Below are 43,237 nucleotides of genomic sequence, written 5' to 3' on the forward strand. Positions count from 1 at the left end.
GTGCCAACGTCTGTTGTTACACGGCCATCTAAAGCTGTAATTGCATTATTATTGGTGGTAATTTTTCCATCCAATGTACCCACTTCAGATGTCATTCTTGTATTTAACGTGCCAACTTCTGTAGTCACACGACCATCCAAACCTGAAATCGCATTGCTATTAGTCGTGATTTTTCCGTCTAATGTGCTGACTTCATTACCGATACGGGTATTCAATGTGCCAACGTCTGTTGTTACACGGCCATCTAAAGCTGTAATTGCATTATTATTGGTGGTAATTTTTCCATCCAATGTGCCAACTTCAGATGTCATTCTTGTATTTAACGTGCCAACTTCTGTTCCTATACGCGTATCCAGCGTGCCAACTTCTGTCGTTACTCGACCATCTAAAGTGCTAATCGCATTACTATTGGTGGCAATTTTTCCATCCAATGTGCCAACTTCAGATGTCATTCTTGTATTTAACGTACCGACTTCTGTTCCTATACGCGTATTCAGCGTTCCAACTTCTGTCGTTACTCGACCATTGATGACTCCAACCGAATCATCCATTTGCTTTTTATTGACAGCATCTGTGGCTTGTGTTCCTTCTGCAACACTCGTAATTTGACGTAAATTCGTTTCACTCCCGACAGCAAAAGTATTGGCACGGTCTGTAACTGAATTTGCGCCTAAAGCAACACTATTTTTGCCTCTTGCTTTTGCTTGAGAACCCATTGCCACATTATATTCATCATAAGCTAAAGCACCGGTTCCTATTGCAACTCCAGAAATAGATGCAGCTGCACCACCTATAGCAACAGCATTACTTAATGCCCAATTTAAATTACTACAATCACTCCCAATAGATACGGCGTTATCTGCAAAGTCGGCAATTGCACTACTTGGATAACTACCACCTATATATTGCGCACTAGCATTACTGCCATTAATTCGAAAAGTAAGTTGTATACCCGGCATAGTATTATTTGAACAAGCAAGACTCTGTACAATATTTCCTGCAAAAACATACGGGCTTAAAAATAGACTACTTATTACAATAAGCGGTTTAATGACTTTTATTTTAGATGCTACTGACTGATTTTTTGTATTTTGCGTTGATTTTGCCTTTCCGTGACTTTTTGCATTTTCAGATACAATCACCATACGTCCAAGTGATTTATTAAAAATGACTTTAAATACTTTATTCATAACATTCCCCACAATGGAAAACTAAAGATATTTCCAATTTGAGCATGTTATAAAAGAATCATTTATCCCTTTGATTGGGTATTTTTCGCCTATATAGTTAAAAAAAATAAAAAGAAATATTAGAAAAATTAATAAAAAAATAGGACTTTGTTCTTGTTTATCCTAAAATATAATGAAAACTTACCCACTAAAATAGTGTAAAAATAGTCTTGTTTAAATATCAAATACCCAATATTAGGGATAGTAATTATTTTGGTCACATGCCACAGTATAAAACAATATATTAGAAGTTTTTAATATGCCTAACAATGATTTAAGTTTACCTGTACCCGTCATTATTGTGGAAGATGAACCACTTATACAAATACGTTTAAAAGAAATACTTTATAATTTAGGATATCAATCAGAAGACCTTTATTTTGCTCAAAATATTGCAATTGCACGAGCACTGTTAGAGAAGCATTCTGTATCTTTTGCATTGGTTGATTTAAACTTACCAGATGGTAATGGTATAGAGTTTATAAGTACTTTAAACAAATATGATCCTACCATTCCCATTTTGGTGATCTCTGCATGGAGTACTGAGGATGCTATCTTCAATGCACTAAGTTCTGGTGCAACGGGCTACGTTTTAAAAGAGCGTGATGATTTAGAAATTACATTTTCTATTCGTAGTATTTTGCGTGGCGGAGCTCCAATTGATCCATTTATTGCTCAAAAAATATTAAAACAATTACAATTCAATGAAAATAATATCACCAGTACAGTAGAAAAAAATGCCCTCGCATTAGAAAATGAAGGAATGCTATCAAAACGTGAACTGGAAATTCTTGAATTGGTCTCACAAGGTTTAAGCAATAAAGAAATTGCCAACCATTTAAACTTATCACGCTATACAGTTGAGTCCCATATTAAACATATTTATCGAAAACTTGCTGTACGGAATCGCTCCAAAGCTGTGGATACAGCGCGAAATTTAGGATTACTCGATTGATTTCAAGACTCTTTAAATTGTTCTTCATTCTTGTTTGTTTAATTAATAACATTGCGCTTGCTCAGCCTTTAGAAACACATCAACCTTATGATTCAAATAAGCTTTGCAAATTTAAAATCATAAGTACGCAAGTTGCCCAAGCTCCCAATAACTCCATGAAAATTCCACAGCAGGGTTGGGAGAACGTAAAATTACCTGATAATTGGGAGACTCGCTGGAAAAACTACACGGGTACAGCTTGGTATAAAATTATTTGGCAACACCAATGCCAAGATCAGAATCAAGCAATTGCATTTTTAATTGAACGTATTACTTTAGCAGGTGCTGTTTACAGTAATAATCAGCTTTTATGGCAAGATAAATCATTACAAGAACCACTTTCACGTAGCTGGAATATGCCACGCTATTGGATTTTACCTTCAGCTTTCTTACAACATGAGCAAAATGAAATTTTAGTTCGTGTCACTGGGATAAATTCACAACAATCTGGTTTAGGTCAACTCAAATTTGGTCTCGCTCAAAACATTATCAATGAAACAGAACAATTAATATTTGAACGTAGAACATTAATTTTTATTAATATTATTATCACATTTGTTGTTGGAACTATTAGTTTTATTATTTGGGCATTTCGCCGTCAAGAAAAAGCTTATGGTTGGTTTGCATTAACTTCATTATTTTGGGGATGTTTTGCTTATAATTTTATTGCCCTTGAGCCATTTCCTTTTTCTAATAGTCTGCTTACTGCCCGGGTAAATCTTATCTTTTTACTTGCTTATACTGGTTGCCTATGCTTATTTTCATGGCGCTTTGCACATCAGCACTTTAAAAAACTTGAATTTTTACTTTTTTCGATCACTTTTATTCTGACAGTAATTTTACTTATAACACCCACTACCTATTTACAACCAGTATTTGCTTTTAGTTTCTATTTTTCGAGCTTCATATTTATTTTAAATTGTATATTTTTTCAATGGATTGCCTACAAAAACCGCCAAAAGGATGTTTTATGGCTTACGGTGATTTTTATAAGTTTTTTAGTCATTATCCTCCATGACTTAATCATTCTAATTAATCATTCTAATCAGTTACCTTGGACACCCTTCGCGGCACCTATTACCAGTATCGCTTTTTCTTTCATTTTAGCTTATCGAATCTCTCAAGATGTTGTTCGCATAGAAAAATTTAACCAAATACTTGAAGAAACAGTAGAAAAAGTCAGTTTTGATTTAGAACAATCTTTAGATAAAAAATATCAACTTGAAATCGAAAATATGCGTCTACAAGAACGTTTAAATCTTTCACATGAATTACACGATGGTTTAGGCGGATCATTAGTACGCTCAATGATTTTACTCGATCACTCTGAAACTATAGAGAAAAATCAAGTACTTTCTATGTTTAAATTATTGCGAAATGACTTAAGACAAGTTATTGACTCAGGTTCAAGTTTAGGTGTTAAAGTTCCTGAGAGTCCAATAATGTGGATCGCGCCTTTAAGGCATCGTTTTGTACAATTATTTGAAGAAATGAATATTGAATCTACTTGGATTTTCTCTAGTTATTGGGTTACTAAACCGCAAGCTTTAAATTGTTTAACGCTATTACGTGTTGCTGAAGAGGCATTAACCAACATTGTAAAACATAGTCAAGCAACCGATGTTGAAGTCTCTTTAATTGAAGATCAGCAAAAGAAGATTATTTTAGAAATTAAAGATAATGGGCAGGGATTTATCGTTGACCTTGTACAAGAAGGACTGCATGTGGGACTTCAAAGTATGCAGGTTAGAATCAAACGTCTAGGTGGCGATTTTCAAATCAGTTCAGTAAAAGGACTCACGGTAATAAGAGCAATTCTACCATTAAAGTAGAATAATACTTAAGTACAATATCTTTACATATTATGCATTTAAGATTACGCTCTTAAAAATACTCACACAATAGATCGTAGAAATTTTAGTCAACAATTTAAATGCAATAGTGTTCTAAATTATACACAGATGCTAACTTGCCAATAAAAATTACCATTGCCTTAAATACTTCGACATATTTTATCTGCATATAAAAATCAGCATACCTTTTAAGATACTGATCAATATAATTTATACGTTTAAATAAGGGGGAATTCCTTGCGACCTAATCAGCAGAACGATATAAAATTGAGTCTTTTTTATCGTCTCAGTTTTATTTCTTTGTTGTTTCTAGCATTACTCCCAATAAAATCATTTGCACAAGCTGAAACATGCCAAACCAATATTCAATCGATCCAAGCTATAAAATCAAATGCAAAAAACTTAGATCAACTTCCTGCCAATGGTTGGAGTTCCATCAAAACATTGCCCGATTTATGGCGTAAACGCTGGCCTGAATACAGTGGCAGTACATGGTATCAAGTGCAATGGTCATATCAATGCCCAACGGATAAAAAATTACCGATCACACTTGTCATTTCGAATATCAATATGGCTGGCGCTCTTTACAGTAATGGTGATTTTGTCTGGCAAGACCAATCTATACATGAGCCTCTATCGCGAAGTTGGCATCAACCTCGTTATTGGATTTTAAACTCTTCAGGACTACAGCAAGGAAAAAATATATTACTGATTCAAGTCATTGGTACGCCAACACAACAATCCGGTCTTGGACAAATTTGGCTTGGTGAGCATGCCAAAATGATGCCCATTTATAAACACCAATGCCTTGAAAAACAAACACTACCCATCTTTAATATCATGATTAATATGGTAGTAGGATTTCTATGTTTAATGGTTTGGCTATTTATACCGAAAGATACTGCTTTTAAGTGGTTTAGTGCCGTATCATTTTTATGGGTAATTTATAGCGGATTAGTGATTTACAATGAACCTATCTTCAACCTTTCAAGCCTTTCTGTTGATAAATTAATCAACATTATTTTTTGTATGTATACAACAGCAGGCTGTCTTGCCGCATGGCGCTTTGCACAGCGTAAATTCAAATGGATTGAACGCTCATTATTCACATTCAATGTCATCGTGATTATTCTCGTTTGTAGTGCTCCAGACGAAATCATACCTAAACTTCTCCCTGTAACATTCACAATTGCCGTTATTATTTTTTTAATGAAGTGCTTCACATACCCATATATTGCTTATAAATCAAAAATTAAAGAGTCATATGTTTTAGCAGTACAATATTTATTTTTTATCCCAATCGCAATCAATGATGCACATTATATGCTGACTTTAGAGGGTATGATTCTTTCACCTTATACATCGCCCATAAATACACTTTTAATTGGTTTTATTTTAGCCTTACGTCTTGCCAATCATAACAAATACATTCAAGAATTTAATAAAACACTTGAGGACTCTATAATTCAAGCTAAAGAATCTCTAAGTATTTCACTCAATGCTCAACATCAACTTGCGTTAGAAAATGCCCGCTTACAAGAGCGCATTCACCTCTCTCATGACTTACATGATGGCTTAGGTGGCTCAATTGTTCGCTCTATGATTCTGCTTGATCACAATGAAAAAGTTGATAAAAATCAAATGATATCCATTTTAAAATTATTACGTAGTGATTTACGCCAAGTTATCGATTCTGGTTCAAGTGCAAGCGTACAAATCGCCGACGATCCAATCTTATGGGTTGCGCCTATGCGTCATCGTTTTGTACAGCTCTTTGAGGAGTTAAACATTGATTCTAAATGGACTTTTGCCAATACATGGATGTATGCACCATCTGCAATTCAATGTTTAACACTCTCTCGCATTATTGAAGAAGCACTCACCAATGTCATTAAACACAGCCAAGCAACTGAAATTTGCGTTGCATTTATTGAAAATGAACAACAACTCATTCTTGAAATTACAGACAATGGTATTGGGTTTAATCCTGATGCTGTTGAACAAGGCCTACATATCGGCTTACAAAGTATGCTAACTCGTGTACAAAAAATTGGGGGACAATTTAACCTCGAATCTGAAATTGGTAAAACCACTATTCAAGTGATTTTACCAAGAAAAACAACTGATTTAGAACAGCAGAATATTAAAAAACCAGATGATTTTCATATATCTAACTTTCAAATTTAAGGTTTTAAAAATTATCGACATATAACTTCAAAATCAACTTTTACCTTCATAAGGGCAACAATCATTTTCCAATAAAATACACTTCAAATATTAAAATAATTGACTTGCACCGCTCAGGTCTTAAAATACCGTTTTCCTTTTTAGATATGCCAGAGTTATGTCGAACGATCAATTAGATTCGCAAGTTGTTGAACTGGACGATTTACACGAGCAACGTGAAATTGTAACGTTTATGCGCCGTTCTTCTCCATTGAACACATCGCAACGCACTGCGCTTGAACAATATGGTCATTTAATTTTGGAATATCCTGTTGGCGATTTACGTCAACATTTTGAACATCCTGAACGCCCACTGACTGTAGAAATCGGTTTTGGTATGGGACGTTCATTGGTGCTTATGGCTAAAGCCAATCCTGAACGTAACTTCGTCGGGATTGAAGTTCATATTCCAGGTATTGCTCAATGCATCTATGAAGCAAGTGTTGCAGAAGTCACTAACCTTCGTGTATTAGATGCCGATGCCATCCAAGTTCTACGTGAAATGCCTGATAACAGCATCAATGCCGTTCAACTCTATTTCCCTGATCCATGGCAGAAAAAACGCCACTTCAAACGTCGTTTCGTTTCACATGACCGTATGCCACTCATTGAAGAAAAATTAGAGATGGGCGGTACATTCCATGCAGCAACAGACTGGGAACCGTATGCTGAATGGATGCTTGATGTCTTAGATAACCGTCCACGTCTAGAAAATGTAGCAGGTAAAGGCAATAGCTACCCTCGTCCAGATTGGCGTCCACAAACTAAATTTGAGCGTCGTGGTCTTGAATCAGGTCATAAAATTAATGATTTCTACTTTAAGAAAATCAATTAATTTCACTTAAACCTAAGGTATAAAAAAGAGCAGTTCTATACTGCTCTTTTTTATACCTTAACCTTCATTTAACAGCTATTTTTTTGATTTTCAATAGCTCAATAAACACCATCTTGAGCTTGATGACGCTGTAAAATCTGCTCGTTCAATAATGTATATGCACTTTTCAATTCATCTTGCCGAGCACTTTCAAGCATGGTTTGGTGCATTTGTAAAATATGCTGATCACCACGCATTGCAGGACCTGTCTGCATCCTTCGAGGATCATTTTGTGTTGCTTTGTGCGCAGTTTCTAGGATTAATGGATAGAGCAAGCTAAAATCAACTTGCTGTGCATCGGTGACTTGTTTTGCCATGTCATAACAATAATTACTAAAATTACAGGCAAATACTGCAGCCAAATGCAAACTCAAACGTTGTGCCGAAGAATACAAATACACGCTTTGGCTTAAACTTTGCGCTAAATCATTTAAAATTGCTAAATCTTGCGCTGTACTTGCTTCGACAAAAAGTGGTGTAGTTGACCAATCAACTTCTCGTTCTAAACTAAATGTTTGCAAAGGATAAAATACCCCAGATCGTGTATGAAACTGAGTCAATACGCATAAATCCGTACTTCCTGAGGTATGTACAGTCAATACATTAGGTAAGTATTTTGCAACTTGCTCAATCACCTGTGCAATAGACTGATCACTCACGGCAATAATGAGTAAATCAATATCCGATTGAATATACTCAATTTGATTTACAGCTTGTGCTTTCACTTTTTCTGCGAGCTGCTCAGCATGTGTGTACTGACGACTATAAATTTGCACAATCTGATATGATCGTGCCAAAACTTTTGCTAAATGTGTCGCCACTCGCCCCGAACCAATCAAACTAATACGCATCACTCATCCTTCAAACACTTTACCCCATCCCAATTTTTCAACTTTCAAAAAGAAAGGGGTGGTATGACCCATCCCTTTATCTTACGTTACATCTGCTATTCACTCATTAAAATTATGGAAAAACATCAAAATGTCGCCTACTTCATATCAATTACTGCATAACATCAAATGCAATACGACGGTTTTTAAATTGTCCTTCTTTGGTTGTATTATCTGCAACAGGATTTTCTTGACCAAAACCTTGTACTGTCAATTTTGATCCATCAACACCCTGAGCCACTAAATAATCAGCCACAGCCTGTGCACGTTTTTGTGATAAAACTTTGTTTGAATCGGCATTACCGACCGAATCGGTATAACCATTAATCACAAGCTGAGCGTTCGGTAATGGTTTCATCAACGTTGCTGCTTGATTTAAAACAGCCTTATTCGCTTCGGGAATAACATTTGAGCCACTAGCAAAATTAATAATCTGTAAGTTCAATGCTTTTACAATATCTTGCGGCTGAGCTTGTGCAGGATTAATTGCAGTCATCGCTTGTTGGGCTTGATCAATACTTGAATTTACTGCTGTATTAATATCAAGGGGTTGGTCTAATTGAACATGTGCTGTTTTTAACAAAGGTTGAATTTGTGTGGCTAATTTTTGTAAAATTACCGCATCTGTACCTTTCAAGCTCAGAGTATTCCCCGTCCAAGTCAATGAAACACCTGGTACGCCTTTAATCAGATTCAATACACCAGCAAAAGCTTCTTGATCAACAAGTGCTGAAGTAAAACCTTCTGTACCCGTTACACAACCTGTTGGATGGCTAAACAGTTGTTTAATTTGCTGTTGTAAACTCGCAATGAAGCTTGCATCACCAATATTTGCCTGACAGCTTTGTAGCTGCCCCTTATCATCGGTTGATAATATAAAAATTGAATCATTTTGCGCAGTTATTGCTCCTGATTGATTGGTTTGTACAGGAGTTGTTTGTACATCATTATTTTTACAACTACGTAAACCCCAAAAAGCCAGACACAACAAAATAATTAATGCTACTAAAGCAGACCAGAAGCCGCCATTAGATTTTTTTTGTACCGTTGCAGGAGTGGGTTCAACTGTCGAATGTGCAACTGTTGGCTCAGGGCTTACAGGTACAATCGGCTCCACTACAGATTCATTTGGTATAACCAGAGCTTCATCAACATTTTTAGCAACATTCAGTGTTGGTTGACCTAAACTTGCTACAGTGGCTTGAGCTGTGGTCGCAAGCCCACCTAGTCCAATCGCGCCCAAAATTGCCTGTGCCCACGGCGCAAGACTAGGATGATCACCCTCATGCTTTTGGCTTAAATAATGCTGTATGACCACCGGATCACGAGAACCAGCTTCATCTTCAATTGTATTTAAAACAGGTGGTATAGAACGATTCAATAATAACTCGACATCATTTGGTGATGCGGTTTGACTAATTGCTGCCAAAAATTGATCTTTTAGCTCAGTATGCCCTGAAAAAATATCACTTAAACGTGGATTCAAATTATTTTGAAATATACTAATCCACTCAGGTTTAGCTTTCAATGCTGTCAATAAAAATGGGTAAAATTGTTCGAGTGCATATTTTTTTGCATCGATATCCGATGTCTCACTCGTCATTAACATTGGTGTAACACGATCTTTTAAAAGCGCGAGCAGATCCATGTAGTGTTCCTCATATCAAAAATTTTATTTTTTTCGAGATTCAATTCATATATTTGTCTATAACTGCAACATTATGTGCTTAAATTTTTATGAATATTATTAATTTTTGTAATTCAATTCGTTGCTGTTTTAAAAAATAAAAGCCAACCAAAGTTGACTTTCACTCCGAACTAAAAATAATAAATCTAAATGACTTTAAGGTTCCAGATTATAAATTTTTTGTCGTAATTCAGCAGTACGTTGAGTTGTCATATTGGTTTGACAATTCAAATGATAAACTTCGGGATTATCCGTACCACTACTTTCAAGCTTACATTCCAACTCACGTTTTTTTAACCACAATCGTTGCTCATCCAATAATTGACTACGAATATCGGCTGTTGTTGCATTCCAAACGAGATTCAAATTTTCATTCGCTTTGTCTAAATTAGCTTGAGCCTCACTGACTAAAATAGCTTGATACTCTTCGGCATCGGCATTCGCTTGTGCCTCTTCCTTCATTTGCTCCTGATGAGCAACTTCTGCAGCATTTTGTCTTGCAGATTTAAGTAAAGAATCTATAGCAATATCGCGAACAAAAATTGCTAATGCATCTGGATTCTCTAAAGTTACATAAACTTTCTTACCATCATCCGTTGGTTGGACAATATATTCTAGTTCTTTTTTTAATTGGTTCGCTTCAAGTGTCAAATCCGATAAAACCGCTGCTTGAGCAATATTATTCTCATTGTAGACAGCCCTTGCAGCATCAGCATCTTTAATCATTTGTCCTGGGACATTCACAATAAATTGTGTCGCACAGTATTCTTTTTTACTGTTTGGGTCTGATGAGTTGGTTCGAACATCTGTGACATTAAATGTAATTTGTTTCAATGCAGCGCGAAGTTTCCCCATATCAATCGTAATATTTTCTTCAGAGATTAATGCCTTCACTCGCTCAGCGGCAGAATTGCTTACACTTTTACTAAATGTTTCTACAACTAGCTCTTTGGCTGTTTCATTGCTACATGATACTCCACCACCTGTCATGGACTTCACTTGATCACATCCAACAAACATCAAAGTGCTGCACAATAAAGCTAAAATTTTATATTTCATAACGTTTCCACAATATTCAATGATCTTTTAAAGTTTCTTTAAATTTGATTCATATTTTATCAACTAACCATAATGCATCTAAAAATTATGGTTTATAATTATTATTCGCCTTCATAATACTCACCACCTTCCGAATATTCAGCTTCATGTGCTTCTGTACGTGATTGAATCATTGCATTTTCTTTTTCAGAATAATTTCTTGAAGATTGATTTATCTGATTTTTTTCAATCTGCGGCTTTAAAAAAGCATACAACAAAGTATCTGAAATAAATTTTCTAATCACATTAGTATCTGTCACAGATGCAATAACCTTATCTCCCTTATCTGTCGGTTGAAGAGTGTATTGCAAATCTTTACTAATTTTACCGGCAATATAATCAATATCCTCTTTTAATGCCTGAGCTTCAACAGTATCAAACCCGACTTTCGTTCTCGCTTCATCCGACTTTTTCACAAGATCCGAAGGTATATTCACCGTTAAATCTAATGAACATGTTGTTTTAGTGCTATCAGGATCAATATGATCTGTTCGGCTATCAACTAATTTGAACTGGACACTTTGAGCAGATAATTTTAGTTTTGCAGGATCTAAATCTTTAATCTCACCACGCTGAATAAAACCTTTTAACTCATTTTCTAATAATTTATTTAAGTCTTCACGTAAAACTTCTTCGACTAATTTTAGACCACTTTCATCATCACACTTTACATGTTTTGAGAAAATACTATTACACCCAGATAAAACAACAGAAAGTGAAGAAATTAGTAAAAATGTTTTTAGTTTCATATATATGCCCTCTTTATTACATTATTTTACATAAATCAAAATAAAATAACAATTAGGTCACAATAAATAAAAAGCCAACCGAAGTTGACTTTAAAGATGAGAAGCGCAAAACTAAAAAGTAAATAAAACTATTAAGCTGTAAATGTTTTAACCACTTTACCGATTACTTGCTGATTGATTAAAGGCGTATTTTTTCCTTGAGAAATAATACTGTCTTTGCTCAAAACCCATTCAGTCGTTGGATCGATCAGTACTAGACCTGCTTCTTGCGCCCATTGTTCGGCCATGTTCGCAACTTGTGCAGGTTTAATGGTCACTTTTTCAACCCATTCTAAAGGTGTGAACAAACCTTCATTGACCAACTGAATCCCAAATGGAATATAACTATCAAATGCAGTAAAGCCTGGTTGAGTTTCTGCAAATGGTGCCATTTTTGCGGAACTACTGAGTGGTTCATGATGAGTACAAATTGCATCAATCACTCCTTCTTTCACACCTTGACGTAACAATTCTTTATCAGATTCAGAACGTAATGGTGGACGCACATGTGCCAACGAATTAAATCCATCAATCAACTGATCAGTTAAATGTAGTTGATGCATCGCAACATCTGCAGTTACAGGTAACCCTTTAGCTTTCGCAGCTTTAATTAGCTCAACCGACGCACCACATGACAATAAACCAAAGTGTGCACGCACGCCCGTCGCTTCAATCATTAACAAATATTTGGCAATTGCAATGGTTTCTGCCAAAGCAGGAATAGTCGGCAAGCCCTGACGTGAAGCCATAAAGCCTTCATGTACACAGCCATCTTTGGCAATTTGGTGTTCTTCTGCATAAAACACCACGGTCATGTCTAAACCCGCGGCATATTCAAGTGAACGAATCACAACATCATCATTGGCAAAAGCTTCATTGGCATTGGTCACGGCGGTACAACCACCTTTTTTCAAGCCCGCCATATTTGCAGGTTGATTGCCTTTTAAGCCTTGTGTTTGCGCACCAATTACTTGCAAATAGATACCACCATCCAACATGGCTTTTTCAACTAAGCCATGAATCAATGCACCATTATCTTGAACAATTGGCTTTGAATCTGGTGGAGTAATTACATGCAAAATCCCATTTTCACGGGCAGCCTTACCTTCAGATTTGAGCGTTCCATGTTGCTGTTGACCTGGTTCACGTAAACGTGCACACAAATCCACCATGGTTGGCATCAGCCATTTGCCTTGACCATCAATTGTTTCAGCGATGTTTTCATTTGCTTCGACACGGTGACCATTTTCAATATAAACCGTTTCGACTGTATCCGTTTTTTTGATCGGATCAAGGACACGAACATTTTCAATTTTTACAATACTCATGACTTCACCTTATCCCACAATCGCATCTAACAAACCTTTTTCCTGTAACTGCCCTTGCATAGATAGGGCAAGCACTGCCATGCGCACGGCAATACCATTGGTCACCTGATGCAAAATGACCGACTGTGCACCATCAGCGATACTTGAGTCAATTTCTACACCACGGTTCATTGGCCCTGGATGCATCACGATACAATCTGGTTTTGCCAAAGCTAAACGTTCTTTGTTTAAACCATACATTTTGTAAAATTCAGCTTGTGAAGCCAATGCAGGAGAATCGATCCGTTCATTTTGAATACGCAAAGTAATGATCACATCACAATTACGAATACCGTCTTCCATATTATTGAATAAACGAACACCTTCACCATATTCAGTAAAACCATACGGTAGCAAAGTATTTGGCGCAACTACACGAATATCGGTGCAACCCAATGTTTGCAATGCAGCAACATCTGAACGTGCAACACGCGAATGTTTAATATCACCAATAATAGCAACAGAGAGATCTTCAAATTTCTTTTTAGTTTCACGGCGAATGGTCAGCATATCCAACATCGCTTGCGTTGGATGGGCATGTCGACCATCACCTGCATTAATGATTGCAATATCTGGACAGACATCTTTAGCAATGAAATGTGCTGCACCTGAAGATGAATGACGTACTACAAAAATATCTGCCGCCATTGCTTCAAGATTCCACAAGGTATCACGTAATGTTTCACCTTTAGATGTACTCGAACGAGCAATATCAATATTCAAAACATTGGCAGATAAGCGTTTTGCAGCGGCTTCAAAAGTGGTACGGGTACGTGTTGAATTTTCAAAGAAAAGGTTCATCACTGTACGACCTTCAAGCAAATTATTGTTAATTAGCTGATTTTGGTCATTAAAAAAGGACTGTGCCGTGTCCAATATTTTTGTCAGTGTTTCTTTAGAAAGACCTTCGATGGTGAGGAAGTGTTTTAAATTTCCATCTTGATTGAGTTGAATCTGACTCGGTGTATGCAATGCCGCCAAGTGCATGAGAGATTCCTTATTGTTAAGTTAATGCATTATACAGAGATTCATTTCCAATAGCAGACGAACTTTTCACCAATCAGGATCAATAAAAATAATGACAATACATTTCAATAAGATAAATTAAATATCATTTTAGAAACATAAATTCAGCTTTTCTTATTTTTGAGTATGCTTAATCATTACACTCAAATAAATATGTACATAAAATTCAAATAAATATAGGTAATATATTAAATATGCTCACATATTATAATCAGCAATATCTATATCATGCACTTCGATATTCCTGTCCAATTGAAGTGCATAAAGAATTAAAATTAACGTAATGCACCAATATAGTGATGTGAAACTTGCGCCTGATATTCTTCATTTGTGACTTCTGACTGTCCTGTTGATTCCGAGAAAGTTTCTAGATTTTCTTTATTTTGAACAAAATCATCTTCATCATGAATCTCAATCTGGCTTTCTTTTAAAATTAAAGCTTGTAAGCGATTAATCAATCGATCTAATTCTTCATCCTGTAAGAGTGCTGCATGTTGAATGATATAGCCTGCATAAGCCTTATTTTCCACCAAATACATGACATCAATCATCCGCCCTGCCACACGACGCATACGGGCGTACATTAAAGTTGCTATCGAAAATGCATCTGAATGTGCAATAAATCCTGTATTTGTTACGTCTTGAATTGTATCTTGCATAGAACCCCCAAAGATTTATTTTTAAATTCAAGCAAAATAACTAATAATTCGCTTGATAAAATACGATAATTATTTAAGCAATTTACGTACCAATATTTTAGAGAATCAACATTAATCAATGAACAATTAAGAATAACAATCACTCAAAACTTCAAATATCATTTACTCATAAAATGTACCCAACACATTTGTAGTGAAATCAGGATTAATACAAAACCCATGACGATATTAAAATTATTGCTCTATTAAAATCATTCAAGCGAACATAAGTGTTCTTTTTTATAAAGATAAAAAAAAAAGATTTGGACTATGTCTAAATTCCAAGCATATCAATCAACAATGTTCCAAATTTAAAGTAATTTCTTAAAAAATGATCTTTGATCACGCATTCGTCAAGTTTTCATCATCAAAATACGCTAAAATAACCGATTGCTTTTTTCTCCTGGAAATTTTCATGAATTCAAAACCACGTCTTTCTACATATTGGGTTACCTGTGCAGATGGACTAGAAACCTTACTGCAAGAAGAAATTCAAGGTTTAGGGATTCAAAACATTGAAAAATTTCCTGGACGTTTAATCTTTAAAGGCAAGCTTGAAGATGCGTACCGTGTATGTATGTGGTCACGCCTTGCTTCTCGTGTATTGACGCCTATTCATGTGCATGAGCTTGATTTTACGCATGATGCTCGTGATGTTGCAGAAGAGCTTTACGAAGGCGCAATGAACTTTGATTGGTCACTTATTTTTGCACCACAAAGTACTTTTGCGGTTCGCCTACATATAGAGCGTGAGATTAAAGTAAACTCACAATTTGCTACCTTACGCGTAAAAGACGGTATCGTCGACTCGTTTATGGAAGCTGTGGGTAAACGCCCAAGTATCGACATTAAACAGCCTGAAATTACCATTTATGCCCTTGCAGGTAAAACAGAACACACCTATTGCTTAGATTTATCAGGTGATTCACTGCATAAACGTGGTTATCGCCACTACATGACTGATGCACCAATTAAGGAAAACCTTGCTGCTGCCATCTTGCAAAAAGCAGGCGTAAAAGACCGTAATCCTGACATTTTTTTAGATCCAATGTGTGGTTCAGGTACTTTCATTATTGAATCATTGATGATTTTGACAGATCGTGCACCGGGTCTTGTGCGCCGTTTCGGTTTCAATGGTTGGAATGGTCACGACCATGATTTATGGATGTCTGTTAAAAATGAAGCGGCTGAACGTCATCAACATGCCCTTTCTCAACCTCTTCCACAGTTTTATGCTTATGATGCAGACTGGGAAGCGGTAAAAGCGACCAAACAAAATATTATTGCAGCCGGTTTCGAATCTGTACTTGATCAAATTAAAATTGAAGAACGTACTTTAGCCGATTGGCCTGATTTCCAAGCCGAAGGTAAAACGGCAGTGATTGTCACCAATCCACCGTATGGTGAGCGTTTAGGTGAAAAAGCATCGAACCGTGCCTTGTATCTTGGGCTTTCTGCACTCTTACAGAAAAACTTCCCAAATCAATATGCAGCCGTGATTGCAGCTGCGGTTGAACAAGCCGACGTTCTCGCGTTTAACGATCCACAAATTTTACGTTTGATGAATGGTAAGCTTCCAATTTACATCCGTTTTGGTACGATCAAACCCGCAACTGTCAGCCGTCCATTTTTAGCTGAATGGCAGCCTCAACAATTTGAAGAAATTGAAGGTGCTGTTGAATTTGCCAATCGTTTGCAAAAAAATATGCAAACTTTGAAAAAATGGGCTGTAAAAGAAAATATTTATTGCTTACGTTTGTATGATGCAGACTTACCTGACTTCAATGTTGCGATTGATTTATATGGTGATCGTCTACATGTTCAAGAATATGCACCACCAAAAACTATTGATCCTGAAAAAGCCAAAAAACGTTTTAATTTAGCATTGCAAGCAATTCGTGCTGTAACGGGCTTAGGTCGTGATGCAATTTTCATCAAAACGCGTGCACGCCAAGAAGGTAAAACACAGTACGCTAAGCAAAGTACTGCATCGAAGCGTTTTATCGTGCAAGAAGGCAAAGCAAAAATCTTAATCAATTTAACTGATTATTTAGACACAGGTTTGTTCCTCGATCACCGTCAAATGCGTTTACGTATTGCCGCTGAAGCGAAAGGTAAACACTTCCTAAACTTGTATAGTTATACTTCAACAGCAAGTGTACATGCCGCTTTAGGTGGTGCTGCAAGTACAACAAGTGTCGATTTATCGAATACTTACCTAAACTGGTCTAAAGAAAACTTTGTTTTGAATGGTTTGACGGTAGATCATGTTGACCAACAACATCAATTCTTTGCAAGCGATTGTTTTGAATGGTTAAAAGAAGGTCATGAACAATATGAATTGATCTTTATTGACCCGCCAACATTCTCAAACTCTAAAAAGTTTTACGGTACATTTGACGTACAACGTGATCATAACTCATTGTTAAAACGCGCAATGAATCGTTTAACGACAGACGGTACGTTGTATTTTTCAAATAACTATCGTGGTTTCGAAATGGATGAAGAAGTTCAAGCCATGTTCAATGTTGAAGAAATCAGTAATGAAACCATTGGTCTAGACTTCAAGCGTAATCAAAAAATCCACCGTGCTTGGAAAATTACCCATCATCCTGTGTAATTGTTTCACATAACGCTTACTATAAGTGTGTTAAAAACCGATTCAGGCAATATGTCTTGAATCGGTTTTTTTATCTTTACTTAGCGATTAATCAAACCGCCAGCGTCAATTTCATGTCCAGAATACAGCGTTATCGTATCTTTCGTCGTCACCCGAATATCATGACGTTGATTTGGATTTTCACTGATGTCTATAAATCTAAATCCTGTTAGTGGTCGTACATATCGATCGCCAGGCTTACTTGAATCTCTATCTTTCTTTTTCCATTCATAATCTGTTAAAACAGTTGAATAAATTTCATCTTTTTTTGCCTCATTAGCTCTTTTATTGGCAATTTGATTATGTACATTATTTTGTTCATCAAGAGGTTGTTGAACATCTTGTTTCACTGAACTAATAATAATAGGCGTGAGTTGTGCTAAACCGACATATTGTTCTGAAAGGCTTTGATCATCTAATTTATTTGCAAATACTGACGTTGAGCTCCCCATCATCAATACTGCAATAAGTAAGTGAGTGTATTTGAGTTTATTTATCCCTATGACCATCATGATCAACCTTCTACTTTTTATTCTTCCTGTCTAAAAAACTACCAACTTTAGACATATGTTGCAATAACATGATCTAACAACCCGATAACAGGCACTAATATTCTGCATATTACTTATTCTAGACAATAAAAAACCTAGCCGAAGCTAGGTTTTTTTTATTTACAGCATTGATTTATTACATATTAAGTTAAACTTAGCTCAATTTAAGCTTAGTGAAAGTTAATTTACCATCTTCGGCACTAATCAAAATAGTATCGCCTGCGGTAAAATCACCTGCTAAGATTTTCTGAGCCAATGTATTTTCAACCTGTTGCTGGATGGCACGTTTCAGTGGGCGCGCACCATACACAGGATCAAAACCAGCATCGATCAGAATATCAAAGGCTTGATCATCTATACGTAAACCAATATCACGTTCAGCTAAACGAGTACGTAAACGTTCTAACTGAATATCTGCGATGCCACGGATTTGTGATTTTTTCAACGAATGGAAAACCACAAGCTCGTCAATACGGTTAATGAATTCAGGACGGAAATGTTGCGAAACTGCACTCATTACCACCGCACGAACTTCATCCTCACTCGCACCTTCACCTAATTCACGTACATCACTCGAACCTAAGTTGGAAGTCATTACGATGACTGTGTTTTTAAAGTCAATCAAACGACCTTGTGAATCAGTTAAGCGACCATCATCCAACACTTGTAGCAAGATGTTAAACACATCAGGATGCGCTTTTTCAACTTCATCAAATAACACAATACTATATGGTTTACGGCGTACAGCTTCAGTTAAAACACCACCTTCTTCATAACCCACATAACCAGGAGGCGCACCAACCAAGCGACTCACTGAGTGTTTTTCCATAAATTCTGACATATCAATACGAATAATCGCATCATCACTGTCAAATAGGAAATTACCCAACGCTTTAGTCAATTCAGTTTTACCCACACCCGTTGGTCCAAGGAATAAGAATGAACCACTTGGACGATTCGGATCAGATAATCCTGCACGAGAACGGCGTACTGCATTCGACACAGCAACTACAGCTTCATCTTGCCCAACCACACGGTTATGTAAGAAAGACTCCATTTGTAGTAATTTCTCACGCTCACCCTGTAGCATTTTCGATACAGGAATACCCGTTGCCGCACTCACTACTTCCGCAATTTCGTTCTCAGTGACTTTGGTACGAATAAGTTTCGGCTCTTCATTCACTTCCGCCACTTCTTCTTCATTCAAACGTTTTTGCAATTCTGGAATCACACCATATTGCAAACGGCTTGCTTCTGCCAAATCACCTTCACGTTGTGCTTTTTCATACGCTGTACGTGCTTTATCCAACTCTATCTGCGCTTGGTTTGTGCCATCAACTAAACGTTTTTCAGCAATCCATACTTCTTCCAAATCACTGTATTCTTTTTGAACCTCAGCAATTTGTTTTTCAAGATGTTCAACTTCAGCCTTGCTGACCGAATCAGCATCTTTTTTTACCGCTTCTAACTGCATTTTAAGCTGAATCAAACGACGATCTAAACGATCTAATGGCTCAGGCTTAGAGTCAATTTCCATTTTGATCCGTGAAGCAGCTTCATCAATCAGATCAATCGCTTTATCGGGCAATTGACGATCTGTGATGTAACGATGCGACATTTTCGCTGCTGCAATAATCGCAGAATCAAGAATTTGTACACCATGATGCGTTGCATACTTGTCTTTTAAACCACGTAAGATCGCAATGGTGTCTTCAACACTTGGCTCATCGACCAATACTTTTTGGAAACGACGTTCTAAAGCTGCATCTTTTTCAATATATTGGCGATATTCATCGAGTGTTGTCGCACCGACACAGCGCAACTCACCACGTGCCAATGCAGGTTTGAGCATATTGCCGGCATCCATTGCACCATCACCTTTACCCGCACCAACGAGTGTATGTAACTCATCAATAAATAAGATGATTTCACCATCATATTTTGACAAGTCTTTGAGCACTGCTTTTAGACGCTCTTCGAACTCACCACGGTATTTTGCACCTGCAAGTAATGAACCTAAGTCAAGTGAGAGTACACGTTTACCTTTTAGACCTTCAGGTACTTCACCATTGACAATACGCTGTGCCAAACCTTCCACAATCGCAGTTTTACCCACACCAGGTTCACCAATGAGTACAGGGTTATTTTTGGTACGGCGTGACAATACTTGAATGGTACGGCGAATTTCTTCATCACGACCAATCACAGGGTCAAGCTTGCCTGACAATGCACGTTCAGTTAAATCGACTGTATATTTATTTAACGAGTCACGTTGATCTTCATGGTTATTCGCCATAACTTGTTCACCACCTCGAATATTTTCAATTGCTTTGCGTAGTTTGTCTGTTGTAACACCAACTGCGCTCAATAATGTTTTGGTTACACCTGTTTCAGCAAGTGCTAAAATCACCCAATCTGTCGATAAAAACTCATCGCCTGCTTTTTGTGCATAACTGTCTGCTAAATTGAGTGCACGAACAGCTTCAGGATTTAAATTAATATCACCCGTCGGATTACTGAGGGTTGCCGCATCATTTAATGCCTGCTGCAAACGGTTTTTTAATTCAGGTAAGTTTGCACCTGCCTGTTGTAATAGGCTTAGATTTGATGCTTCTTCTAACAATACAGAAAGTATGTGAATACCCTCAATGGCAGTATGATCTTTACCCATTGCCAATGATTGTGCATCTGATAATGCTTGCTGTAGACGGTTTGTAAATTTTTCAAATCTCATTTTTGTTATTCCTCATGACATATTTAGTTCTTAACTCATATATGGGAACATTTGCGGACTTTTCAAGTAAAAATAGCAAATAAATTTAAAAAATATTTTTTACTTTCAATATCTTATAGATAAATTTAAATAGACTTTAACCATAATATGCGTCCTCATTAATGCTTTTTCAAGCAGATATTTAGAAAAAAACACACAGATAAACCTTAATAATCTATCTTTATCATAATATGCTTTAAAGTATGTAAATGAGGATAAAAATAATGTTTAACTTAGGTAAACTTATAGTCATATTTACATTATCATTGGTGTTACTTAATTATGGCGATATTATTTTTTAGTATCTTCATGCAGTAAAATTTAAAAAAAATACATAATGATCAATCATTCATTAAAATAACTTATTTAATAAAATATATTTTTACCATTGAATATAAGTTGATTAAAACAATTAATATCTTAATTAAAATTTAAAGCATATTAAAAAAGTGATTAAAAATAATGTCTAGCTAATTAAAATAAATCATTCGCCATTTACAATTATTCGAATTACTCAAAGTAAATAAATTGAGAATAATATTTTAAATCAGCTTGAATAAGATCAAATCTATAGAAATTAAATTTATATGAAAAATTGGATAACCAAATTGGCAAAGTTGAAGATGAATTCAGGCTTAAATGCACTATTCAAATATTTATTTACCTTTTCAATTTTTTTTGATTTAAAAAAATATCATCGATAATCTTCATAATTATCATAGATATAATTATTTAACAAAATGTTTTAAGTTATAATAAACTGCCTTATCCTCTCTTAAATCATTATCTCGACTATCTAACAGCAAGGGCTCAATCTACCCTGAGCATCCAATCAGTATGTAAATCCTCTTTCGACCATATTTTAAGAGAACAAACTCAAAAATATTCATAATGCTCCCTTAATTTCAGATTTAATCAACACCAAGTCATTAAGACTTTGTCGAACTCATATTTTTATTTTAAAAATACTAAAAATATTTGACACATCAATCGTGACTAAAATAATGTTTCGAGCAATCACTATTTTGATGCTATTCACAAGATGGTTTTTAAGTGAAATCGATATTTTTTAAAGCACTTTTTGAACTTCAACAATCCATCAAATGAATGATTTAAATATTATCCAAGATAAAAATTTTCAATTCTATTTGATTAAATAAAATTTAAACTTAAACACTAAACTTGAGATTTTGTTGCCGAACTTTGTGAGACCGCGCTATTCGGTGCAACGCTTTTGGTAATCCAGACATTCCCCCCTATAACCGCACCCTCACCGATGGTGATTCGACCTAAAATTGTTGCACCTGCATAAATAACAACATTGTCTTCAACTATGGGATGGCGTGCATATTCTTTTTGCAAATGTCCTTCTTCATCTACTTCAAAACGCTTCGCACCTAATGTCACGGCCTGATAAATCCGTACATTTTTACCAATAATACAGGTTTCACCAATGACGACACCTGTACCATGATCAATGAAAAAACCTTGATCGACCTGAGCACCAGGATGTATATCAATCCCCGTTTTAGAGTGGGCAATTTCAGCAATTAAACGCGCCAATAAAGACAAACCTTGCTTATAAAATTCATGTGCAACCCGATGATAAATAAGCGCTAAAATGCCTGGATAACACAAGAGAACCTCATCAACACTACGTGCCGCAGGATCACCCTCAAATGCCGCAATGACATCAGTATCTAAAATACGGCGTAGCGCAGGCAATTGCTCTGCAAAGGTTTTAACAATTTCCTGTGCTGTTTGTACACTTTCCTCAAGATTACCAGCATTCTTCCGATATTTATGATCATAAGTCAGATTTAAACTTACTTGTTCGTGTAATGCATACAAAGTTTTTTCAAGCGTATGTGCAATATAATAATTTTCACTTTGTTGACGCAAATCATGTGGTCCTAAGCGCATTGGAAATAAAATGCCACATAAATCACTCATGATCTTTTTAATTTCCTCTTTCGATGGTAACTCTCGACCACCAAAATCTTTGAGGCTTTTTTGTTTTGTGCGCCATTCGTTACGTGCTGCCTGTAACTCATTCACAATATTATTAATATTCCATTGACTCATGGTTTTACCTATCGGTTTATGGATTAGTTAAGTTAACAACTGAATCCTACATATTATTCAAGTTCTTCATACAAATACTATTTTATTTGCATAATTTTAGATAACCATTATTAAGCTATACTTATCTAAATTTTAGAATAATGCTGCACTTACAAACCACCAATTATTTTGCAACTTTAAGAATAAGCAAAGCAATTTTTATTCATTTTAAGAATATAAAAAATCATTATATTTAATGTCAATTTCTCAAATATTTTAAAGTACAGCCCTGCTGTAATAAAATCAAAGGTGTTGATATGAACAGTTTAAATGCATTACACACAGCCACTTCGGGGCAAAACCTATTATCAAAACAAGATCTCGATATCATTCTTAACGATGCAAAACAACGTGTTGAAGAACATTACTTAGAATTCACGGGTACAATTCTTCCACAAGAAGCATGGGCATTATTTCAGACAGCTCAAGTCGTCATTGTCGATGTTCGTACCAATGAAGAGCGCAAATTTGTCGGCTATGTTGAAGATACTGTACATATTCCATGGGCAACAGGAACTGCACTGAATCGAAATCCTCGCTTTGCTAAAGAGCTTGAAACAAAAGTCGGTAAAGATAAAATTATTTTACTTTTATGTCGTAGTGGTAAGCGTTCTGCTGCCGCTGCCAATGTCGCTTTCAATGCCGGTTTTGAAAATATTTATAATATTGATCAAGGCTTTGAAGGTGATCTTGATGAAAATAATCATCGTGGCTCATTTAACGGTTGGCGTTTTCACGGACTTCCTTGGCGTCAGGAATAAAATGAATCATCGGAATAATATAGTGGGTTGATTTATTATTCGATTATTAAGTTTTATGAATAATTGATGTTGTCTAAAAATAAAACACACCTAAAATTAATGAAATCCAATAAAGATCAATACTTATTAAAATTCATGATTTTTGAAAAATTAATTTTACAACGCATGATCAAATCTATTTTTTATTGGAGAAAATTAGTAAATACGTACAAACAAGTAATTCCTAGCAGTAGTAATAAAAATTAATTTTAAAATATCCGAAGGATTAAAACATGGCTAAAAACCAAGAAATCTCACGCCAAGCACTCAGTGATCAAGCTGCTCGCCAACTTGCCAATGCGACAAAAACAGTTCCTCAACTATCGACTATTACACCGCGTTGGTTGACCCATTTATTGCAATGGACACCTGTTGAAGCAGGTATTTACCGTGTCAACAAAGTCAGTAATACCGATGACATTCAAGTCGCTTGCACACAGCGTGATGAAGCAACTCTGCCACAAACATTTGTGGACTATGAAGTTAATCCTCGTGAATATTTCTTAAATGGAGTTTCCACTGTTCTCGATATTCATACACGTGTTTCTGACTTATATAGCAGTCCACATGATCAAATTAAAGAACAGTTACGTTTAACTATTGAAACCATCAAAGAACGTCAAGAAAGCGAACTGATCAATAACCCTGAATACGGTTTATTGGCAAGTGTTGCAGATGAGCAACGTATCTCTACCTTAACAGGTGCGCCAACACCTGATGATTTCGATGACCTACTTCGTAAAGTATGGAAAGAGCCAGGTTTTTTCCTTGCACACCCAGACGCAATTGCAGCTTTTGGTCGTGAATGTACACGTCGTGGTGTGCCACCTCCAACAGTAAGCCTTTTCGGTTCGCAGTTTATTACTTGGCGTGGTATTCCACTTATTCCTTCAAACAAAATCCCAGTTGAAGATGGTAAAACTAAGATCATCTTGCTTCGCGTAGGTGAAAAACGTCAAGGTGTTGTTGGTCTATTCCAACCAGGTCTTGCGGGCGAACAAGCACCAGGCTTATCTGTACGTTTCATGGGAATTAATCGTAATGCAATCGCATCTTATTTAATTTCACTGTATTGTTCTCTTGCTGTTTTGACAGATGATGCGCTTGCTGTACTTGAAGATGTGGAGGTAGATAAATACCATGACTATCCAACAACTTACAAGTAACCAACCGACAGCAGATATTGCTTCGGGTGTGCCTGATGCACCGATCAGCGAATCTGTGATTGCACAGTTAGCTGCGGAATTTTTCTCGGCTTTACCTAATCAAAACCCGCAAGGTTTTAACTTTGACTTACCGAGCCATCAACCACAACCTAGAGATCCGATTGCTGCGTTGTCAGGTCGTGTGCCTGCTGTACTTCAACAAACCAGTTTAAATCCTACGTCAACGCAACATTTTGTTGAACCAACAGCTGACCATCCTGAGCGTAGAATTTTATCTTCTTCACCAATTGTCGGTGGTGCGAATACGCCTGATCCATTGGCGGCGACGCATGGTTTAGATTTGTCTTTTGCGCCGAGTTCGTTTTCTCAGCAATCTGCACCTGCCAATGTGCCTGCTGCAACACCAAGCACTGCGTCATCAAATTACTACTTTTTGGATCTATCACAGCCTGAAGCTGTGAGTCCTCAAACTGTAAATAGCAATGCTACGCAAGTCGATGTATTGAAAAACCCGTATGCTTTTGACAATTTTCATGTGACCAATGATCATCAATTACGTGGCGTTTTGCAAGATCGTAATGACAAACCTCCTACAGCGGAGTCTGGTTATTATTTTCTTCAATCCCCAAGTATTGAAACGGCTCGACCACATTCAGATTCGCAAATTCCAACGACAACGCAAAACTATCAACCGTTTGATATTTGGCAAATTCGTAAAGATTTTCCAATTTTGCAAGAACGTGTCAATGGTAAGCAACTCATCTGGTTAGACAATGCAGCGACAACGCATAAGCCTAAAGCTGTGATCGATCGTATTTCATATTTTTATGAACATGAAAATTCGAACATTCACCGTGCGGCACATGAACTTGCAGCACGTGCCAGTGATGCTTATGAACATGCACGTGATGTCGTGGCTCGTTTTATTGGTGCGCCTGCAGCAAAAAACATTGTTTTTGTACGTGGTACAACTGAAGGTATTAACTTGATTGCCAAATCATGGGGCAAGCAAAATATTCAAGCGGGCGATGAAATCATCGTTTCCCACCTTGAGCATCATGCCAATATCGTTCCGTGGTTCCAGTTGACCAAAGAAACAGGTGCCAAACTGCGTGTGATTCCAGTAGATGATACAGGTCAAATTCAGATTGAGGAGTTTGTAAAACTGCTTAATCCTCGAACTAAACTTGTTTCGATTACTCAGGTATCTAATGCTTTAGGTACGGTGACGCCAACTCAGGAAATCATTGCACTTGCACATGCTGCAGGTGTACGTGTCTTAATTGATGGTGCGCAGTCTGTTTCGCACATGCCAACCAATGTTACAGCTTTAGACGCTGACTTCTTTGTGTTCTCTGGACATAAAGTTTTTGGTCCTACAGGTATTGGTGCTGTTTATGCCAAATCTGAACTACTCGACACCATGCCTGTTTGGGAAGGTGGCGGTAATATGATTCAAGATGTCACTTTTGAAAATGTAATTTATCAACCTGCACCCAATAAGTTTGAAGCAGGTACAGGGAATATCGCAGATGCAGTCGGTCTAGGTGCTGCTTTGGAATATATAGAAAGCATTGGTATCCATAATATTGCTCGTTATGAACATGACTTGCTTGAATATGGTCAACATGCGTTACAAAGCGTTTCAGGTTTGCGCTTAATTGGTACCGCATTGAACAAAGCAAGCGTGATGTCATTTACTTTGGCAGGTTATGAAACTGAAGAAGTCGGTAAAGTTTTAAATCAATATGGAATTGCCGTTCGTACAGGGCATCACTGTGCTCAACCGATCTTGCGCCATTTTGGTGTAGAACGTACGGTACGCCCTTCTCTGGCATTTTATAATACCACTGAGGAAATTGATTTATTGGTTTCAGTATTGCATCAATTACGCCGTGCAAAACCAATTGCCGTGCAAAACCAATTAAGGCTTAATTCAGACTCTATTTGAAAATAAAGTCTAAATAGGAAATAGATCACATGTTTAATTCGTTAAGCATGTGATTTTTTATTCATAGGATAATAACTTTTATCTTTTATAAAACATGGGTAAATTTCAAATCTAGCTTTTTTAACGACATTTCTTGTCGCAGAATTAGAATTTCAATCTTATAAAAAATAGGCTTAATGCTAATATTGCAACACGCACTGCACTCAAACTGGAAGAAAAAAATGTCTAATCAAGTATGGACAACAACCATTATGTTTGATGAAAACTATCGGGTATTTGATTTATCATTCCCTGAGATATTCGACTATGCTGAACTTTACAGAATTAAAGGCGAAGCAGAATATGAGAAAAATAAAAGAAAACAAATGCGTAGCTCTAAAATAAAAATTGTAGATCAATATCATTTAAGTGAAAAAATATTACCTGAAAATACTCCTACTATTTTATATGCTCACGGCTTTAGTAAAACAGTTAATTTACCCAGTTTTTTTCGTACCCAAGATGGCTTTGTTATTCTCACTGAGCCGTGCGCCAATATATTAAAAAAGTTTCGTTTAGGCGAAAGTGCACTCTACCCTTTATCTTTTTTTGATATTCAGCTCAATGAGTCCGTAAATGATCAAACTTATTATTTTTTCAATATCGCTGAATTACGGAGCTATTTACGTCCTGAATACTGTACGGAAGAACTGCATAAGTATAGAAACACTAAACATAAAGGTTATCCACTTTTTGATTTATACCATGCTGACTACGCAGATCATGCAATCGCAATCACTCAAGAAGCTCTTACATGTGATGTAGACCTGTGGCAAGACCCTGAATTAGATCACTCAATTTTTATGTCAGCTCAACTTAAAATGGCATTGGATGAAGCTCAATTGAGTGAAGCATGGCAATTATTTTTATGTGAGCTTAAATAAGTCACTAATAACTAAGTTATTAAGCATGCTCCCGCTACACAATAGATAGGCATAATTAATGATAAATTTACTTAGGCTATTTAAAACAACAAGCACAATTTAACAAAGCTACGCTTGAGCAAATCTCTATAAAAGCGTGATACTTTCCAAAACTAGCCTAGATATTTACACTTTATGCTCTCTATCAAAAAAATATTGATGATTTGTGGTCTTATTGCCACGACACAAACTTTTGCTCTACCCCAAGACTCACGCCGTGCTGGCGGTATTGCAGTAATTCCTGTTGCTAAAACTGTCACTAACATTACCTATGAAAATAAACCAGTATTAGTCGTTGAAGGCATCAATTCAATGAATCAAATTATATTTGGTATCCCACTTTCAGCACCCTTAGGAACATTACAATTACAAAGCTCAAATGGCCCAATTAATATTGAGGTGAAGCCGTATAAATATGCCGAACAGCGGTTAAGTGTAAAAAATCAGGATTATGTAAACCCACAACAAGAACAACTCGACCGCTATGCTGTAGAAGCCAAAGAACAAAATGCGATTTACACATCTTTCACACCACAACAATGGAAAGAATTCCCAACATTTATTCGCCCTACTGCTGGGAAATTTAGCAATTCATTTGGACGAAAACGCTTTTTTAATGGCGAAGAACGTGCTCCACATTCAGGACTTGATATTCCTGCACCTGTTGGACAAAAAGTCGTTGCACCCGCAAATGGTACAGTCATTGCTATAGGCAATTATTTTTTTAATGGTAATACGGTACTAATTGATCACGGACAAGGACTGATCAGTATGTTTTGTCATTTAAGTAAAATTGATGTACAAAAAGGTCAAAAGTTACAACAAGGCGAAGTACTCGGATTGGTCGGTAAAACAGGTCGAGTCACAGGCCCTCATTTACATTGGGGGATGAGTTTAAACAATGCGCGTGTCGATCCACAGTTATTTTTGGCTCGATAGAGTTGCATAAAGTATCAATCAAATATTAAGTTTATTTAAACAAAAAAGCTTATTATGTAAAAAAATGAATATAGAAACATTTTGTAATAATTTATGCGTATTTTTTAAAATTTCATATTTTTTAAAAAGTTATGAATAAAAGCTAATCATTTGATTCACTTTTACTCATAAAAATCGTATAACTATTGAGCTATTTCAATGATTTCAAAATCATGTGTAATCACAACACCACCATCTGATAACATTTTACTTGCTGAACAATATTTTTCAGCAGACAACTCAACTGCTTTAGATACTTGTTTTTCCTTAATATTTTTACCAGTCACCACAAAATGTAAATGAATTTTAGTAAAAACCGCTGGAATTGTATCTGCACGATCAGCCTTAAGTTGACAGACTACATCAGTCACATCTTGACGAGATTTCTTCAAAATGGTCACAATATCAAAGGATGCACAACCACCAAGTCCCATTAATATTAACTCCATGGGACGTGGACCACGGTTTTCACCACCATATTCCGCTGATCCATCCATAACAACTTGGTGACCGCTTTCCGATTTTGCTTCGAAAGCAACATTCTCTAACCAATGTACGCTCGTGTGCATTGCAACTACCTTAAAAAAGCTATAAATTTACAGGATACCTGTACACTAGCATAAAATGAGTTGATACGGAATTTCATCTCTTCTGCGTCTATGTGACGAGTTCAACTTAGATCAGCAGATCTAGTTATTATCCTATTCGGAATTTTTAAGCATGTCATCAAATTTTGCACAACTTAGTACAGATGCTTTGTCACCTGGTCAACTACCTGAGTCAGTCAAAGCATTACTTAAACGAGCTCACATCAATCGCTTTCCTAAGCGTTCAACAATCATTGATGCTGGTTCAGAATCAAAATCTTTGTATTTGATTCTAAAAGGGTCTGTTTCAATTATTTTACGTGAAGATGATGATCGTGAAATTGTTGTTGCTTACTTAAACCCTGGAGATTTCTTTGGTGAAATGGGTCTTTTTGAGCAAAATGCACATCGTACCGCGGAAGTAAGAACCCGTGATGTATGTGAAATTGCAGAAATTTCTTATGAAAATTTCAATGAAATCAGCACACAACACCCTGACTTAAGCTACGCTGTTTTTGCTCAGCTTGTTCGTCGTTTAAAAAATACAACTCGTAAAGTGACTGACCTTGCATTTATTGATGTCTCAGGTCGTATTGCACGCTGCTTAATTGATCTTTCTTCTCAACCTGAAGCAATGATTTTACCTAATGGCCGTCAAATCCGTATCACTCGTCAAGAGATTGGTCGTATTGTCGGTTGTTCACGTGAAATGGTTGGTCGTGTTTTAAAAACGCTTGAAGAGCAAGGCATGATCGAAACTGATGGTAAAGCCATCCTTATTTTTGATGTATCCCTTGAAGAATCAACTTTCTCCGAAGGTGATGCTGAAGAAGAATGATTTTCTTCTTTATTCAGTAAAAGCAAATCTTCGGATTTGCTTTTTTTTATGATTTTTTCAAACTATTCAGGCCCTTCTTGTAATGAACACGGTTTTTCTCTTGAACTTTATTTTGATACTCCCTATGTTGTTTAAAGTCGTATCATCATTTATGGAACAGAAATGAACTTTAAAGCATTAGGACAATCGGGCATTCAAGTCCCTGAAATTTGCCTTGGCACAATGACCTTTGGTGAACAAAACAATCAACAAGAAGCTTTTGAACAACTGAATTATGCTTTAGATCAAGGTTTATATTTTTGGGATACTGCCGAAATGTATCCCGTCCCTCCTAAGCCTGAAACGCAAGGTTCAACTGAGCAAATCATTGGGAATTGGATTGCAAAACACGGGCAACGCGACAAACTATTTCTTGCTTCTAAAATTGCAGGACCTTCACAAGGTGGAAGCCATATTCGTGATGGTCAAACTCGCTTCATTGCTTCGGAGATTCAATCTGCATTAGATGGCTCTCTCAAGCGTTTACAGACTGATTATATCGACCTCTATCAACTGCATTGGCCACAACGTCCAACTAACTTCTTTGGCACGTTAGGCTATAACAATGAGCAAGCACATTTTAACCACAATATGACACCTTTGGTCGAAACCTTAGAAGCACTCTCTGCGGAAGTTAAAAAAGGACGGATCCGCCATATTGGCTTATCCAATGAAACGCCATGGGGAACCATGAAATTTCTTCAACTTTCAAAAGAACTGGGCTTAGAAAAAATTGTCAGCGTGCAAAATCCGTATAGCCTGCTCAACCGTACTTATGAAATTGGTATGTCTGAAATTGCTCATCATGAAGGCATTGGGCTACTTGCATATTCCCCCCTTGCATTTGGTTATTTAACAGGAAAATATCGTCACGGCGCGCGTCCCAAAGAAGGTCGTATTACCAAATTTTCACGCTTTACCCGTTATAGCAACCCAGAAAGCGATTGGGCTACTGAACAATATGCTTTACTCGCTGAAAAGCATGGTCTAACACTAACGCAACTTGCATTAGCCTTTATTAAGCATCAATTCTTCGTTACGAGTACAATTATTGGTGCAACCACCATGCAACAGCTCAAAGAAAATATTCAAGCCTTTGATGTCGATTTATCCGAAGAGGTTTTACAAGGTATTGAAACCATTCACCGTCAACAGCCCAATCCTGCCCCTTAAAAGCAATATAAACTTGCATCATCTTAAAGTTTGCATAAAGTGATCATTTTAATATGATAAAAATAACAAAAGGATGCCATGGCATCCTTTTGAATAAACAAGATTAATAACTTATTTACGTGCGTTATAAACCGCTTGTGCCGCAGCTAAATTTTTCTTCATTGCATTAATACGTTGGCTATCTGTCGGGTGAGTAGACAATAACGCTGAACCTTGTGCACCACCTTGCTTCGCCATTTTTTCCCACAGCGTAATTGCAGCTTGAGGATCATAGCCTGCTTTTGCCATCAACATTAAGCCACCTTGATCGGCACGGCTTTCCAAATTACGTGAATATGGTAAACCGACGCCGACTTGGCTCCCCAGATCAATTGCAGCATTACCAAATTCACCAAGCTGACTACCCGCATAAGATTTACCAATTCCGACAGCCAGATTAGTCAATGCCTGCGCACCCACTTTCTGTTTCGAGTGTTCTTCTAAGGCATGAACCATTTCATGCCCCATTACAGCAGCCACCTCAGATTCACTCAAGTTTAATTTATTCACAATACCTGTATAAAACACCACTTTACCGCCAGGTGCAACATAAGCATTGACTTGATCAGACTTTAGAACTGCCAACTGCCAATCAAATTTTTGACCCGTTTGATTTAACTGATCTGCATAGGGTTTTAAGCGAACAAACGCATTATTAATTTTTTTATATGTTGCAGATGATGTATCTAATACATTTTTTGAACGCGCATCTGTCACAGTTTTATTAAAACCTTGTGTTGCATTATAGTTCAATGTTGCTGAATCAGCCCCGCTCATTTCTGCAATAGTCGTACAACCCGATAGCGCCATTACTGCTACAGCACACATACCTAACATCAAGTTATTTTTCATTATAATAGTCTCCAATTACTCAAGTTTAATCCTAAATTACCACGCATTATAAGAAATCCTGTTACATGTTTGAATCATATATTTCTACTTATTCATATTAATTGTGTAATTAATCTGATTTATAAAAACTGAATACACAACCAATAGACCAAACACAAAATATTTAAGCCCAAATACACATGACAAAGTGGCTGAATTTTTTCTTCCCAAACAGGATCTTTACGTTTAAAAAATAAAACTGAATTTTGAATGAGGATCACAGGAACCAAAATACACGCAATAATGACACTCAGCCCAATCAATGCACTATTGATAATAGCAGGATCATTGGTCTGCGTGGTAATCATCATCATGGCAATTGTCGGTGCGCCACCCATTGCAAATAATAAAGAGTAAAACATCGTTCCTGAAATATTTTTATGCATTTGGCATTCCCAATTCACCTTTGTATGATGCAGTATTGATCTGCATAAAATCCTATATCTTATATTACAAATCTACAGCCATGAGCAAATGCAACTTTAGTCCTGAATCTGATCTTTTTAACGTTTGATGATGGCTTTTAATTTGGCATAAAAAACCCCGAATCAATCGGGGTTCTTCAATTCATCAAATCAATGGCTTAAGCATCGAATGGATGACGCATCACAATTGTTTCTTCACGGTCAGGGCCAGTTGAAACGATGTCGATTGGGCATTCAATTAACTGCTCAAGGCGTTTCACATAGTTAATTGCCGCTTGTGGCAACTGATCCATTGATTTCGCACCAAAAGTAGACTCAGACCAACCTGGCATAGTTTCGTAGATTGGTTTTAAAGTTTCAAATGCAAGCGCATCAGATGAACCGACACAACCTGAATCTGCTGCTTCGTAACCGATACAGATTTTTACTTCTTCCAGACCATCAAGAACGTCAAGTTTAGTTAAGCAAATACCTGAAAGCGAGTTTACATCTACAGAACGACGTAAAATTTCAGCATCAAACCAACCGCAACGACGTTGACGACCCGTAGAAGCACCAAACTCAGAACCTTTTGTTCCAAGATGTTTACCGATCGCATCACCGACATCATTTGCAGCATCATAAACAAGTTCAGTTGGGAATGGACCTGCACCTACACGTGTTGTGTACGCTTTAGTAATACCCAATACATAGTCAAGGTGCAATGGACCAAGACCAGAACCTGAGCTTACGCCACCCGCAGTCGTGTTTGAAGATGTTACATACGGATATGTACCATGGTCAACATCAAGGAGTGAACCTTGTGCGCCTTCAAACATGATGTTTTCACCGTTTTTACGGTAGTTATGCAATTCTGTTGTTACATCAATTACTAATGGTGCAACCACTTCACGCCATTGATCACACAGTGCAAGTACTTCTTCAAGCTGAACCGCTTCTACACCGTAGAATTGAGTCAATTGGAAGTTATGGTATTCAAGAAGCTCTTCAAGTTGAGCTTTAAGATGAGCACCACCACGAACTAAGTCAGCAACACGAATTGCACGGCGCGCAACTTTGTCTTCGTAAGCAGGGCCAATACCACGACCTGTTGTACCAATTTTCGCATTACCACGTTTTTTCTCACGTGCTTGATCAAGTGCGATATGGTTTGGAAGAATTAATGGGCAGTTTGGAGAAATACGTAGACGCTCTTTTACAGGTACGCCTTCTTTCTCAAGAATATCCATTTCTTCGATCAATGCTGCAGGTGAAAGTACAACACCATTACCAATTAAGCACAGTACATTTTCACGCAAAATACCAGATGGAATAAGGTGAAGAACTGTCTTCTTCCCACCCACTACGAGGGTATGACCTGCATTGTGTCCGCCTTGATAACGTACAACCGCAGTTGCTTGATCTGTGAGCAGGTCAACGATTTTACCTTTACCTTCGTCGCCCCATTGAGTACCGAGTACCACAACACTTTTGCCCATAATAGCCTCATTACATCATGCTGTTAAAATTGAAAATCAGGCATCAATGACATGACTATTGATGCCTAACGATTAAATTTGTTCGACTTTCCACTCACCAGCAACAAACACCAACTGATGTGTTGCATTCGGTACAGAGCTTAAATCATCATTACCTAACAATTGAATTACACTTAAACCCTGTTGGCGTACAGAGGCAATCGCTTCAAGCATTGCTTTATCTGTACCTTTGGGCGCAACCACTTGCTCAATGTGTTGATATTGTCCTGAACTTAGAACATACAAATCACACGAGAAACCTGTTGCAGGACGCGCACGTCCAAAGTGTTCACCAATACCGTCATAACGCCCACCTTTTGCGAGTGGTTCTGCACGGTTTGGTGCATAAACGGCATACATTAAACCCGTATGATAATGATATGAACGCAGCTCAACCACATCGATACCAATATGTAACTCAGGCCAACGTGCTTGAATTTCGGCTTTGGTCGCAACCAAAACATCAAATGCATTTTTAAATGCAGCACCTTCAAAAAGTTCAGCACTTAAATTGGCTTGTAATGCATCTAAGTCACTTGCATAGCGACCCAACACATAAAAATCTGCACCAAAATTTAGATTTTGCGTAAACTCAGCCAACTCAGGCAAAGCTTTACGTTGATATAAATCAGAAAGATGGTTCTCTGTTACTTTTGTTAAACCTGCATGCTTAACCAAACTACGGAATAAACCAACATGCCCTAAATCAAGATGGACACCATCAACTAAACCTGCTGTTTTAATCAGATTCAGCATGACATCAATCATTTCAACATCGGCATCTAAACTGTCTGAACCAAATAACTCTGCACCCAATTGTAATGGCGCACGTGTGGTATTAAAGCCTTGTGGTTTAGTATGAAGTACTGTTCCTGCATAGCAGTAACGAGCAACACCTTGTACTTGATGTACATGTGCATCAATACGTGCCACTTGTGGTGTCATATCGGCACGCACACCCAATAAACGACCTGAAAGTTGATCGATTACTTTAAAAGTGGCTAAGTCTAAATCTTGATTCGATTCTGAAAGAGAAGAAAGAGATTCGATGTATTCAATGAACGGCGTATACACCAATTGATAACCTCGAGTCGCAAGGAAATCTAATGCTTTACGACGCAAATTTTCAATAATTTGCGCCTGCTCTGGTAATACATCAGCTACACCATCAGGTAATAACCATGTCTCTGAAATGGGCATGTTGTAGACCTAAATCCTGTCTGCGCGGAACGAATCCGCATAAAAAAATCGGGAACGCACCCGATTTCTCTTATTTTAGCACGATAGTTAAAGCTGTGCATTAGACTTTTTTATAAAAACACGCTTTCTGCTTATATTGAAAACGACATCGTTCACATGAGTACATAAGTATTGCCATTGCATCGCTCATGTTATTCATTTTTAAACTTAAAAAACCACAAATAACAGAGATAATGAATTGGTCAGTAACTCAATTATAAATATACTTCTTCCATCCACACAGGATAAAACATCATCCTCATGAAACAAAAGTAACCAACGAAGTAAAAGTAAAGCACACTGTCAAACAATCAACAAAATACAAATGAATAGTATTGGGGAAATTCATGGAACTACATAGCAATGTTTACTATAAACATGCCGATATCAATATAATGGTCAAGCTAGACCGTTTATTTAAAGAACACAGAGGGGATCGAGAAAAATTTATCTCATTTGCCGTTGAACTCAACCCTGAGGATGGGCAAGCACTTGCTGAAGATATCACCGATATTGTTGATCAGATCGACTTTGATTTAGGACCTGAATCCATACACTCGACTGCAGGCTATTCTGTTGCTCATTTTGTTCACGGTTCAGCAGGTGATGAGTTTATTGAAGCCATTCTACTTTTTTTAAAAGCACTTGTACCCGAGATACATGCTCAAGCATGGGGCTGCGGTGATGATGATCCTTGGGAGTTTTGGTTCAAATTTGAAGATGACGAGTTAGTTCGTGAAGATGATGAACCTTTTAATGATCCTGATGAAGATGAAGAAATCAAGACCTCTATCTATGCATGGTGGCATGCTGAAATGCCAGAAAAAATTAAAGAAGGCTTTCTAAACCGAGAAGAAGGCTAATCTATTAAAATAGAAAGTATAGTCATTGACCTATACTTTCTATTTCATTTGAAATTAATCCAATGCTTTCATTTATGCCTGTAGACATTTTTATATCATTGATTTTAATTCCAATCAGATAAAACCGAGCTTCATTTGATATAGTTTTATTTATCACTCACACCATTTTTAACATCAACCGCATGTTGAATAGATCGTGTCAAAACACCAACAAGTTCAGCATTCTGAATTTCCACTTGAGTTAAGCGTGCTATGTTCACATCCATTGCTTCTTGTTGAACCTGCATTTTTTTTGCCAAATCTTGCATAATATTCAAAGTCGCTTTGAGATGATCTTCTTGTGCTTTGACCCTATTTTTTAAATCACTCACTTCTATTTGTGATGCAATGAAGTCTTTTTTAATTTTCGTCAGTTGCCAAACCAATAACGCAATTGCTAAATACAGTAACAACATCCCCAGTAAGATTGAATTCATCTACTCATCCCCCTTAAAAATTTTAATGCTTTCAACTTAAGCTTTCGATCTATTATTTTTATGAAAAATAAAAGGATTCTGACAAATCAAGTAACCGATTTGCATAACCCCATTCATTGTCATACCAAGCATAAACTTTTGCTTGACGACCTACCACCATTGTTTGGGTCAAATCGACCACCAACGAATAAGGTGAATGATTAAAATCGCTCGACACCAAATATTCATTGGTCACCGACATTATTTCAGCATAGTCATATTGGGCTGCTGCAATCATTTTGTCATTAATGGCTTGAGTACTAATAGCTGACTGTGCAATAAAGGTTAAATCAATTGCTGCAACATTGATGGTCGGCACACGAATTGAATAACCATCGATGCGATCCTCCATCTTTGGCATGACTTGCTTTAAAGCCCCCAAAGCCGATGACGTTGTTGGAATAATGTTATGCCCTGCTGCACGCGCTCGACGTAAATCACGGTGTGCGTGATCAAGTACGCACTGATCTGCCGTAACTGCATGAATCTCCGTCATCATAGCTGTATCTATACCAAAGGCATCATCAATAATTTTAACCAATGGCACTAAAGCCTGTGTAGTACAAGAAACGCCTGAAATAATCTGATCCGTTGGCTTCACATCATGGTGATTCACACCATACACAATCGCTGCATCTACAGTATCAAAAGGTGCAGCCCCAATAATGACCCGCTTTGCACCCGCAGTAATATGGCGCGTTGCCGCAGCACGTGAGCGAAATAAACCACTACATTCTAGAACCAAGTCAATATTGAGCATTTGCCATGGTAGTTGTTCAGGATCAGCTTGCTGTAAAACTTGAACTTTCAATTTGCACTGACGGGCATCAATACATAAAAAGATATCTTCACCTTCTTGTAAAATATTAACGACACCATCAAAACGTCCATGCGTGGTGTCATATTTAAACAAGTGAACTAAAGTTTCTACATCTGCAACATCATTTATTGCAACAATTTCAAAATGGAACGGTTTTGGATTTTCAAACCACGCACGCAGGACATTCCGTCCGATTCGCCCAAAACCATTAATTGCCACACGTTGCATCTGAGTTCCCTTTTACAGCACAAGCCGTTCAAGGCTATATGTTATAGGATTTGAACAAATTACTGTGATAATTTACACATCAATCAAATAAATAATTCAGCATTTCAATTAGAACTGCTCCATATTCAATAATGACAACACTATCGATATTAGAAACAGTCTCTTTTTAATGCTGACAAAATGACTTCTCAGCATAGCCAAAAATTAAAACTCATCACCATCCAAAACTCTATTTCACATAAAGATAAGGAATAAAATTAAAATAGAAGCATTCATTCTTAGTTATATTTTCATTCACAAACTTAAATTCAATTAAAAGATTTAATCTACCTCTAAAACCATTGCCACGCCAGTACCACCAGTGGCATATGCTGTTGTTGAAGCTCGTACAATCTTCGACTAATGACACGCGCTCCAGTTACACCAAATGGATGACCATACGCTACAGAACCATCATTCACATTTAAAATAGCTTAATTAACTTTACCGACAGCCTGGTTACGATTGAGCACTGTCTTCGCATAACTTTCGGAAGCTAAACCTTTAATATTAATATTTGATTAAACCTGACCCGAAAACGCATCATGAATATCAATTAACATCATTTTAGCAAGCGTGGTACCTGCACGATCTAATTCGATAGGCTCTACAAGTACAGAATCCGTTATGGTTTACAGGGCATCAACTTAAAAGAAAATAAAACTTCACATGGTTACCCCCTTAAAACATGTAAAGAACGTGTAAAAAAGCAATAAAAAGCAATAAAAAGCACACAACCGTACTTTATGAACGTTAATGACACACTAAATATTCCCCATAAATCTAATTTTTTATAAAGTGATACCCCCTAAATTTTCCCCCTTCGCTTTTACAGAGAAAAACCTGCGATTCACTTGAAAATCATTGGTACAACTGTGTTTTTCCGTTATACTTTGGCGTTTTAAAAAATTAAGCCCGTGTACAGAATAAGCATACAAATCAGACTTGCCCTGTGCATTTTTAGCCAATATGAAAAATTAAGGAGTGACTTGGTTGTGAGTACTCGTTTTATGACAACTGCTGAAATACGTGAAGCATTTTTGCGCTACTTTGAATCGCAAGGACATACACGTGTCGCGTCAAGTTCACTAGTACCTGCCAATGACCCTACTCTGCTTTTCACCAATGCCGGTATGAATCAGTTTAAAGACTGTTTCTTAGGTCTTGAAAAGCGTGACTATGTTCGTGCAACAAGTTCACAAAAATGTGTTCGTGCAGGCGGAAAACATAACGACTTAGACAATGTCGGTTACACAGCACGTCACCATACATTCTTTGAAATGTTGGGTAACTTTTCATTTGGTGATTATTTCAAGCGTGATGCGATCAAATTTGCTTGGGATTTCCTCACTGGCGAACAATGGTTAGCACTTCCTAAAGATAAACTATATGCCACTGTTTACCATACCGATGACGAAGCCTTTGATATTTGGAACAAAGAAATTGGGCTAGATGCCGACCGTATAATTCGTATTGGTGATAATAAAGGCGGTCAATACGCTTCAGATAACTTCTGGGCAATGGGTGATACAGGTCCTTGTGGTCCTTGTTCTGAAATTTTCTTTGACCATGGCGATCATATTTGGGGTGGCTTACCAGGCACACCTGAAGAAGATGGCGATCGTTTCATTGAAATCTGGAACAACGTCTTCATGCAATTCAACCGTACAGCAGACGGCGTACTTCACGCACTTCCTGCACCATCGGTTGATACAGGTATGGGCTTGGAGCGTATTTCTGCAGTTTTACAACATGTAAATTCAAACTATGAAATCGATCTATTCCAAGACTTATTGAAATCAGCAGCAGAAATCATTGGTTTAGATACGACTGCACTTGAAGCTGAAGCTACTGAGAAAAACACACCTGTACAATATCCTGCATCTCTAAAAGTCGTAGCCGATCATGCGCGTTCTTGCTGTTTCTTAATTGCAGATGGCGTGAATCCTTCAAATGAAGGTCGTGGTTATGTGTTGCGTCGTATTATTCGTCGTGCAGTACGTCACGGCAATAAACTCGGCGCTACAGGCTCATTCTTCCATAAAATGTTACAGCCTTTAATTGCTGTAATGGGTCAAGCTTATCCTGAACTTGAAGCACAAAAAGTACGTATCGAAGCACAATTACTGAAAGAAGAAGAACAATTTGCAAAAACTTTAGAACAAGGTTTGAAATTGCTTGAAGGTGAATTGGCAAATCTAAAAGAAAAAGTGATTCCAGGTGAAGTTGTCTTTAAACTTTACGACACTTACGGCTTCCCTGCTGATTTAACTGCCGATATTGCTCGTGAACGTGATTTAACGATCGATGAAGCTGGCTTTGAAGTTGAAATGGCAGCTCAACGTCAACGTGCACGTGATGCGGGTAAATTCGCAGTCGACTATAACGCCATTGTTAAAGTTGAAGGCGAAACTCAATTTGATGGCTATGATGCAACTCAAGGTCAAGGTCAAATTATTGCCATTTACAAAGATGGTGAGCAAGTTGATGAAGTAGTTGAAGGTGACGAAGCGCTTATTGTACTGAACCAAACCCCTTTCTATGCAGAAAGCGGTGGTCAAGTCGGTGACACAGGTCTATTTAAAAATGATACGGGTATTTTTGAAGTTCAAGATACCAAAAAATCTGGTGGTGCTTTTGTGCACCAAGGGATCGTAACTGTTGGTAGCCTAAAAGCAACTCAATCTGTTGAAGCAATTGTTAAAGCTGATCTTCGAACTGCAACTGCACGTAACCACTCTGCAACACATTTATTGCATGCAGCACTACGTCAAGTGCTTGGTGAACATGTTCAGCAAAAAGGTTCTTTGGTTGCTTCAGAAATTTTACGTTTCGACTTTGCCAATGACCAACCTGTGTCATTTGAACAATTGCAAGAAATTGAACGTATTGTTAACCGTGAAGTTATTGCCAATACAGCAGTTTCAACTGAAATTCTAGACATCGAAGCCGCGAAAGCAAAAGGTGCAATGATGTTGTTCGGTGAAAAGTATGGCGATGAAGTTCGTGTACTGTCTATGGGTACAACACAAGACGAGAAAAACTTCTCAATCGAGCTTTGTGGTGGTATTCACGTAAAACGTACTGGTGATATTGGTCTATTCAAAATTACATCTGAAGGTGGCGTAGCTGCGGGTGTACGTCGTATTGAAGCTGTGACAGGTACGAAAGCGATTGAAACTGTACAAAAAGCTGATCGTGATATTCATAGCATCAATGAACTATTGAAAGCACAAAAAGATCAAACTGTAGAGAAAGTTGAAGCTTTATCTGCAACTGCATCAAGCTTGCAAAAACAAATTGAGCAACTCAATCAAAAATTGGCGAGCTTCCAAGCAGCTGAATTATTGAACCAAGTTCAACAAATTGCAGGACGTACAACATTAATTACAACCGTACAAAACATGGATGCGAAGTCACTTCGTAATCTACATGACGGTGTAAAATCAAAATTAGACAATGCTGTCATTGTCCTTGCAGGTGTGGAAGATGACAAAGTCAGCTTAATCGCATCAGTTGCAAAAGACTTTACAGCGACTCTAAAAGCAGGTGACATCATCAAACACTTAACCTCTGAGCTTGGTGGTAAAGGTGGTGGTAAACCTGATCTAGCACAAGGTGGCGCGCCACTTAACGAGAAGTTTGCTCCTGTGATGGCTGATCTGTCAGCTTGGCTTGAAGCAAAATAATACTTCACCTTTACCTTTTGTGTAACTGACCCTCGATGGTGACATCAGGGTCAAAGCTCTTATGGAACAACTATGGCATTAATCGTTCAAAAGGATTGGTGCTATTGTGACACTCTACGACAAGTTAAGACATGATTAGCCATATAATCCTTTATTATCTTAACTTTAACTGCTTTTAATATAGACACACCAAGACATATTAAGACACAATAAGCCACGTTGATTTTGTACACACTTGTGTACATATCCGTAGCTTTTGTTTGTCTTTTAAAATTATGTACACAGGTGCTATATGTCTCTCACTGATGCGTGGCTAAAAAACAATAATGGTAAAGTCCGGGATAAAACTGAAGAGGTTGCAGATCGGGACTCTATGAGTGTTCGTATTTCACCTAAAGGCAAAATTGTTTTTCAATTACGTTACCGATTTGCAGGTAAAGCAGAGAGATTAGATTTAGGTACATACCCTCACCTATCGCTAAAAGATGCCAGAATCAAAGCCAATGAAATGCGTTCGCTGCTAGATAAAGGGCAAAACCCCAAAATAGAAATTAGAGTACAGCAACAAAAATATATTAATGCTTCTACACTAAAAGAAGTTTTTGATGATTGGTATGAAAGCTATTGTGTAAAAAAGAAATCATCTGCTGCAGATATAAGAACTTCATTTGAATTGCATGTTTTTCCTAAAATTGGTGATTTACCAATTGACCGGATCACCCTACAACAATGGCTTGCTGTCTTAGAAGAATTAGCAGAAGAAAAACCGTCTATTGCTGAGCGTATACTTACCAATGCTAAGCAGGTTCTGAAGTGGGCTAAGAAGCGTGAACTGCTTATAGTGAATGCCCTATCTGATATTTACGCCAAAGAAGACTTAGGAATTGAAAAGAATAGAGTTAATCGAATATTAGATGATGAAGAAATAACAATGGTTTTGATGGCTATTGATGAATCAAAAATATTGCCGAAAAATAAAATATTTTTAAAACTCTGTTTGATGTTCGGATGTCGAAATGGAGAACTGCGTAAAGCCAAGAAGCAAGATTTTGACCTCAAAAAGAAAGTTTGGATTGTTCCTGTTGAAAATAATAAAGTTGGTAAAAAAACTGGCCGTGAAATAATTCGTCCGATTCTCCCTGAAATGGAAGATTTAATTATTGAGGCAATGGAACATAATAATAGTGAATACTTTCTGACAAATGATAATGCTGATACACCTATGGGTAATGGAGCCTCTATTGCCCTGCCAGCGAATGTTATGGAAAGATTACGCAGACATCACGATTATCATATGAAGCATTGGACTCTACACGACCTTCGAAGAACAGCTAGGACAAATTTTAGTGCATTCACTTCACGAGATGTTGCAGAATTGATGATCGGTCATGTAATGCCTGGTGAACAAGGCACATATGATTATTATGAGTACATACCGCAGCAGACTGAAGCATATACAAAGTGGCTTGATAAGCTGACATGCCTTACAAAGAAACCATGATAGTGCGCTGAACCCTATCATGGTTTCATATAAAATATTGATGCTTATAGATAAAGTTCAAGTTGTTATTCACCAATTAAAATGTCTATGCGATAAACCATTTAAAATGTCCTGTTTTTAACCACAAGAGTCAAGCACAG

General features: G+C 37.2%; 34 protein-coding genes. 15 read left to right on the forward strand and 19 right to left on the reverse strand.

Going from position 1 to position 43,237, the window contains the following annotated elements; translation table 11 throughout:
* On the reverse strand, positions 1-1,190 hold a 1,190-nt coding region (locus tag ACK2M2_RS13040; RefSeq protein WP_419349153.1), incomplete at its 3' end, for an ESPR-type extended signal peptide-containing protein.
* 298 nt (positions 1,191-1,488) lie between these two features.
* Here ACK2M2_RS13040 and ACK2M2_RS13045 point away from each other — a divergent pair.
* The 4 genes from ACK2M2_RS13045 to trmB all read left to right on the forward strand — a co-directional run bounded on the left by ACK2M2_RS13045 (position 1,489) and on the right by trmB (position 7,137).
* Positions 1,489-2,184, forward strand: coding sequence for a LuxR C-terminal-related transcriptional regulator (locus ACK2M2_RS13045; protein WP_409511763.1), 696 nt, complete (start codon positions 1,489-1,491; stop codon positions 2,182-2,184).
* Positions 2,181-4,055: an ATP-binding protein gene (locus ACK2M2_RS13050; RefSeq protein WP_419349156.1), complete on the forward strand. Its 1,875-nt coding sequence runs from the start codon at positions 2,181-2,183 to the stop codon at positions 4,053-4,055. The genes ACK2M2_RS13045 and ACK2M2_RS13050 overlap by 4 nt, the downstream gene beginning before the upstream one ends.
* 288 nt (positions 4,056-4,343) lie before the next feature.
* Positions 4,344-6,263: a sensor histidine kinase gene (locus ACK2M2_RS13055; protein WP_419349159.1), complete on the forward strand. Its 1,920-nt coding sequence runs from the start codon at positions 4,344-4,346 to the stop codon at positions 6,261-6,263.
* Between the two features lie 157 nt (positions 6,264-6,420).
* Positions 6,421-7,137, forward strand: coding sequence for a tRNA (guanosine(46)-N7)-methyltransferase TrmB (gene trmB / locus ACK2M2_RS13060; RefSeq protein WP_419349162.1), 717 nt, complete (start codon positions 6,421-6,423; stop codon positions 7,135-7,137).
* A 98-nt stretch (positions 7,138-7,235) separates the two neighbouring features.
* Here trmB and ACK2M2_RS13065 read toward each other — a convergent pair whose 3' ends face one another.
* The 7 genes from ACK2M2_RS13065 to ACK2M2_RS13095 form a co-directional block, all read right to left on the reverse strand.
* Positions 7,236-8,027 carry a Rossmann-like and DUF2520 domain-containing protein gene (locus ACK2M2_RS13065; RefSeq protein ID WP_419349165.1) on the reverse strand — a complete coding sequence of 264 codons (792 nt, stop codon included), beginning with the start codon at positions 8,025-8,027 and terminating at the stop codon, positions 7,236-7,238.
* 151 nt (positions 8,028-8,178) lie between these two features.
* A complete protein-coding gene (locus ACK2M2_RS13070; RefSeq protein WP_419349168.1) occupies positions 8,179-9,714 on the reverse strand; it encodes an OmpA family protein in 1,536 nt (511 codons plus the stop codon).
* Between the two features lie 195 nt (positions 9,715-9,909).
* On the reverse strand, positions 9,910-10,812 hold the full coding sequence (locus tag ACK2M2_RS13075) for a lysozyme inhibitor LprI family protein (RefSeq protein ID WP_409511769.1): 903 nt from the start codon (positions 10,810-10,812) through the stop codon (positions 9,910-9,912).
* Positions 10,813-10,913: 101 nt separating this feature from the next.
* Positions 10,914-11,600 carry a hypothetical protein gene (locus ACK2M2_RS13080; RefSeq protein WP_419349172.1) on the reverse strand — a complete coding sequence of 229 codons (687 nt, stop codon included), beginning with the start codon at positions 11,598-11,600 and terminating at the stop codon, positions 10,914-10,916.
* 131 nt (positions 11,601-11,731) lie between these two features.
* Positions 11,732-12,967 carry a dihydroorotase gene (locus ACK2M2_RS13085; protein WP_409511771.1) on the reverse strand — a complete coding sequence of 412 codons (1,236 nt, stop codon included), beginning with the start codon at positions 12,965-12,967 and terminating at the stop codon, positions 11,732-11,734.
* Between the two features lie 9 nt (positions 12,968-12,976).
* Entirely contained in the window at positions 12,977-13,993 is a 1,017-nt protein-coding gene (locus ACK2M2_RS13090) for an aspartate carbamoyltransferase catalytic subunit (protein WP_409511772.1), read from the reverse strand.
* Positions 13,994-14,307: 314 nt separating this feature from the next.
* Entirely contained in the window at positions 14,308-14,691 is a 384-nt protein-coding gene (locus ACK2M2_RS13095; RefSeq protein ID WP_419349175.1) for a hypothetical protein, read from the reverse strand.
* 454 nt (positions 14,692-15,145) lie between these two features.
* Between ACK2M2_RS13095 and rlmKL the strand changes: the two genes are divergently transcribed.
* Positions 15,146-17,350 (forward strand): bifunctional 23S rRNA (guanine(2069)-N(7))-methyltransferase RlmK/23S rRNA (guanine(2445)-N(2))-methyltransferase RlmL, encoded by a 2,205-nt coding sequence (gene rlmKL, locus ACK2M2_RS13100; RefSeq protein WP_419349178.1) that lies wholly within the window; start codon positions 15,146-15,148, stop codon positions 17,348-17,350.
* Positions 17,351-17,430: 80 nt separating this feature from the next.
* Here the strand turns inward: rlmKL and ACK2M2_RS13105 are convergent, their stop codons facing one another.
* The 3 genes from ACK2M2_RS13105 to epsC all read right to left on the reverse strand — a co-directional run bounded on the left by ACK2M2_RS13105 (position 17,431) and on the right by epsC (position 22,798).
* Complete coding sequence (locus ACK2M2_RS13105) at positions 17,431-17,901, reverse strand: hypothetical protein (RefSeq protein WP_419349181.1); 471 nt, start codon at positions 17,899-17,901, stop codon at positions 17,431-17,433.
* A 193-nt stretch (positions 17,902-18,094) separates the two neighbouring features.
* A complete protein-coding gene (clpB, locus tag ACK2M2_RS13110) occupies positions 18,095-20,674 on the reverse strand; it encodes an ATP-dependent chaperone ClpB (protein ID WP_419349184.1) in 2,580 nt (859 codons plus the stop codon).
* A 1,215-nt stretch (positions 20,675-21,889) separates the two neighbouring features.
* The gene (gene epsC, locus ACK2M2_RS13115) at positions 21,890-22,798 is read right to left on the reverse strand and encodes a serine O-acetyltransferase EpsC (RefSeq protein ID WP_419349187.1); all 909 of its coding nucleotides are present in this window, start codon (positions 22,796-22,798) and stop codon (positions 21,890-21,892) included.
* Positions 22,799-23,094: 296 nt separating this feature from the next.
* On the opposite strand from epsC, the gene ACK2M2_RS13120 reads away from it, so the two are divergent.
* The 5 genes from ACK2M2_RS13120 (at position 23,095) to ACK2M2_RS13140 (ending at position 28,655) form a co-directional block, all read left to right on the forward strand.
* Positions 23,095-23,598: a rhodanese-like domain-containing protein gene (locus ACK2M2_RS13120; RefSeq protein WP_419349190.1), complete on the forward strand. Its 504-nt coding sequence runs from the start codon at positions 23,095-23,097 to the stop codon at positions 23,596-23,598.
* Positions 23,599-23,870: 272 nt separating this feature from the next.
* On the forward strand, positions 23,871-24,803 hold the full coding sequence (locus tag ACK2M2_RS13125; protein ID WP_419349193.1) for a family 2A encapsulin nanocompartment shell protein: 933 nt from the start codon (positions 23,871-23,873) through the stop codon (positions 24,801-24,803).
* Entirely contained in the window at positions 24,778-26,754 is a 1,977-nt protein-coding gene (locus ACK2M2_RS13130; RefSeq protein ID WP_419349196.1) for a family 2A encapsulin nanocompartment cargo protein cysteine desulfurase, read from the forward strand. Before ACK2M2_RS13125 ends, ACK2M2_RS13130 begins: the two co-directional genes overlap by 26 nt.
* Positions 26,755-26,975: 221 nt before the next feature.
* Positions 26,976-27,677 carry a hypothetical protein gene (locus ACK2M2_RS13135; protein WP_419349198.1) on the forward strand — a complete coding sequence of 234 codons (702 nt, stop codon included), beginning with the start codon at positions 26,976-26,978 and terminating at the stop codon, positions 27,675-27,677.
* Positions 27,678-27,851: 174 nt separating this feature from the next.
* Positions 27,852-28,655 (forward strand): peptidoglycan DD-metalloendopeptidase family protein, encoded by an 804-nt coding sequence (locus tag ACK2M2_RS13140; protein ID WP_419349200.1) that lies wholly within the window; start codon positions 27,852-27,854, stop codon positions 28,653-28,655.
* A gap of 182 nt (positions 28,656-28,837) precedes the next feature.
* Here ACK2M2_RS13140 and ACK2M2_RS13145 read toward each other — a convergent pair whose 3' ends face one another.
* Positions 28,838-29,263, reverse strand: a complete 426-nt coding sequence (locus ACK2M2_RS13145) for an OsmC family protein (RefSeq protein ID WP_419349202.1) — start codon at positions 29,261-29,263, stop codon at positions 28,838-28,840.
* Positions 29,264-29,414: 151 nt separating this feature from the next.
* Here ACK2M2_RS13145 and crp point away from each other — a divergent pair, with 151 nt between their 5' ends.
* Together crp and ACK2M2_RS13155 are read left to right on the forward strand one after the other, a co-directional pair.
* Positions 29,415-30,119, forward strand: coding sequence for a cAMP-activated global transcriptional regulator CRP (gene crp, locus ACK2M2_RS13150; protein ID WP_409511784.1), 705 nt, complete (start codon positions 29,415-29,417; stop codon positions 30,117-30,119).
* Positions 30,120-30,281: 162 nt separating this feature from the next.
* Entirely contained in the window at positions 30,282-31,331 is a 1,050-nt protein-coding gene (locus tag ACK2M2_RS13155; protein WP_419349204.1) for an NADP(H)-dependent aldo-keto reductase, read from the forward strand.
* A gap of 111 nt (positions 31,332-31,442) precedes the next feature.
* Here the strand turns inward: ACK2M2_RS13155 and ACK2M2_RS13160 are convergent, their stop codons facing one another.
* The 4 genes from ACK2M2_RS13160 to ACK2M2_RS13175 form a co-directional block, all read right to left on the reverse strand.
* Positions 31,443-32,222, reverse strand: a complete 780-nt coding sequence (locus ACK2M2_RS13160; protein WP_409511786.1) for a M48 family metallopeptidase — start codon at positions 32,220-32,222, stop codon at positions 31,443-31,445.
* A 119-nt stretch (positions 32,223-32,341) separates the two neighbouring features.
* Positions 32,342-32,647, reverse strand: a complete 306-nt coding sequence (locus ACK2M2_RS13165; RefSeq protein ID WP_409511787.1) for a hypothetical protein — start codon at positions 32,645-32,647, stop codon at positions 32,342-32,344.
* A 197-nt stretch (positions 32,648-32,844) separates the two neighbouring features.
* A complete protein-coding gene (locus ACK2M2_RS13170; RefSeq protein ID WP_409511788.1) occupies positions 32,845-34,164 on the reverse strand; it encodes an adenylosuccinate synthase in 1,320 nt (439 codons plus the stop codon).
* A gap of 72 nt (positions 34,165-34,236) precedes the next feature.
* Positions 34,237-35,403 carry an ATP phosphoribosyltransferase regulatory subunit gene (locus ACK2M2_RS13175; RefSeq protein ID WP_419349207.1) on the reverse strand — a complete coding sequence of 389 codons (1,167 nt, stop codon included), beginning with the start codon at positions 35,401-35,403 and terminating at the stop codon, positions 34,237-34,239.
* A 386-nt stretch (positions 35,404-35,789) separates the two neighbouring features.
* Between ACK2M2_RS13175 and ACK2M2_RS13180 the strand changes: the two genes are divergently transcribed.
* The gene (locus tag ACK2M2_RS13180) at positions 35,790-36,305 is read left to right on the forward strand and encodes a hypothetical protein (protein ID WP_409511790.1); all 516 of its coding nucleotides are present in this window, start codon (positions 35,790-35,792) and stop codon (positions 36,303-36,305) included.
* 146 nt (positions 36,306-36,451) lie between these two features.
* Here the strand turns inward: ACK2M2_RS13180 and ACK2M2_RS13185 are convergent, their stop codons facing one another.
* The 3 genes from ACK2M2_RS13185 to ACK2M2_RS13195 form a co-directional block, all read right to left on the reverse strand.
* Entirely contained in the window at positions 36,452-36,781 is a 330-nt protein-coding gene (locus tag ACK2M2_RS13185) for a hypothetical protein (RefSeq protein WP_409511791.1), read from the reverse strand.
* Positions 36,782-36,839: 58 nt separating this feature from the next.
* Positions 36,840-37,868 carry a type I glyceraldehyde-3-phosphate dehydrogenase gene (locus ACK2M2_RS13190; protein WP_409511792.1) on the reverse strand — a complete coding sequence of 343 codons (1,029 nt, stop codon included), beginning with the start codon at positions 37,866-37,868 and terminating at the stop codon, positions 36,840-36,842.
* Positions 37,869-38,200: 332 nt separating this feature from the next.
* Complete coding sequence (locus tag ACK2M2_RS13195; protein WP_419349210.1) at positions 38,201-38,329, reverse strand: hypothetical protein; 129 nt, start codon at positions 38,327-38,329, stop codon at positions 38,201-38,203.
* Positions 38,330-38,902: 573 nt separating this feature from the next.
* On the opposite strand from ACK2M2_RS13195, the gene alaS reads away from it, so the two are divergent.
* Both alaS and ACK2M2_RS13205 read left to right on the forward strand, forming a co-directional pair.
* Complete coding sequence (alaS, locus tag ACK2M2_RS13200; protein WP_419349212.1) at positions 38,903-41,596, forward strand: alanine--tRNA ligase; 2,694 nt, start codon at positions 38,903-38,905, stop codon at positions 41,594-41,596.
* A 292-nt stretch (positions 41,597-41,888) separates the two neighbouring features.
* Complete coding sequence (locus ACK2M2_RS13205; RefSeq protein WP_419349214.1) at positions 41,889-43,097, forward strand: tyrosine-type recombinase/integrase; 1,209 nt, start codon at positions 41,889-41,891, stop codon at positions 43,095-43,097.
* The last annotated feature ends 140 nt before the right edge of the window (positions 43,098-43,237 follow it).

This window comes from Acinetobacter sp. TY1 (assembly GCF_048551395.1).
Lineage (GTDB): Bacteria > Pseudomonadota > Gammaproteobacteria > Pseudomonadales > Moraxellaceae > Acinetobacter.

Excerpts from the sequence above, each read along its gene's own strand:
- ACK2M2_RS13045 (WP_409511763.1), top strand. The coding sequence starts at position 1,489 with ATGCCTAACAATGATTTAAGTTTACCTGTACCCGTCATTATTGTGGAA.
- trmB (WP_419349162.1), top strand. The coding sequence starts at position 6,421 with ATGTCGAACGATCAATTAGATTCGCAAGTTGTTGAACTGGACGATTTA.
- ACK2M2_RS13065 (WP_419349165.1), bottom strand. The coding sequence starts at position 8,027 with ATGCGTATTAGTTTGATTGGTTCGGGGCGAGTGGCGACACATTTAGCA.
- ACK2M2_RS13070 (WP_419349168.1), bottom strand. The coding sequence starts at position 9,714 with ATGGATCTGCTCGCGCTTTTAAAAGATCGTGTTACACCAATGTTAATG.
- ACK2M2_RS13075 (WP_409511769.1), bottom strand. The coding sequence starts at position 10,812 with ATGAAATATAAAATTTTAGCTTTATTGTGCAGCACTTTGATGTTTGTT.
- ACK2M2_RS13080 (WP_419349172.1), bottom strand. The coding sequence starts at position 11,600 with ATGAAACTAAAAACATTTTTACTAATTTCTTCACTTTCTGTTGTTTTA.
- ACK2M2_RS13085 (WP_409511771.1), bottom strand. The coding sequence starts at position 12,967 with ATGAGTATTGTAAAAATTGAAAATGTTCGTGTCCTTGATCCGATCAAA.
- ACK2M2_RS13090 (WP_409511772.1), bottom strand. The coding sequence starts at position 13,993 with ATGCACTTGGCGGCATTGCATACACCGAGTCAGATTCAACTCAATCAA.
- ACK2M2_RS13095 (WP_419349175.1), bottom strand. The coding sequence starts at position 14,691 with ATGCAAGATACAATTCAAGACGTAACAAATACAGGATTTATTGCACAT.
- rlmKL (WP_419349178.1), top strand. The coding sequence starts at position 15,146 with ATGAATTCAAAACCACGTCTTTCTACATATTGGGTTACCTGTGCAGAT.
- ACK2M2_RS13105 (WP_419349181.1), bottom strand. The coding sequence starts at position 17,901 with ATGATGGTCATAGGGATAAATAAACTCAAATACACTCACTTACTTATT.
- clpB (WP_419349184.1), bottom strand. The coding sequence starts at position 20,674 with ATGAGATTTGAAAAATTTACAAACCGTCTACAGCAAGCATTATCAGAT.
- epsC (WP_419349187.1), bottom strand. The coding sequence starts at position 22,798 with ATGAGTCAATGGAATATTAATAATATTGTGAATGAGTTACAGGCAGCA.
- ACK2M2_RS13120 (WP_419349190.1), top strand. The coding sequence starts at position 23,095 with ATGAACAGTTTAAATGCATTACACACAGCCACTTCGGGGCAAAACCTA.
- ACK2M2_RS13125 (WP_419349193.1), top strand. The coding sequence starts at position 23,871 with ATGGCTAAAAACCAAGAAATCTCACGCCAAGCACTCAGTGATCAAGCT.
- ACK2M2_RS13130 (WP_419349196.1), top strand. The coding sequence starts at position 24,778 with ATGACTATCCAACAACTTACAAGTAACCAACCGACAGCAGATATTGCT.
- ACK2M2_RS13135 (WP_419349198.1), top strand. The coding sequence starts at position 26,976 with ATGTCTAATCAAGTATGGACAACAACCATTATGTTTGATGAAAACTAT.
- ACK2M2_RS13140 (WP_419349200.1), top strand. The coding sequence starts at position 27,852 with ATGCTCTCTATCAAAAAAATATTGATGATTTGTGGTCTTATTGCCACG.
- ACK2M2_RS13145 (WP_419349202.1), bottom strand. The coding sequence starts at position 29,263 with ATGCACACGAGCGTACATTGGTTAGAGAATGTTGCTTTCGAAGCAAAA.
- crp (WP_409511784.1), top strand. The coding sequence starts at position 29,415 with ATGTCATCAAATTTTGCACAACTTAGTACAGATGCTTTGTCACCTGGT.
- ACK2M2_RS13155 (WP_419349204.1), top strand. The coding sequence starts at position 30,282 with ATGAACTTTAAAGCATTAGGACAATCGGGCATTCAAGTCCCTGAAATT.
- ACK2M2_RS13160 (WP_409511786.1), bottom strand. The coding sequence starts at position 32,222 with ATGAAAAATAACTTGATGTTAGGTATGTGTGCTGTAGCAGTAATGGCG.
- ACK2M2_RS13165 (WP_409511787.1), bottom strand. The coding sequence starts at position 32,647 with ATGCATAAAAATATTTCAGGAACGATGTTTTACTCTTTATTATTTGCA.
- ACK2M2_RS13170 (WP_409511788.1), bottom strand. The coding sequence starts at position 34,164 with ATGGGCAAAAGTGTTGTGGTACTCGGTACTCAATGGGGCGACGAAGGT.
- ACK2M2_RS13175 (WP_419349207.1), bottom strand. The coding sequence starts at position 35,403 with ATGCCCATTTCAGAGACATGGTTATTACCTGATGGTGTAGCTGATGTA.
- ACK2M2_RS13180 (WP_409511790.1), top strand. The coding sequence starts at position 35,790 with ATGGAACTACATAGCAATGTTTACTATAAACATGCCGATATCAATATA.
- ACK2M2_RS13185 (WP_409511791.1), bottom strand. The coding sequence starts at position 36,781 with ATGAATTCAATCTTACTGGGGATGTTGTTACTGTATTTAGCAATTGCG.
- ACK2M2_RS13190 (WP_409511792.1), bottom strand. The coding sequence starts at position 37,868 with ATGCAACGTGTGGCAATTAATGGTTTTGGGCGAATCGGACGGAATGTC.
- ACK2M2_RS13205 (WP_419349214.1), top strand. The coding sequence starts at position 41,889 with ATGTCTCTCACTGATGCGTGGCTAAAAAACAATAATGGTAAAGTCCGG.